Annotated in this window: 46 protein-coding genes (1 of these 46 cut by a window edge); 37 read left to right on the top strand and 9 right to left on the bottom strand. The window is 67.9% G+C overall.

All coding sequences use genetic code 11. The features are described 5' to 3' along the window. Nucleotides 1-682, bottom strand: partial view of an MFS transporter gene (locus GLA29479_RS15660; RefSeq protein ID WP_057918033.1) — the 5' portion only. The gene continues 608 nt to the left of window position 1, outside the view; only the first 682 of its 1,290 coding nucleotides appear in the window; the start codon lies at nucleotides 680-682; the stop codon falls past the left edge of the window. Between the two features lie 334 nt (nucleotides 683-1,016). On the opposite strand from GLA29479_RS15660, the gene cyoA reads away from it, so the two are divergent. From cyoA to GLA29479_RS15495, 34 genes are all read left to right on the top strand, one after another. Next, the gene (cyoA, locus tag GLA29479_RS15655; RefSeq protein ID WP_057918034.1) at nucleotides 1,017-2,081 is read left to right on the top strand and encodes a ubiquinol oxidase subunit II; all 1,065 of its coding nucleotides are present in this window, start codon (nucleotides 1,017-1,019) and stop codon (nucleotides 2,079-2,081) included. A 72-nt stretch (nucleotides 2,082-2,153) separates the two neighbouring features. Next, nucleotides 2,154-4,160, top strand: a complete 2,007-nt coding sequence (gene cyoB / locus GLA29479_RS15650; RefSeq protein WP_057918035.1) for a cytochrome o ubiquinol oxidase subunit I — start codon at nucleotides 2,154-2,156, stop codon at nucleotides 4,158-4,160. Next, complete coding sequence (cyoC, locus tag GLA29479_RS15645) at nucleotides 4,153-4,788, top strand: cytochrome o ubiquinol oxidase subunit III (RefSeq protein WP_057918036.1); 636 nt, start codon at nucleotides 4,153-4,155, stop codon at nucleotides 4,786-4,788. The genes cyoB and cyoC overlap by 8 nt, the downstream gene beginning before the upstream one ends. Continuing rightward, on the top strand, nucleotides 4,785-5,180 hold the full coding sequence (gene cyoD, locus GLA29479_RS15640) for a cytochrome o ubiquinol oxidase subunit IV (RefSeq protein WP_031372412.1): 396 nt from the start codon (nucleotides 4,785-4,787) through the stop codon (nucleotides 5,178-5,180). The genes cyoC and cyoD overlap by 4 nt, the downstream gene beginning before the upstream one ends. A 365-nt stretch (nucleotides 5,181-5,545) precedes the next feature. Next, nucleotides 5,546-6,328: an SURF1 family protein gene (locus tag GLA29479_RS15635; protein WP_057973221.1), complete on the top strand. Its 783-nt coding sequence runs from the start codon at nucleotides 5,546-5,548 to the stop codon at nucleotides 6,326-6,328. A 9-nt stretch (nucleotides 6,329-6,337) separates the two neighbouring features. Beyond that, on the top strand, nucleotides 6,338-7,672 hold the full coding sequence (locus tag GLA29479_RS15630) for an ATP-binding protein (protein WP_057918039.1): 1,335 nt from the start codon (nucleotides 6,338-6,340) through the stop codon (nucleotides 7,670-7,672). After that, nucleotides 7,662-8,240, top strand: coding sequence for a response regulator transcription factor (locus GLA29479_RS15625; RefSeq protein ID WP_057918040.1), 579 nt, complete (start codon nucleotides 7,662-7,664; stop codon nucleotides 8,238-8,240). Before GLA29479_RS15630 ends, GLA29479_RS15625 begins: the two co-directional genes overlap by 11 nt. 311 nt (nucleotides 8,241-8,551) lie before the next feature. After that, on the top strand, nucleotides 8,552-9,952 hold the full coding sequence (locus GLA29479_RS15620) for a sigma-54-dependent transcriptional regulator (protein WP_082638716.1): 1,401 nt from the start codon (nucleotides 8,552-8,554) through the stop codon (nucleotides 9,950-9,952). 355 nt (nucleotides 9,953-10,307) lie between these two features. After that, the gene (locus GLA29479_RS25370; RefSeq protein ID WP_057918042.1) at nucleotides 10,308-10,583 is read left to right on the top strand and encodes a hypothetical protein; all 276 of its coding nucleotides are present in this window, start codon (nucleotides 10,308-10,310) and stop codon (nucleotides 10,581-10,583) included. Between the two features lie 4 nt (nucleotides 10,584-10,587). After that, nucleotides 10,588-11,175: a Pvc16 family protein gene (locus GLA29479_RS15610; protein ID WP_057918043.1), complete on the top strand. Its 588-nt coding sequence runs from the start codon at nucleotides 10,588-10,590 to the stop codon at nucleotides 11,173-11,175. Next, entirely contained in the window at nucleotides 11,172-12,092 is a 921-nt protein-coding gene (locus tag GLA29479_RS15605; RefSeq protein WP_057972118.1) for a hypothetical protein, read from the top strand. Before GLA29479_RS15610 ends, GLA29479_RS15605 begins: the two co-directional genes overlap by 4 nt. Nucleotides 12,093-12,158: 66 nt before the next feature. After that, nucleotides 12,159-14,069, top strand: a complete 1,911-nt coding sequence (locus tag GLA29479_RS15600; RefSeq protein ID WP_057972117.1) for a phage tail sheath subtilisin-like domain-containing protein — start codon at nucleotides 12,159-12,161, stop codon at nucleotides 14,067-14,069. A gap of 15 nt (nucleotides 14,070-14,084) precedes the next feature. Then, on the top strand, nucleotides 14,085-14,537 hold the full coding sequence (locus GLA29479_RS15595; RefSeq protein ID WP_031372403.1) for a phage tail protein: 453 nt from the start codon (nucleotides 14,085-14,087) through the stop codon (nucleotides 14,535-14,537). 5 nt (nucleotides 14,538-14,542) lie between these two features. After that, nucleotides 14,543-17,461, top strand: a complete 2,919-nt coding sequence (locus GLA29479_RS15590) for a phage tail sheath C-terminal domain-containing protein (RefSeq protein WP_057972116.1) — start codon at nucleotides 14,543-14,545, stop codon at nucleotides 17,459-17,461. 2 nt (nucleotides 17,462-17,463) lie between these two features. Beyond that, nucleotides 17,464-17,925 carry a phage tail protein gene (locus GLA29479_RS15585; RefSeq protein ID WP_057918047.1) on the top strand — a complete coding sequence of 154 codons (462 nt, stop codon included), beginning with the start codon at nucleotides 17,464-17,466 and terminating at the stop codon, nucleotides 17,923-17,925. 19 nt (nucleotides 17,926-17,944) lie between these two features. Beyond that, nucleotides 17,945-18,847, top strand: coding sequence for a CIS tube protein (locus GLA29479_RS15580; protein ID WP_211264993.1), 903 nt, complete (start codon nucleotides 17,945-17,947; stop codon nucleotides 18,845-18,847). Between the two features lie 11 nt (nucleotides 18,848-18,858). After that, nucleotides 18,859-19,035, top strand: a complete 177-nt coding sequence (locus GLA29479_RS25365) for a hypothetical protein (RefSeq protein ID WP_169795673.1) — start codon at nucleotides 18,859-18,861, stop codon at nucleotides 19,033-19,035. Between the two features lie 18 nt (nucleotides 19,036-19,053). Further along, nucleotides 19,054-20,121, top strand: coding sequence for a phage late control D family protein (locus GLA29479_RS15575; RefSeq protein ID WP_057972115.1), 1,068 nt, complete (start codon nucleotides 19,054-19,056; stop codon nucleotides 20,119-20,121). Nucleotides 20,122-20,124: 3 nt separating this feature from the next. Next, nucleotides 20,125-20,847, top strand: a complete 723-nt coding sequence (locus GLA29479_RS15570) for a phage baseplate assembly protein V (protein ID WP_057918049.1) — start codon at nucleotides 20,125-20,127, stop codon at nucleotides 20,845-20,847. A gap of 52 nt (nucleotides 20,848-20,899) precedes the next feature. Continuing rightward, a complete protein-coding gene (locus GLA29479_RS15565; protein ID WP_057972114.1) occupies nucleotides 20,900-22,954 on the top strand; it encodes a hypothetical protein in 2,055 nt (684 codons plus the stop codon). Beyond that, the gene (locus tag GLA29479_RS15560) at nucleotides 22,951-23,340 is read left to right on the top strand and encodes a GPW/gp25 family protein (RefSeq protein ID WP_057972113.1); all 390 of its coding nucleotides are present in this window, start codon (nucleotides 22,951-22,953) and stop codon (nucleotides 23,338-23,340) included. The genes GLA29479_RS15565 and GLA29479_RS15560 overlap by 4 nt, the downstream gene beginning before the upstream one ends. Before the next feature lie 11 nt (nucleotides 23,341-23,351). Then, nucleotides 23,352-25,667, top strand: a complete 2,316-nt coding sequence (locus GLA29479_RS15555) for a baseplate J/gp47 family protein (RefSeq protein ID WP_057918052.1) — start codon at nucleotides 23,352-23,354, stop codon at nucleotides 25,665-25,667. Further along, nucleotides 25,667-28,732 (top strand): phage tail protein, encoded by a 3,066-nt coding sequence (locus tag GLA29479_RS15550; RefSeq protein ID WP_057918053.1) that lies wholly within the window; start codon nucleotides 25,667-25,669, stop codon nucleotides 28,730-28,732. The genes GLA29479_RS15555 and GLA29479_RS15550 overlap by 1 nt, the downstream gene beginning before the upstream one ends. 25 nt (nucleotides 28,733-28,757) lie before the next feature. Further along, entirely contained in the window at nucleotides 28,758-30,227 is a 1,470-nt protein-coding gene (locus GLA29479_RS15545) for a hypothetical protein (protein ID WP_057972112.1), read from the top strand. A 7-nt stretch (nucleotides 30,228-30,234) separates the two neighbouring features. Then, complete coding sequence (locus tag GLA29479_RS15540; RefSeq protein WP_057972111.1) at nucleotides 30,235-31,590, top strand: hypothetical protein; 1,356 nt, start codon at nucleotides 30,235-30,237, stop codon at nucleotides 31,588-31,590. A 21-nt stretch (nucleotides 31,591-31,611) separates the two neighbouring features. Continuing rightward, the gene (locus GLA29479_RS15535) at nucleotides 31,612-32,568 is read left to right on the top strand and encodes an IPT/TIG domain-containing protein (protein WP_082638715.1); all 957 of its coding nucleotides are present in this window, start codon (nucleotides 31,612-31,614) and stop codon (nucleotides 32,566-32,568) included. A gap of 35 nt (nucleotides 32,569-32,603) precedes the next feature. Next, nucleotides 32,604-35,087 (top strand): vWA domain-containing protein, encoded by a 2,484-nt coding sequence (locus tag GLA29479_RS15530; protein WP_057972109.1) that lies wholly within the window; start codon nucleotides 32,604-32,606, stop codon nucleotides 35,085-35,087. A gap of 24 nt (nucleotides 35,088-35,111) precedes the next feature. Then, nucleotides 35,112-37,181, top strand: coding sequence for a hypothetical protein (locus tag GLA29479_RS15525; RefSeq protein ID WP_057972108.1), 2,070 nt, complete (start codon nucleotides 35,112-35,114; stop codon nucleotides 37,179-37,181). A gap of 9 nt (nucleotides 37,182-37,190) precedes the next feature. Beyond that, on the top strand, nucleotides 37,191-39,260 hold the full coding sequence (locus GLA29479_RS15520; RefSeq protein WP_057972107.1) for an ATP-binding protein: 2,070 nt from the start codon (nucleotides 37,191-37,193) through the stop codon (nucleotides 39,258-39,260). A gap of 2 nt (nucleotides 39,261-39,262) precedes the next feature. Beyond that, a complete protein-coding gene (locus GLA29479_RS15515; RefSeq protein ID WP_057972106.1) occupies nucleotides 39,263-42,439 on the top strand; it encodes a phage tail protein in 3,177 nt (1,058 codons plus the stop codon). Beyond that, nucleotides 42,436-45,150 (top strand): glycosyltransferase, encoded by a 2,715-nt coding sequence (locus GLA29479_RS15510; protein ID WP_057972105.1) that lies wholly within the window; start codon nucleotides 42,436-42,438, stop codon nucleotides 45,148-45,150. Before GLA29479_RS15515 ends, GLA29479_RS15510 begins: the two co-directional genes overlap by 4 nt. Beyond that, a complete protein-coding gene (locus GLA29479_RS15505) occupies nucleotides 45,147-46,595 on the top strand; it encodes a methyltransferase domain-containing protein (RefSeq protein WP_057972104.1) in 1,449 nt (482 codons plus the stop codon). The genes GLA29479_RS15510 and GLA29479_RS15505 overlap by 4 nt, the downstream gene beginning before the upstream one ends. Before the next feature lie 154 nt (nucleotides 46,596-46,749). Then, on the top strand, nucleotides 46,750-49,077 hold the full coding sequence (locus GLA29479_RS15500; protein WP_082638712.1) for a glycogen debranching protein: 2,328 nt from the start codon (nucleotides 46,750-46,752) through the stop codon (nucleotides 49,075-49,077). Between the two features lie 149 nt (nucleotides 49,078-49,226). Beyond that, entirely contained in the window at nucleotides 49,227-50,456 is a 1,230-nt protein-coding gene (locus GLA29479_RS15495; protein ID WP_057972103.1) for a hypothetical protein, read from the top strand. Nucleotides 50,457-50,870: 414 nt separating this feature from the next. Here GLA29479_RS15495 and GLA29479_RS15490 read toward each other — a convergent pair whose 3' ends face one another. After that, nucleotides 50,871-51,665 (bottom strand): AraC family transcriptional regulator, encoded by a 795-nt coding sequence (locus tag GLA29479_RS15490; RefSeq protein WP_057972102.1) that lies wholly within the window; start codon nucleotides 51,663-51,665, stop codon nucleotides 50,871-50,873. A 206-nt stretch (nucleotides 51,666-51,871) separates the two neighbouring features. Here GLA29479_RS15490 and GLA29479_RS15485 point away from each other — a divergent pair, with 206 nt between their 5' ends. Together GLA29479_RS15485 and GLA29479_RS15480 are read left to right on the top strand one after the other, a co-directional pair. Next, nucleotides 51,872-53,017, top strand: coding sequence for an MFS transporter (locus GLA29479_RS15485; RefSeq protein WP_237051813.1), 1,146 nt, complete (start codon nucleotides 51,872-51,874; stop codon nucleotides 53,015-53,017). Nucleotides 53,018-53,074: 57 nt separating this feature from the next. After that, complete coding sequence (locus GLA29479_RS15480) at nucleotides 53,075-53,653, top strand: alpha-ketoglutarate-dependent dioxygenase AlkB (RefSeq protein ID WP_057918067.1); 579 nt, start codon at nucleotides 53,075-53,077, stop codon at nucleotides 53,651-53,653. 24 nt (nucleotides 53,654-53,677) lie between these two features. On the opposite strand, the gene GLA29479_RS15475 is transcribed toward GLA29479_RS15480, so the two are convergent. From GLA29479_RS15475 to GLA29479_RS15450, 6 genes are all read right to left on the bottom strand, one after another. Then, nucleotides 53,678-53,884: a hypothetical protein gene (locus GLA29479_RS15475; RefSeq protein WP_057918068.1), complete on the bottom strand. Its 207-nt coding sequence runs from the start codon at nucleotides 53,882-53,884 to the stop codon at nucleotides 53,678-53,680. An 84-nt stretch (nucleotides 53,885-53,968) separates the two neighbouring features. Continuing rightward, on the bottom strand, nucleotides 53,969-54,595 hold the full coding sequence (locus GLA29479_RS15470) for a GIY-YIG nuclease family protein (protein WP_057972100.1): 627 nt from the start codon (nucleotides 54,593-54,595) through the stop codon (nucleotides 53,969-53,971). 140 nt (nucleotides 54,596-54,735) lie between these two features. Further along, nucleotides 54,736-54,969, bottom strand: coding sequence for a hypothetical protein (locus GLA29479_RS15465; protein ID WP_031372371.1), 234 nt, complete (start codon nucleotides 54,967-54,969; stop codon nucleotides 54,736-54,738). A gap of 63 nt (nucleotides 54,970-55,032) precedes the next feature. Then, nucleotides 55,033-55,368: a DUF3247 family protein gene (locus GLA29479_RS15460; RefSeq protein ID WP_057918070.1), complete on the bottom strand. Its 336-nt coding sequence runs from the start codon at nucleotides 55,366-55,368 to the stop codon at nucleotides 55,033-55,035. A gap of 47 nt (nucleotides 55,369-55,415) precedes the next feature. Continuing rightward, nucleotides 55,416-55,781, bottom strand: coding sequence for a BON domain-containing protein (locus GLA29479_RS15455; RefSeq protein ID WP_057918071.1), 366 nt, complete (start codon nucleotides 55,779-55,781; stop codon nucleotides 55,416-55,418). A gap of 140 nt (nucleotides 55,782-55,921) precedes the next feature. Next, complete coding sequence (locus GLA29479_RS15450) at nucleotides 55,922-56,104, bottom strand: hypothetical protein (protein WP_057918072.1); 183 nt, start codon at nucleotides 56,102-56,104, stop codon at nucleotides 55,922-55,924. Between the two features lie 188 nt (nucleotides 56,105-56,292). Between GLA29479_RS15450 and GLA29479_RS15445 the strand changes: the two genes are divergently transcribed. Continuing rightward, on the top strand, nucleotides 56,293-56,766 hold the full coding sequence (locus GLA29479_RS15445; protein ID WP_057918073.1) for an MgtC/SapB family protein: 474 nt from the start codon (nucleotides 56,293-56,295) through the stop codon (nucleotides 56,764-56,766). A 4-nt stretch (nucleotides 56,767-56,770) separates the two neighbouring features. Here GLA29479_RS15445 and ligD read toward each other — a convergent pair whose 3' ends face one another. After that, nucleotides 56,771-57,631 carry a non-homologous end-joining DNA ligase gene (gene ligD / locus GLA29479_RS15440; RefSeq protein ID WP_057972099.1) on the bottom strand — a complete coding sequence of 287 codons (861 nt, stop codon included), beginning with the start codon at nucleotides 57,629-57,631 and terminating at the stop codon, nucleotides 56,771-56,773. Between the last annotated feature and the right edge of the window lie 40 nt (nucleotides 57,632-57,671).

The raw sequence follows: 57,671 nt of genomic DNA, 5'->3' as shown, positions 1-57,671 counted from the left end.
GCTCGCCGAGTTCGCGTTCGTACTCGTGGGTCACCACCAGGCGCAGACGCGCGAACAAGGCGACGACGTTGATCGCGAACGCGGCAAAGAACGGATAGCGCCAGCCCCAGTCGAGGAAGTCGCTCGGCGCCAGGCTGGTGTTGAGGTAAGCGAACAGACCGGCGGCGATGATGAAGCCGGCCGGCGCGCCGAGCTGGCCCAGCATCGCGTACCAACCGCGGCGGTGCTTCGGCGCGTTGAGCGCGAGCAGCGACGGCAGACCGTCCCAGGAACCGCCCAGCGCGATGCCCTGGCCGACCCGGAACAAGGACAACAGCGCGATCGAGAGCACGCCGATCTTGCCGAAACCGGGCAGGAAGGCGATGCCGGCGGTGCAGGTGCCGAGCAGGAACAGCGCGACGGTGAGCTTGGTGCTGCGTCCCCAGCGACGCTGGATCCACATGAAGGCGACGGTGCCGATGGGGCGCGCGACGAAGGCCAGCGCGAAAATCGCGAACGACCACAGCGTGCCTTCCAGGCGGCCCAGGAACGGGAAGAATACCGTCGGAAACACCAGCGCCGAGGCGATGCCGTAAACGAAGAAGTCGAAGTACTCCGAAGCGCGGCCGATCACTACGCCGACCGCGATGTCGCCGGGCGCGACCTCGGCATGCGAACCGGTGTCGTGCACCGAGACGGTCATGGAGGAATCCGGGTTTGCGTGATTTGGCGTATGCATCGTCGATTCGGTGGTGGGCGCCGCGGCAAGGTCATGGCGACCGGGCCTGGACACTGTGCCTAAACAGGCGGGTACGTTCAGTTAAACCGCGTCAAACGGCGACGGAACCGGAAACGACGTCCCAGGCCGCTAAAGCGGCAAAGGACGAGCGCCCGGCTACCGGGACGACGCTAGCTTCCCACCACCGGCCCGGCGCTGCCATAGGACAAAACGTCCAATCGTCGTCACAGTCCTGCGCCTCTACAGTGCGCGCATCGCCGCGATTGCCGCGGCCTCGATCGTGCTGCTTGCTCCTTAGATGACCGCCATCGAACCCCTGCTCCGCCCTTCCCTGCTCCGCCGCCTGTCGATGGCGGCGGCGATCCTGCCGCTGGCCGGCTGCAACACGATCTTGCTGAACGCGCCCGGCGACGTCGCCGCGCAGCAAGGCGACCTGATCGTGGTGTCGACCGTGTTGATGCTGCTGATCATCGTGCCGGTGATCGCGCTGACCCTGTATTTCGCCTGGCGTTACCGCGCCTCCAACACCAAGGCCACCTACAAGCCGGACTGGGACCATTCCACCCAGCTCGAACTGCTGATCTGGGCCGCGCCGCTGCTGATCATCATCGCGCTCGGCGCGATCACCTGGATGAGCACGCACACGCTCGACCCTTACCGCCCGCTCGACCGCATCGCCAAGAACCGCCCGGTGCCGGCCGACGTCAAGCCGCTGGTGGTGGAAGTGGTGGCGCTGGACTGGAAGTGGCTGTTCCTTTATCCCGAGCAGAACATCGCCACGGTCAACGAACTCGCCGCACCGGTCGATCGCCCGATCCAGTTCAAGATCACCGCTTCCACGGTGATGAACTCGTTCTACATTCCGGCGTTGGCCGGACAGATCTACGCCATGCCCGGCATGGAAACCCAGTTGCACGCGGTGATGAACAAGCCGGGCGACTACGAAGGCTTCTCGGCCAACTACAGCGGCGCCGGTTTCTCGCACATGCGCTTTCGCTTCCACGGCCTCGACCAGGCCGGCTTCGACGCCTGGGTGGCGAAGAACCGCGCCAGCGGCGCGACCCTCGAGCGCGCCGGCTACCTGGAGCTGGAAAAGCCCAGCGAGAAGGAACCCGTGCGCCGCTACGGCGCGGTCGTTCCGGGCCTGTACCGCGCGATCCTCAACCGCTGCGTCGACAGCAGCAAGATGTGCATGGACGAGATGATGGCCATCGACGCCGGCGGCGGCCTCGGCCTCAACACCGATGCGCTCGCGCCGCGCCGCAAGGGCGATCTGCGCGGCGGCCCGGTGGTGACCTCGGCGATGTGCCTGACCGAACCCACGGCCGGCTCGACCCTGGGCGTGGCCACGCTCGCCCCCTGACCTGTTTCGTAAACGCATTCACCGGGCGCGCCGAACGCGCGCCGAGTCCGCCCGCGGACTTCTGGAGTCGAGATGTCTGACCAATCCAACCTCGCCACGCTGATCTTCGGCCGGCTCACCTGGGACTCGATCCCGCTGCACGAACCGATCCTGATCGCGACCTTCGCCATGGTCGTGCTGGGCGGCCTCGCCGTGGTCGCCGCGATCACCCGCTACAAGCTCTGGGGCTATCTCTGGAACGAGTGGTTCACCAGCATCGATCACAAGAAGATCGGCATCATGTACATCGTGCTGGGCCTGATCATGCTGATGCGCGGCTTCGCCGACGCGATCATGATGCGCCTGCAGCAGGCGATGGCGTTCGGCGACAACGTCGGCTATCTGCCGCCCGAGCACTACGACCAGGTCTTCACCGCTCACGGCGTGATCATGATCTTCTTCGTGGCCATGCCGCTGGTCACCGGCTTCATGAACTACGTGGTGCCGCTGCAGATCGGCGCGCGCGACGTCGCGTTTCCGTTCCTCAACAACTTCAGCTTCTGGATGACCGCCTGCGGCGCGGCCCTGGTGATGGTCTCGCTGTTCGTCGGCGAGTTCGCCAAGACCGGCTGGCTGGCGTATCCGCCGCTGTCGGGCATCGCCTACAGCCCCGGGGTCGGCGTCGACTACTACATATGGGCGCTGCAGATAGCGGGCGTCGGCACCTTGCTATCGGGCATCAACCTGATCGCGACCATCGTCAAGATGCGCGCGCCGGGCATGAGCATGATGAAGATGCCGGTGTTCACCTGGACCTCGCTGTGCACCAACGTGCTGATCGTGGCGGCGTTCCCGGTGCTGACCGCGGTGCTGTTGCTGCTCTCGCTCGATCGCTACGCCGGCACCAACTTCTTCACGAACGATCTGGGCGGCAACCCCATGATGTACGTGAACCTGATCTGGATCTGGGGCCACCCGGAGGTCTACATCCTGATCCTGCCGTGCTTCGGCATCTTCTCCGAGATCGTCTCGACCTACAGCGGCAAGCGGCTGTTCGGCTACGCCTCGATGGTCTATGCGACGGTGGTCATCACCATCCTGTCCTACCTGGTGTGGCTGCACCACTTCTTCACCATGGGCTCTGGCGCCAGCGTCAACTCGTTCTTCGGCATCACCACGATGATCATCTCGATCCCGACGGGCGCGAAGATCTTCAACTGGCTGTTCACCATGTACCGCGGCCGCATCCGTTTCGAGGTGCCGATGCTGTGGACGATCGGTTTCATGGTCACCTTCACCATCGGCGGCATGACCGGCGTGTTGCTGGCGGTGCCGCCGGCCGACTTCGTCCTGCACAACAGCCTGTTCCTGATCGCCCACTTCCATAACGTGATCATCGGCGGCGTGCTGTTCGGCCTGTTCGCCGGCATCAACTTCTGGTGGCCCAAGGCCTTCGGCTTCAAGCTCGACCCGTTCTGGGGCAAGTGCTCGTTCTGGTTCTGGATCACCGGCTTCTTCTTCGCCTTCATGCCGCTGTACGTGCTCGGCCTGATGGGCGTGACCCGGCGCATGAGCCACTTCGAGGACCAATCGCTGCAGATCTGGTTCGTCATCGCCGCCTTCGGCGCGGTGCTGATCGCCATCGGCATCGCCTGCATGTTGATCCAGTTCGCGGTCAGCATCCGCCGCCGCCACGAGCTGCGCGACGAGACCGGCGACCCGTGGCAGGGCCGCACCCTGGAGTGGTCGACCTCCTCGCCGCCGCCGGACTACAACTTCGCCTTCACCCCGGTGGTGCACGACAACGACGCCTGGCACGACATGAAGCAGCGCGGGTACCAGCGTCCGACCTCGGGCTTCCTGGCCATCCACATGCCCAAGAACACCGCCGCGGGCGTGGTCATCGCCGGCCTCAGCACCTTGTGCGCGTTCGCCCTGATCTGGCAGATGTGGCTGGTCGCCGGCGTCTCCTTCGCCGCAATGCTGATCGCCGCCATCGTCCACACCTTCAACTACAAGCGCGACTACTACATCCCGGCCGAGCAAGTCACCGCCACCGAAGCCAAGCGCACGCAACAACTGGCCGCCGCCCATGTCTGACGCACACGCCATCGCCACCCACACGCCCGACGGGCGCCCGGTCTTCTTCGACCTCAAGGGCAAGCACCATCCGCAGAACGGCACCCTGCTCGGGTTCTGGCTCTATCTGATGAGCGACTGCCTGGTGTTCGCCTGCCTGTTCGCGGTCTACGGCGTGCTGGGACGCAGCTACGCCGCCGGCCCGTCCGGCGCCGACCTGTTCGACCTGCAACTGGTCGCGATCAACACCTCTATGCTGTTGCTGTCGTCGATCACCTACGGCTTCGCGATGATCGCGATGCAGAAGCGCAAGATCGCCGCGGTGCAGGGCTGGCTGGCTATCACCGGCCTGTTCGGCCTGGCCTTCATCGGCCTGGAACTGTACGAGTTCGCCCACCTGATCCATGAAGGCGCCGGCCCGCAGCGCAGCGCGTTCCTGTCGTCGTTCTTCGCCCTGGTCGGCACTCACGGCCTGCACGTCACCTTCGGTATCGTCTGGCTGGCGACCCTGATGGTGCAGGTCGGCAAGCATGGCCTGACCGCCGAGAACCGCCGCCGCCTGCTGTGCCTGTCGATGTTCTGGCATTTCCTCGACGTCGTCTGGATCGGCGTCTTCACCTTCGTTTACCTGATGGGAGTGCTGCCGTGACCGAGCCCACCACGCACGCCGCACACGATCATGGCCACGGCCATGACGACCACGACGACGGCGCCCATGGCAGCGTCGGCAGCTACACCATCGGCTTCCTGCTGTCGGTGGTGCTGACCGCGATTCCGTTCTGGCTGATCATGGCCAAGGTGATCCCGAACTCCGGCACCGCCGCGTTCGTGGTGCTGGCCTTCGCCGTGGTCCAGATCGTCGTGCACATGGTGTATTTCCTGCACATGAACACGAAGTCGGAGGGCGGCTGGAACATGCTCGCGCTGATCTTCACCCTGGTGCTGGTGGTGATTCTGCTGGCCGGTTCCTTGTGGGTCATGCACCACCTCAACGTCAACATGATGCCGATGGCCCCGCACGACATGCGCAACATGCCTTGATTCGGGATTCGGGATTCGGGATTCGGTATTCGGTATTCGGGATTCGGGATTCGGGAATCGGGAATCGGGAATCGGGAATCGGGAATCGGGAATCGGGAATCGGGAACAGCGTAACCATCACCCGTCGTTCCCGCGAAGACGGGAACCCAACGGATTTTCGTGCGAGAACGCCTGAAGTCTCTTCATCCCGGCCAGGACGCATAGCGCCCTGGCGTTCATGGATGCGCGAGCCAGGGCTCGCCAGCGCCTCCACTCACCCCCGCCTTCGCGGGGATGACGGATCAGGAGTAGCGTGAGCAATTGCGCGAGCTTGAGATCCAGCAGCACCGAGCGCCCTACCGGCGATGCATGAAGAGGCCACGACCATGACCGCGAACACCGCCAAGCGCCCGCGCAGCCGTTTCGCCCTGGCGGTCCTGTCGTCGGTCTTCCTCGCCGCCTTCCTCGGCCTGATCGCCCTCGGCAGCTGGCAGGTGCAGCGCCGCGCTTGGAAGCTCGACCTGATCCAGCGCGTCGAAGCCCGCGTGCATGCGCCGCCGGGCGCCGCGCCCGGGCCGGCCGATTGGGCCCGGGTGAGCGCCGCCCGCGACGAGTACCGCCACGTGCGGCTCGACGGCCATTACCTGCGCGGAAAAGACAGCCTGGTCCAGGCCGTGACCGCGATCGGCCCCGGCTTCTGGCTGCTGAGCCCGTTCCAGACCGGCGACGGCCCCATCGTGCTGGTCAACCGCGGCTTCGTCCCGGGCAAGCGCGAAGCCGTCGCCGCAGCCGATTCGTTGTCCGACACCCAGGTCACCGGCCTGCTGCGCCTGAGCGAGCCCGGCGGCGGCTTCCTGCGCAAGAACGCACCACAACAAGACCGCTGGTACTCGCGCGACGTGGCCGCCATCGCCGCCGCCCGCGGCCTGCAGCGCGTCGCGCCCTACTTCGTCGACGCCGACCGCCGCGACGATAGCCCGGTCGCAGCCAACGCCGAGCCGGCCTGGCCGGTCGGCGGACTGACGGTGATAAAGTTTCCCAACAACCATCTGGTCTATGCGCTGACCTGGTTCGGGCTGGCCCTGATGGTCGCCGCCGCCGCATGGCGGGTGGCGCTGGAAGAACGCCGGCGCCGCCGCGCCACCGCGTCGCTCGACGACATTCGCTGAGGGCCGCCGATGCAGGATTTGCCGCTACCGCGCACGCTCGACGCCGAAGCGCCCGCCTCGAGCGCCTCGCGCGACAGCGCCGGGGTCAAGAACATGCACCAGCTGATCCAGTTGCGCTGGATCGCGGTGATCGGCCAGGTCGCGACCATCGTCTTCGTCCACTTCGCCTTCGGCATCGCCCTGCCGCTGGCGCCGATGGCGATCGTGCTGGCCTGCCTGGCCGCGTTCAACCTGGTCAGCCTGCTGCGCTGGCGCCACCGCGAGAAAGTCACCAACGGCGCCCTGTTCCTGGCCTTGCTGGTCGACGTGGTCACCCTGACCGCGCAGCTGTATCTCAGCGGCGGCGCCGCCAATCCCTTCGTATTCCTGTACCTGCTGCAAGTCGCGCTGGCCGCGGTATTGCTGCGCTCGTGGGCGAGTTGGGCGGTGGTGTTCGCGACCAGCGCCTGCTTCATCGCCCTGACCATGTTCGCAGGACCGGTGGTGATTCCGGCCGACCCGACCCGCGGCCTCGCCGACCCCTACGTCCAGGGCATGCTGCTGTGCTTCATCCTCAACGCGACCTTGCTGGTGGTGTTCATCACCCGCATCGGCCGCATCCTGCGCGCCCGCGACGCGCGCCTGGCCGACCTGCGCCAACGCGCGGCCGAGGAAGAACACATCGTGCGCATGGGCCTGCTGGCTTCGGGCGCCGCGCACGAACTCGGCACGCCGCTGGCAACGCTCTCGGTGATCCTCGGCGACTGGCGGCGCATGCCGCCGTTCACCGAACAACCCGAGCTGCTGCAGGAGCTCGACGAGATGCAGACCCAGCTGCATCGCTGCAAGACCATCGTCACCGGCATCCTGCTCTCGGCCGGCGAAACCCGCGGCGAAGCCCCGGCCGAAACCACGGTCGGCGCATTCCTCGACGAGTTGGTCGACGAGTGGCGGACAACCCGCCCGGTGCGCGGATTCGATTACGCCAACGCTTTCGGCGAAGATCTGCCGATCGTCTCCGACTCGGGCCTCAAGCAGATGATCTGCAACGTGCTCGACAACGCCCTGGAAGCCTCGCCCGACTGGATCGGCCTGGAAGCCTCGCGCGACGACGACCGCCTGGTGCTGAAGGTCAGCGACATCGGCCCCGGCTTCGCCCCGGCCATACTCTCGCACTTCGGCAAGCCCTATCAGTCGAGCAAGGGCCGCCCCGGCGGCGGCCTGGGCCTGTTCCTGGCCCTCAACGTCGCCCGCACCCTCGGCGGCCGCATCACCGCGCACAACCGCAGCCCGCGCGGCGCCGTCGTCGCGATGACCCTGCCGCTGTCGGCGCTGACCCTGGTCGAGGCCGCCGATGAGCCCTGATCCCACCGCTCAAGGTCTCGGCCCGGCCCAAGAGCCTGCGCCCCGCGAACTGCTGATCGTCGAAGACGATGCGGCCTTCGCCCGCACCCTGACCCGCTCGTTCGAGCGCCGCGGCTACCTCGTGCGCAATGCGACCGACCTCGGCGAAGTCGACGCCCTGCTGCGCGAACACTCGCCCGGCTTTGCGGTGGTCGACCTCAAACTGGCCGGCGGCGACTCCGGCCTGGCCTGCGTGCAGGCCCTGCACGCCCACGACCCCGACATGCTGATCGTGGTCCTGACCGGCTATGCCAGCATCGCCACCGCGGTCGAAGCGATCAAACTCGGCGCCTGCCACTACCTGGCCAAACCCTCCAACACCGACGACATCGAAGCCGCCTTCGGCCGCGCCGGCGGCGACGCCACGGTCGAGCTGACCGAACGCCAGACCTCGATCAAGACCCTGGAGTGGGAGCGCATCCACGAGATGCTCGCCGAAACCGACTTCAACATCTCCGAGACCGCCAGGCGGCTGGGGATGCATAGAAGGACGCTGGCCCGGAAGCTGGGGAAGCATCGGGTGAAGTAGTCGAGTACGGAACTCGGTAACGAGCTCGGCCAATTATTCAATCGTTATCAATACCTTGAAGCGATAATTTCGCCTTTGCGTCAGTGGGCCCGGGATCCTCTCCTGGCTCGGTGTGAGGCGCTACCGCCGGTCGGATTCCCGCCGATGTTACGTAAACGAACACCCCGACCGTGACCGGCACGGGGATGGCGCCGCGTTGATCGTCCTGCAGCAACTCGAAAAACCTCCGGCTTGGCTTGGCGCCCCACGGCGCCGCGCCGCGGTCGGTTGCGCGGGTATCTGGCGGACTGTCCCGGTCATGGAGGCGTGCGATGGAAGTCCCCCGATGGGCCGTGGTTCCGCTCGGAAGCGCGCCTGCAGAGGTGCGCGAGGTGCTCGCGGCGTTATCGTGCTGCGCCTCGGTCGAGCTGTCGCCATCGGGTTATCTGCAGGCGGCGATCCAAAGCGCGGATGGCATCGTCCTGGTCCCAGGCCTCGATGGACTGCCGACGATTCCCGAGTCGATCGCGGCGATACGGCACGAGCGCCCGCAATTGGCGATCGTGGTGGCGACCCGCGATGCCGGCGACAGCGAACTCGATGCCCTGATCCTGGCCGGCGCCTCCGACTTCGTGTCCCTGCCCGCATCCGTGTCGGAATGGCGCGTGCGGCTGCATCGTGCACTGCATACAGCGGCAGCCCCCTGCCGCAGCGAGCCTGTGCCGGAGGAGGAACCGCGGATTCGCGGCTTCGTCCACGGCAGCAAGGCCTGCGCAGCAATCGCGGCGCGCCTGCCGACCCTGGCCCGCTGCGACGCCAGCGTGTTGATCACCGGCGAGACCGGCACCGGCAAGGAGGTCTGCGCACAGGCCATCCATTACCTGTCGATGCGCGCCGACCGCCCCTGGGTCGCGGTCAACTGCGGCGCGATACCGGTCGAGCTGGTCGAGAACGAATTGTTCGGCCACGTCAAAGGCGCCTATACCCATGCGCATAGCGCCTGCCCGGGCTTGGTGCGCGAAGCCGAGGGCGGCACGCTGTTCCTCGACGACGTCGACTGCCTGCCGCTGTCGGCGCAGGCGAAGCTGCTGCGCTTCCTGCAGGAACGCGAGTACCGGCCGGTCGGCTCCAACACCGTCCATCACGCCGACCTGCGGGTGATCGCCGCCAGCAACTGCAATCTGTGCACGCTCGCGCAGAGCGGCGGCTTCCGCCAGGACCTGTACTACCGCCTCAACGTTCTCAACATCACCCTGCCGCCGTTGCGGCAACGGCCGGAGGACGTGCCGATCCTGGCGCGGCACTTCGCCGCCCACTTCGCCCGCGAGTTCGGCCGCGCCCCGGCCAGCTTCGCCTACGGCGCGCTCGAACGGCTGCTGCGCCACGATTGGCCCGGCAACGTGCGCGAGCTCAAGCACGTGATCGAGCGCGCGGTGCTGTTGTCGAGCGGTCAGGTGCTGGTGGCAGAAGACATCGAGATCGAACCGGCCTCGCCCGACCTGCCCCTGCCACGCTCGTTCGACCTGGCCGCCGATTCGTTCCGGGCGGCCAAACAACGCGTGGTCGAAGATTTCGAGCGCGGCTATGTCGAGCACCTGCTCGCCGCGCACGCCGGCAACGTCACCCACGCCGCCATGGCGGCCAAGAAGGACCGCCGAGCCTTCTTCGAGCTGATGCGCAAGCACCGCATCGAACCCAAGCGCTTCCGCGCGTTCGAGTCGCAGCTCACCTGATCGCAGCGCTATCCACGACGGGGACGGTAACCGCCGTGCCCGCGGCATCGTCGTGCCTGCATGTACGACCGAACGGGTCTCCCTAATATCCGTCGTCCGACGATGCGATCGGCTTGTCCGTTCGCTCACAGGACAAAGCCATGCACCGCGCGGACAAAAACATCCTGGCTGCGCAGGCTTGAAAGCACTGCGTTTGCGGCCGGCAATGTGACGGCCGTCGGGTTCGCGCCCGGATCAAAACATCCGCCCTCGCACGCCATGCCGCATCGACAACGCCCGCTGCGCAAGCGTTTGCCTCGTCGATCGCGGTTGGCATCGCTCTTGCATTGATCTGATGCGCAGAGGGTCGATCGCGATGGACGAAAGCTCCGCGGTATCGGCATGTGTCAAGGCATTGGCCAGCTATATGCGAGCCAATCCGCACGCGTGCGATACCGCCGAAGGCATCCATCGCTGGTGGTTCGGAAGCGAGCACGAGGTCGCCATGGACGAATTGCAGGAGGCGCTGGACTGGATGAAACGCTGCGGCGTGATCGAGGAAACCGTGGCGGCCGACGGCCGCAGGCGCTACCGGCGGCTCGCCGGCGATGCGCTGCTCGGCGCCTTGCTGACGCAACGGCGCGGAGACTGAGCCCATGGCGAACTACCGCGCCATCGCCGCCACCAGTACCGCACTGGCCGGCCTGCTGCGCGATCGCTACCCGCGCGACGAATTCGGCGCCGGCCTCGACATCAGCCTGTACCAGGCGCGCGACTTCGAGTCGCCGATGCAGGACGGGTTCTCGATCTACCTGTTCCGCGTCGCGGTCAACGGCGCCATGCGCAACCTCACCCTGCGCCGTTCGCCCGACGGCCGCCGCTATCGGCCGTCGCTGCCGCTCGACCTGCACTACATGATCACCCCCTGGGCGCAGGACAGCGAACGCCAGCAGCGCATGCTCGGCTGGGTGATGCGCCTGATGGAAGACACCAGCGTGCTCAGCGCCGGCCATCTCAATCATTACATGCCCGAGACCGACACCTTCGGCGCGCAGGAAGGCATCGAGGTGGTCTGCGACCCGCTCTCGCTCAACGACTACCTGACCTTGTGGGATCGCCTGCGGCGCCTGCCGTCCTCGGCGACCTATGCCCTGCGCATGGTGTTGATCGATTCCGACGTCAGCGTCGACGACGGCACCGCAGTGCAGAGCCGCCGCTTCGAAGTGCACGAGGCGCTCACGTGAGCGCGCTCCTGTTCGAGCTCGAAGTGCTGCAGCGCAATGCCGCGCTCGGCCTGCGCTTCTGGGACATGGCGACGGCGAGCTCGGTCATCGACGGCCTGGTGGTCGAGGTCTACCCGCGCAACGCCCCGAACGCGCGCAAACGCGCCCTGCCCAATCCCAGCGGCATCTACGTGGCCCATCGGGTCAGCGGCCTGATCGATTTCGAGTTCGACGACCGCGAACCGGTCGAACAACCCTGGATCGATGCGCTGGATGCATCGCCGCCGCCATCGGGCTGCCGCATCGAAGTCAGCGATCCGTTCGGGCGCTTTCTGCCGTTGGCCTTCGACGCCGGATTGCCGGCACGCGGGCTGTTCACCTGGCTGGCGCCGTGGATCTCGCCGCCGCAACCGATCGTTCTGCCGGGCTCGCCGTCCTCGCCACCGCAGTTGCTGATCGAACGCATTCCGCTGTTCTCGGCGCCGAGCCGGCCCCTGCCGCAACCGCTCGCCGTGACCTATGCGCAGTTGCGCGAGGCCGGCACCCAGCGCGTGCCGGCCTGGAGCCTGCTCGCGGTCGACATCGACGGCGCGCCGCGCGGCATCGGCATGGCCGACCGCGACGGCCGGGTGGCGGTGATCTATCCCTACCCCGAGCCGCCGCGCACGCCACTGTCGTCGCCCCCGGAAGCGCGCAGCGATTTCCGCTGGACGGTCGAGCTCAGCGCGTTCTGGTCGCCGGCCTCGCCGCCGATCGAAGCGCCCGCCGTACCCGATCTCGCCGACGTGCTGGCGCAACTGGCCACGCCGTGCACGGTGATCGATTCGCTGTCGTCGCCGGCGCCGCCCCGGCGCCTGGAGTATCGCCGGCCGATGACGGCCAGAACCGAAGGGCAGCCGGCGGCGGACGCTTCCTGGCTGTTGGTATCCACCGCATGACCGCGCCGCGCCACTACGCCGACACGCGCGCCAAGACATGCGCCGTCTTAGGCAAGGAGAACTGCTATGTCTGAGTACCTGGCTCCCGGTGTCTTCGTCGAGGAAGTCTCCTTCCGCGCGAAATCGATCGAGGGCGTGAGCACCACCACCACCGGCTTCGTCGGTCCCGCCCGCTACGGCCCGCTCGACATCGAGCCGGAAATCGTCACCAGCCTGGTCGAGTTCGAACGCACCTACGGCGGCCGCGACAAGCTGGTGTTCCAGGACGCCGGCGAGGTCGACAACTACCTCTGGAACGGTGTGCGCGCGTTCTTCGAGGAAGGCGGCAAGCGCCTCTACGTCAGCCGCGTATTCACTCCCATCGACGCCACCGACGAACGCCCCGGCTGCGCCCGCGGCGGTCTGCCCGGCAGCCCCTCCTCGATGATGGTGTACGCGCGCTTCCCGGGCCGCGCCGGCAACGCGCGGGTCGGCTTCACCTTCAACGTCGGCCAGAGCCTGCTCTCCGATGTCGACGGCGTCACCTTCGCCAACTCCCTGCAATCGCGCGACGTGGTATGGATCCGGCCGCGCGCCGGCGCCCCGTCGCCGGCGGTCGAGGACGGCTATTACCTGGCCCTGTGGGATGCGGCCAACGAAAGTTGGGCCTTCGTCTCCAGCGGCGACGACATCGGCACCGCCGAAGCCACGCTGACCGACCTCAGCGCCGCCAACTACGAGCTGCGCGTGATCAGCGTGACCGTGGTCGTGCAGCCGCTCGGCGGCGGCGACGCCTTCGTCGCGCCGGATCTGCCGCTGGACCCGCTGCACCAGCGCGCCGGCTCGCCGGATTCGCTGTTCGCCTATTTCGCCGAGTTCCCGGCCAGCCTCAGCCGCGCCCGCACCCTGCCGATCGTGATCCGCGCCGAAGACGTCGCCGCCATCGGCACCGGCACCGAATTGCTCGGCGCCTTCTTCGATGCCGACCCGAACGCCTCCGTGTCGCCGCCGGCGGGTTTGCGCGCTGCCATGCAGAACTCGCAGAGCACGCCTGCCGAACGCAGCCTGGCGATCCTGATCGACGACGGCAACGACGGCCTGCGCCCGTTCGCGTCCGCCTACGAAGGCGAGGTCGACAGCGCCGATCGCAAGACCGGCCTGCGCCAGTTCGAGGACCTGGAAGACATCTCGATCGTCGCCGCGCCGGGCTCGACCTTCGGCTACGAATCGGGCTATGCGACCCATGCGCCGTCGATCGTGCGCGCCCTGATCCGCCACGCCGAACGCATGAAGTACTGCATCGCCGTGCTCGACAGCGGCGACAACCAGGCGATCAGCGAAGTGCGGGCGATGCGCGCCCAGCTCGATTCCAAGCACGCCGCGCTGTACTACCCCTGGGTGCGGGTGCTCGATCCGCTGACCCAGCGCGAAACCCACATGCCACCGTCGGGCTTCGTCGCCGGCATCTACGCCCGCAACGACGTCAACCGTGCGGTCTACAAGGCGCCGGCCAACGAGGTCGTCAACCTGGCCCTGGGCTTCGAACGCTTCCTCAACAAGGCGCAACAGGAAGTGCTGAACCCGGAAGGGATCAACTGCTTCCGTTATTTCGAAGGCCGCGGCATGCGCCTGTGGGGCGCACGCACGATCAGCTCCGACCCGGAATGGAAGTACGTCAACCTGCGGCGCTACTTCGCCTATTTGGAACGCTCGATCGACAAGGGCACGCAGTGGGCGGTGTTCGAGCCGAACGGCGAACAGTTGTGGGCCAACGTGCGGCGCACCATCGAGGACTTTCTCCTCAACGAATGGCAAAGCGGCGCCCTGCTCGGCGACAAGCCGGAGAAGTCGTATTTCGTCAAATGCGACCGCTCGACCATGTCGCAGAACGATCTCGACAACGGCCGCCTGATCTGCCTCATCGGCGTGGCGCCGCTGCGGCCCGCCGAGTTCGTCATCTTCCGCATCGGCCAGTGGACGGCCGACCGCAAAGTCTGATCGGAGAGCAACGTCATGGCCACCCTTCGCGACCGCCCGTACGTGCAATTCAATTTCCTCGTCGACCTGGGCGACGGGGTCACCGACGGGCCGCAGGCCGGGTTCCAGGAGCTCAGCGGCATCGGCATGGAAGTCACCGTGTCCGAGTACCGCACCGGCAACGCCAAAGAAAACAGCGTGATGAAGATCACCGGCATGAACAAATCCACCGACGTGACGATGAAACGCGGCGTGATCGGTTCGCTCAACCTGTACCAGTGGCTCGACCAGATCCGCAACGGCGACCAGAAGGCCATGCGCACGGTGACGATCCACCTGCAGAACGAGGACCACACCCAGATCGTGCAGACCTGGAAATTGCTGCGGGCGCGGATCATCAAACACACCAGCGGGCCGTTCAACGCCAAGGGCACCGATGTGGCGTTGGAAGAGCTGACCCTGTCCTACGAACGGCTCGAGATGGAGTGAGAACCGTGGCGAACGCGCGCCGGCTGCCCGGCATCCAGGTCGACGTGGCTCCGCCGCTCGCGGCGGAGGCGCTGCCGCGCCTGGACGTGGCGGTGTTCGTCGGCTTCGCCTCGACCGGCCCCTTGCACCTGCCGGTCGCGGTCGAAAGCGCGGCGCAGTACGCGACCGTGTTCGGCGCCGACGCAGCGCTGGCCTGGGACGAACGCCGCGGCGAACGCGTGCACGCGCATCTCGGCCCTTCGGTGCGCGCCTTCTTCGCCAACGGCGGCCGCCGCTGCTGGGTCATACGGGTGGCGCGCAGCGCCGAGATGGAACGCGTGCGCGCCGAGGTCGACGCCGATGCCGATCCTTCGCTCGCGGTCGCGGTCGACAACCGCTTTGCCCTATCCGGAATGCTCTCGATCGCCGCGGCAGGTGGCGAGGCCGAACCGGCCATCGTCGCCACGCGCTGCGAAGGTTCCTGGTCGGATCCCTTGCGCGTCAGCGTGTCGGTGCAATCGCGCGGTTTTGCCCTCGACGCCTGGTCCGGCGTCGACTCCCCTGCTTCGGGCCACTACGAATTCCTGACCCGACAACCGCTGCGCGGCGGCGACCTGCTGCAGTTCGGCCGCGCCACCGGCGATTGCGCCTATGCCCAAGTCGAAACGGTCGCCGCGGGCGCGACTCCGGCAGCGCCGTACCGGGTCTCGGTGCGCATGCTCGCCGCGTTCGAACGCATCCTCACCGAGGCCTCGCCGCCGAACGAGCTTGCCGGTGTCGCCCACCTCGCCGGTTTGGAGCTGCCGCTGGCGGCGACTCTACTGGCGCCGCCGAGCTTCGACAGCGATCCGGATTCGGCCGCCGAACCCGCGCCGCTTGCCTTGCGCTTCGACGAGCCGCTGCCCGAATCCGCCTTCGAGATCGGCGCCTGGGTGCGTTTCGATGCCGCCGGCGCCGTTCACTGGTTACGCATCGACGAAGCCGACCGCGCGCCCGACCTGTCGGCGACGACCCTGCAAGTGCTCGCGACCGTGCATGGGCCGGCCTGGCGCGGCGTCGACCTCGCCGCCGCGCCGCTCGGCACGGTGGCCTCGGCGCAAGTGCTGGAAATCGAACTGCGTGCGATCTCGGAGAACGGCCCGCAAGCGCGGCTGCGCCAGTTGGCGTTGACGCCGAACCGGCCGGGCAACTTCTGGGAACTGCAACGCGACAGCGAGTTCTATCGCGTGCACGACGATCTCGCCGCGGCGGCGCCGGCGCAATTGCAACGTTTTCCGCTGGCGCCCGAGGACGCGCCGTTACCCCTCGCCTGGCTGCCGCTCGGTGCGAGCGGGCTGTTCGGCGCGGCGGTCGGCCCGCTGCACCGCGACGAGACCGCGCTCGAACGCGATGGCCTGGCATCGTTCGACAGCGGATTGTTCCTCGACCCGGAACTCGCCGACGACGGCGTCGACGCCCTGCAGGGGCATGCCGACGACATTCGTCTGATCCGCGCGCAGACGCGGCCCCTGTACGGACTGCACGCCGTGTTCGGCATCGGTGCCGGCGGCTTGTTCAACGAGGCCAGCCTGATCGCCGTGCCCGACGCCATCCACTGCGGCTGGCAACGGCGCGACGCGGACGACCCGGAACCCGCGCAAGCACCGCCCGTCGCGACGCCGGCGCATTGGCGCGCGCATCGCGGTGCCTGCCTGGCGACGGTGGCGTCCGACTCCGCTTTGGCGACACCCGATTTCGGCCGTTTCCTCGATTGCAGCACGCGTCTGATCGAAGCGCCGCTGCTCGACGGCCCCGACGCGCCAGTGCCTCCCGGCACCTATCGCTTGAGCTGGACCGAGAGCGAGCCCGGCGCGGTCTATGCCCTGTTCGAGGCCGGCAGCGCCGACTTCAGCGACGAGCGCGAGATCTACCGCGGTGCCGACGGCGAGTACGTGGCGATGAGCCAACGCGACGGCCTGTATCACTATCGCGTGTTCGCCTGGGTCGGCGACGAGAGCAGCCAGGGCTCCAACCCGGTCACCGTGCGCGTACGCGCCGACGACTGGGAACAGGTCGCGCCCGAGTGGGCCGGCGACCTGCACGAAGCCGACTGGCTCGACGTACAACGGGCGCTGCTGCGTCTGGCCGCAGCCTGTGGCGACCTGTTCGCGGTGCTGTCGATGCCGCGCCATTTCCGCACCGCCCAGGCCCTGCGCTACACCCAGCGCCTGCGTGCCGTACGCACGCCCACCGATCCAGCCGGGCCGAGCGATCCGCAAGCCTTCGGCTTCGAGGAGGCGCGCGCGCTCAGCTACGGCGCCCTGTATTTCCCTTGGTTGCAGTCGGACGCGCGCGCGGGCGGCGCCGACAGCGCCGGTCAACACCCCTTGCGAGTGGTGCCGCCGGACGGCGTCGCGGTCGGCGTGTTGTCGAAACGGGCCTCCCTGCGCGGCGCCTGGATCGCCGCTGCCAACGAGCCGATGAAGGATGTGGTGGCGCTGACGCCGCCGATCGCCGACGGCGACCGCCAGGCCCTGCAGGACGCGCAGATCAACCTGTTGCGTAACGACCCGCGCGGCTTCTTCGCCTTGTCCGCCGACACCCTGGCGCTGGACGAGGCGCTGCGGCCGATCAACGTGCGCCGCCTGTTGATCCTGCTGCGGCGCATGGCGCTGCGCCACGGTACCCGTTACGTATTCGAGCCTAACGGCCCGGTGCTGTGGCGTTCGGTGCAGCGCGGCTTCGACCTGCTGCTGACCGATCTGTTCCAACGCGGCGCCTTCGCCGGCGCCACCGCCGCGCAATCGTTCCGCGTGGTCACCGACGAGGGGGTCAACACGCCGCAGTCGGTCGACGCCGGGCGCTTCGTGGTCGAACTGCGGGTGGCGCCGTCGCTGCCGATGCGTTTCATCGCCGTGCGCCTGGCCCAGAACGGCGAGCGCCTGGCCGTGATCGAGGAGCTCTGAGCATGGCCGCCCAGCCCTACCCGTTCACCAATTTCAACTTCGCCGTCGAGATCAACCGCGGCGACGACGCAAAGCCGCTGGTCAACGCCGCGTTCGCCGAATGCGACGGCCTGGAAATGAACATGGAGGTCAAGACCATCCGCGAAGGCGGCGCCAACGACCGGCAGATCCGCCTCAACGGCATGGTCAGTTACGGCCAGCTCACCCTCAAGCGCGGCATGACCGAGAACTTCGACCTGTGGCGCTGGTTCAAGGACAGCGTCGCCAATCCGCGCCTGCGCGCCAATGCCGAGGTGGTGCTGTTCGCCGCCGACGGCAGCACCGTGCGCGCACGCTTCCAGCTCTCGCGCTGCGTCCCGGTCAAGCTCAAGGCACCGGCGCTGAACGCGCGCGACGGCCAGGTGGCGATCGAGGAACTGCAGGTGGCCTACGAGACCCTGGCCCTCAAGGAGCTCGACGCATGAACCGCGCGGAGGCCACGTCATGAGCCTGGAAAAAGCCCAGCTGATCGAACTCGACCAGAGCTTCGCCAACGAGAAGTCCGGCGGGCGCAAGGTCGCGGTGCAGTTCAATCCGGAAACGCTGAAGGTCACCTTCGCCAACCAGATCGTGCAGCCGCAGGGCGGCGACCAGGCCGCCGGCAATGCCGGCCGCCAGTTCGTCGGCGCCGGCACCACCAAGCTCGCGTTGCAACTGTGGTTCGACGTCACCGCGATGGAGAAGGATGCGGTCGACGACGTCCGCCGCCTGACCCAGGACGTGGTCTATTTCATGACCCCGCAGAAGTCCGAGGAAGACCCGAAGAAGCTGTCGCCGCCGGGACTGCGCTTCCACTGGGGCACCTTCCTGTTCGACGGCATGGTCGAGAGCATGGAAGAAACCCTGGAGTTCTTCTCGCCCGACGGCAAGCCGCTGCGCTCCAGCATCACCATGACCCTGTCGCAGCAGAAGATCCTCGAAGCCAAGTTCGAGGGCGAAGGCAAGGTACCGAACCAGCCCGGCCAAGCGCCGCTGAAGAGTGCCAACGAGGGCGACTCGCTGCAGTCGATGGCCGGCAAGAGCGGCAAACCCGATTGGCAGGGCATCGCCTCGGCCAACGGCATCGAAGACCCGCTGCGCATGTCGCCGGGTCAGTTGGTCGATCTCAATCTTTCTGCCGGCGCTTCGATAGGCGGCGGTGCCGGGATCGGCGTCGGGGTCGGGGTCGGGGTCGGGGTCGGGGTCGGCATAGGCGTCGACGCGGGCATCGGCGCCAGCGCCTCGGTCGGCGCAGGTTTCGGCGCCGGCATCGGCGGCAGCGCCGGCATCGACGCCGGTGCCAGCGCCAGCGTCGGCATCAACGCGTCCCTCGGCGGCAGCGCCGGCGGCTCGATCTCGTTCGGATAAGGAACCCGGCCATGGCGGTAGTCATCAACGAATTCGAAGTGTTGGCCGAGCCGCGACCGGCGGCGAAGTCGGACGCGAACGCCGGCGCCAAGTCCGAGGGCGAGGCGCCGGAGAAGCTCGAACCGCGCGACGTGCAGGCGGCGTTGCGCCAGATCGACCAGCAGTGCCTGCGCGTCTGGGCGCATTGACGGAGCCATAGCGAGTCCATGGGCGATACCGCGACATTGCCGATCAAAGCTTCGCGTCCGTCGGTGGAAATCGACGGCAAGCGCGAGGCCACGCTGACCAGCTCGCTGATGTCGCTCGACATCGTCGAGTCCGAGGCCGGCCTGGCCCGTTGCGAGCTGGTGTTCGGCAACTGGGGCGGCCCGGACAAAGGCGGCTTCCAACACTTCGGCCGCGACCTGCTCGAGTTCGGCAAACCGCTGACCATCAAACTCGGCGACGGCAAGTTGTTCGAGGGCCGGATCAGCGCGCTGTCGGCGAAGTTCCCCGACGGCGGCACGCCGCAGATCGGCGTCTGCGCCGAGGATCGATTGCAGGACCTGCGCATGACCCGACGCACCCGCGCCTTCGCCGACGCCAGCCTCGCCGACATTCTGCGCAGCATCGCCGGCGACCACGGCCTGCAGGCGCAGGTCGACGTGCAAGGCGAAACCTACAAATTGCTGGCCCAGGTCAACCAGAGCGACCTGGCCTTCCTGCGCGACCTGGCCCGGCGCGAAGACGCGCAGATCTGGGTCGAGGGCAGCCAGCTCAAGGCGGCGCAACGCGCACAGCGCAACGGCCAATCCCTGGAGCTGTCCTGGGCTGGGCCCTTGCGCGAATTCGAAGTCTGCGCCGATCTCGCCCATCAACGCACGCGTCTGGTCGGTGCCGGCTGGAGCGTCGCCGACAAGCGCGTGGCCAAGCACGAGGCCGACGAAGCCGCGATCCGCGCCGAACTCAACGGCGGCCCCAGCGGCGCCGAGACCTTGCAACAGGCCTTCGGCGCACGCGTCGATGCGCTCGCCCACGGCCTGCCGAGTTCCGACGGCGAAGCGCGCGCCTTGGCCGAAGCCAGCTTCCGCCACATGGCGCGGCGCTTCATCACCGGTCACGGCGTGGCCGAGACCAAGGACGCGCTGCGGGTCGGCACCAAGCTGACCATCAAGGGCGTGGGGCCGCTGTTCGAAGGCGACTACACCGTGACCGAAGTGCAGATCCGCTTCGATCCCAAACTGGGCGTGCGCACCGAGTTCTGGTGCGACCGGCCCGCGATCGGACGGGGCTGAGCCATGCGCATCGTCGAGCTGCCGCCGTTCGAACAACTGCTGAGCGAACGCCTGCCGAGCGGCTGGGGCGGACGCTGGTACGGCGTGCTGGTGGCGCTGGTGACCGACATCAAGGACCCCGACAACCAGGGCCGCGTGCAGATCACCCTGCCCTGGTCGCCCGACGCCAGCGGTCAGCGCTACGAAGGGTGGGCGCGGCTGGCGACGATGTTCGGCGGCAACAACCGCGGCAGTTGGTTCGTGCCCGACGTCGACGACGAAGTGCTGGTCTGTTTCGAACACGGCGACCCGCGCCGCCCCTACGTGATCGGCGGCCTGTGGAACGGCCGCGACCAGCCGCCGGAGTCGATGGACGGCGCCGGCAACAACTACAAGAAGGTGCTGCGCTCGCGCAACGGCGTGAAGATCACCCTCGACGACCAGGACGGCCGCGAACAGCTGCTGCTGGAAACGCCGGGCGGACAGAGCTTCACCCTCAAGGACGGCCCCGGCGCGGTCGAGATCGAAGACAGCAATGGCAACTCGGTGAAGCTGGAAATGTCCGGCATCACCGTCACCGCCGCGGCCAAGGTCACCGTCAACGCCAGCCAGGTCGCGGTCAGCGCCGGCATGGTCACGGTCGACTCGGCGATGTCGCGCTTCTCAGGCGTCGTGCAAGCGGACACGGTGATCTGCAACAGCATCATCAGCGCCTCCTACACCCCGGGCGCGGGGAACATCTGGTGAAGCCGATGACCGCCACGCGCCGAGATCGCCCTGCCATTGCGCGGAGGACGCCATGAACGCCCATCCCTTGCGTTGGCAGGCACCGCAACCGCTGTGGTCGCGCTTCGGCGACACCGCCGGCGCCGCGGCCACTGCGGAGCAGGCGCGCCCGGCGATCCTGCGCTTCGCCAGCGACGACTTCATGGAGCAGTTGCTCGGCACCCTGGCGCGCGACCCGACCCGCATCGACAAACTCGTCGCGCGTTACGAGACCTGGCGCAAGCCGATGGTCGACCCGCCGGACCTGGTCGAACGCGCGCCGATGCCGCAATTGGTGCAGGCGTCCGGCCGCATCGCCGCAGCCAAGCGGCCGAAGCCGCGTGTCGCGCCGGCCGACGCCGAAGCGCCGCCGCTCAAGTTGTACCAACCCGCGCATCAACGCCATTACGTGGCCACCGCGAGCCTGGTCTGCGGCATCCAGGGCCTGCCCGAGCATGCGCTGGTGCGCGGCGGCGGCGAAGAAGTGAGCATGGTGCTGCGACGGCTGATGCCGGTGCCCGGCGACGCCAGCGGAACGCTGCACGAATTCGCTTATCTGAAGGACCTGCAGGGCGCGCGTTGGCAGCGTTGCAACGACAACAACGACTTCGTGCCCGGAGAAGACCGCCTGCCGACATTCGCCCTGAGCTTTCTCGACGACGGCCAGCATCGCCGTGCGCTGTGGGCCGGCAGCGTCCCGGTCGGCCGCCGCGAGGAATACCTCGGCTGCCGCGTCGACACCGCGCCCTCGCCTGCTTACGCGACCGCCCAGCGCGAGCAACTGTCGCCGAGCGTTCCGGCCCCGGCGAACTCCAAGCTCGCGCGCACCTCGCAGTTCCAGATCGACGTCAGCGAGCCGTGGAAGACGATGATCCGCTCGGCCTTCAAGCTCGCCACCGCGCCGGCCTCGACGCCGACCATCGGCGACGAAGCCGAACCGCCCGGCGATCGCGTTACCCGCGCCTTCAATTTCAACCTGCAGCAACAGAGCGCGTCGTGGCTGGTCCTGCTGGACTGCGCCGACCATCTGCAGACCTATCTGCCCGACGTCTGGAACGCGATCGACAACAACGGCGCCGGCTATGCCGCGCTGTCGAGCAACCGTCGCGCCCTCTACGACTGGCTCGGCACGGTGGTCATGAGCGCCCCGCTGATCGCCGCGCTGCAACCGACCGTGCAATACCCGGTCGCCGCCTCGATGCGCGCCGCGCTCAAGGCCATCCGCGCGCCCGGCGTGCGCGAGAAGCTCGAAGCGAGCACCGCGACCTTCGCCGCCACGCCCGACACCCGCGGCCTGCCGGACTGGCCGCGCTTCAGTTTCTGCCTGGCCGGGGTCGAGCAAAGCCTCGCCGCGACCGGCCCCTACACCGCGCTCGACAGCCTCGGCGACGACGCCTCGATCGACCCCGACCCGGTCGCCGGCAACGTGCCGGGCCAGGACGTCGCACGCAAGGTCGACCGTTTCACCGCGCTGTACGCGCGCGCACTCGAAGCCACCACCGAAACCGACGCGCCGCCGGTGCCGTTCGCGTTGCAGGTCAAGAACGCGCTCGGCAACAACCTCGGCGCCAACCTCGGCGACGGCGGCTGGTTCGTGCTGCGCTTCGTCCACGGCCGCCGCGATTGCGGCCCGCTGCACCCGCCGCTGTTGTCGGCGCCGAGCGAACGTTTCCGCCTGGCCAGCTTCTTCGATTCCGATGCGCCGGCGCGGCCGATCCGCATCTCGCTGCCGGCCGACACCAGCCCGGCCGGCCTGCGCAAGTATCAGAAGAACACCGCCTTCGTGCTCTCGGACATGCTCTGCGGCCAGGTGCAACGCGCCAAGGGCATGGGCCTGGTCGATCTGGTGCTGTCGGTGCTGCCGTGGCCGTTCCACAAGGACCTGCCCGCCGGCGACGGCGCGCCCTGCCAGAGCGGCGGCATCAACATCGGCATGATCTGCTCGCTGTCGATTCCGATCATCACCATCTGCGCGCTGATCCTGCTGATCATCATCGTCATCCTGTTCGACCTGATCTTCCGCTGGCTGCCCTACTTCGTGATCTGTTTCCCGGTGCCCGGGCTCAAGGGCAAGAAGGACTCGTCATGAGCAGCATCTTCGGCACAAGTTTGTCGTTTCCGCCGCGGGTCGGCGTCGACGGTCGCTTCGTCTGGTCCTCGGGCGAAGACAACATCCGCGAATCGATCGCGGTCATCCTCAAGACCGAACCCGGCGAACGCGTCGGCGTGCCCGAATTCGGCGCCGGCCTGGCCCGGTTCCTGTTCGAACCCAACAACCCGGCCACCCATGCGCGCATGCGCGATGCGGTGCAGCGCGCCCTGGCCCGCTGGGAGCGGCGCATCGAAGTCGAAGCGGTCGAGGTGGCCGCGCACGCCACCGAAGCCGAGACCGCGGTGGCCACGATTACCTACCGGCTGGTCGCGACCGCCTCGCGCGAACGCATCAGCCTCGCCATTCCGCTGGCCGTGATCTGAGGCCCGCACCCATGCCGCTGACGCCCCCGCCCATCGACGATCGCCGCTTCGCCCAGCTGGTGGAAGACACGCTGGCGCGGGCGAGCGTGCACACGCCGGAGTGGACCAACTTCAACCAGAGCGACCCGGGCGTGACCCTGGTGCAGCTGTTCTCCTTCCTCACCGAGAACCTGCTGTACCGCGCCAACCTGACCCCGGAGCGCAACCGCCTCAAGTTCCTGCAGATGCTGCGCATTCCCCTGGCCAGCGCGAGCGCCGCGCAAGGCCTGGTGGCGATCGCCAACGAGCGCGGCCTGCCCAAGGTCGAAACCTTGCCGGCCGACCTGGAAGTGCGCGCCGGCTCAGTGCCGTTCCGCACCCAACTCGGGCTGGATGTGTTGCCGGTCGAGGCGCGGGTGTACTTCAAGCGCCGCCTCGACGATCCCTCGCAGGAACTGCTGGATTACTACCGGCTGCTGTACGCGTCCTATCAACTGCCATTCCCGTCCGAGGTGCAGCTGTACAAGACCCTGGCGCTGGATCGCAAGGTCGTCGACAGCGTCGACCTCAATGCCGACACCGTCGACCGCTCGCTGTGGATCGCCCTGCTGGCGCGCAAGACCGATGCGCCCGGCGAGCCCGACGACCCGTGGAAGTCGGTGCGCGATGCGCTCGGCGGCCGCACCCTGACCCTTGGTCTGGTGCCGGCGCTGGATGCAGTCGGCGCGCAACTGTTGCCGGCCGGCAACGCCCAAAGCCGGCAACTGCTGCGCTTCGAATTGCCGAGCGTGCCGGCCGACGGCCGCGTGCCGCGCGACGCCGGCGACCGTCCTGCGCCGAGCTATCGCCAACTCGAACCGCGCACCGAAGTCGATCTGCTGTCGGTGCCGGGCGTAGTGCAGCTCGCACTGCCGCCGGCCGCGCAACTGAAGGTCTGGCAGGATATCGACCCGCTCGAAGGCGGCGTCGGCGACATGCCGCCGACCCTCGACGACGCGGCCCTGGCCGGGCGCGTGATCACCTGGCTGCGCGTGCGCGCCGACGGCGCGGCGCAGGCGCGGATGCGCTGGGCCGGCATCAACGCCACGCCGGTGCGGCAGATCCAGCGCATCGCCGCCGAACCGCTCGCCGACGGCGACGGCCGGCCCGATCAAGTGCGGCGACTGTCGCGTCGGCCGGTGCTGCGCCATTCGGTCAGCGTATCGACCCGGGTCGGTGCAGCCGCACCGAGACGTTGGAGCGAGATCGACGACCTGGCCGCGGCCGCGCCGGAAGTGCCGGTATCCGATCCGCGTTCGAGCGCGCGCGAGCTGGCTTGCATCGACACCGGTCCCACCGAGGTGTTCGAACTCGATCCGGAAGCCGGCGAACTACGCTTCGGCGACGGCCTGCGCGGGCGCCGCCTGCCGCTCGGTGCGCGCGTGTTCGCCGCGTATGAATTCTGTCTCGGCGCGCAGGGCAACGTCGCCGAAGGCAAGATCGACAACGCCCCGCAACTGCCGTCCGGCTTCGCCGTGCTCAACCCGGTGCAGACCTGGGGCGGCGCCGACGCCGAATCGGTCGACACCGGCGAGAAACAAGTGCGCCGGCATCTGCAGCATCGCGACCGCATGGTCAGCATCGACGACTTCGAGTCGGTCGCCTACCGCGCGCCCGGCGTGCAGATCGGCCGCATCGAGGTGTTGCCGGCCTTCCATCCGGACCTGTCGCCGAACGAACCCGGCTCGGCGCCCGGCGTGGTCACGCTGATGGCGATCCCGCGCTCCGACCCGACCCAACCCGATGCGCCGCGCGCCGACCGTTTGTTCCTCAACGCGCTGTGCCGCCATCTCGACCCGCGCCGCCTGGTCACCACCGAACTGGTCGTCCGCGGCGCCGACTACAAAGGCATCTGGATCTCGGTCGGCATCGAGGCCGCCGCCGGTTATGCCATCGCCCAGGTCGTCGACGACGTCAAGCGCCGCCTGCGCGAAGTACTGGCGCCGATCGGCCCGGCCGGCACGATGCCGCGCAACGCCGCCTTGTTCACCCCGCGCGGCGCCGACCCGGCACGCGGCTGGCCGCTGCGCACCGCCGTCGCCAGCCGCGTGTTGCTGGCCGAAGTCGCGCGCGTGGCCGGCGTGACCTCGGTCGCCGACGTGTTGCTCGCCGAGGGCGAGCTCAGCGCCAGCGACGTGGTCGAGATGAGCGGGCTGGAGCTGCCGCGCATCCTCGGCATTTCGGTCGTCGCCGGCGAAGCCATGTCGCTGGATGCCCTGCGCGGTGGCGGCGGCAACGCCAGCGGCGGCGGTTCGACGGGCTCGACCACGCCGCTGTTGCCGGTGCCGGTCGTGCCGGAGACCTGCTGATGAACGTCAACGGCGCCCGCTTCCAGATGCTGTACGGACGCGACGACTGGGCGCGTTGCACGACCGCCGACTTTAACGAGTCCGGCTTCAACGACGCCGCCGTCGCGCAGCCGCTGGCGTTCTGGTGGGAGGTGTTCGCCAGCCCGATGCCGATCCCGCCGGCGACCCTGCCCGGATGGGACCCGTCGCGTAGCGAAATCACCCTGCAGCCGCAAGCGATCGAACTGCCGGCGACGCTCGGCGAAACGCCGCTGAGCCTGGACGCACGCCGCCCGGCCGCCGCCGATCGCCACGGCAACGTCTATCGCGTGGCCGACGATGCTGCGTCCCTGCGGGTGGCCTCGACCGAAGGCGGCAGCGAAGCGCCGTTCTGGCCGGCCGACCCGGCCGACTGCGCGCAGACCCGCAGCGAGCGACGTCTCGCCTTCGAGACCCATCAGGCCGCGCAGGCGCGCGCCGCCGACCGCTACCTCGCCGTGGTCGTCACCGAAGACGACTACCTCGTCGCGGCGTTCGCGCGCGGCGACCTGCGCGGCCTGATGAGTTTCGACCTGATCTCCGGCGGTCCGCCGCTGGAAACCGGCTGGCCGGCAGCGGTGCCGTTCGAGCCCTTCGACCTGTGCCCGCGCCATGGCGGCGGCGCTTGGGTGCTGGATCGCCTGCATCGGCGCTTGTGGGAACTCGATTGCACCCTGGCCGTGGTCAACCGCGGACAGACCGCGCTGCCGTTGAGCGCAGCGGTCGTCGACGACTTCCAACCGCATTCCGGGCCGCTGCGCGAGCAAGCGGCGGTGCAGTTCCCGGCCGGCCTCGACCTGGCGGCGCTGAGCGCGCCCTTGCTCGATCCGATCGCGATCGAATCCACCGGCGCGGCCACCGTGCTGGTGCTCGACAGCGACGCGCCGCTGCAACGCTCGCGCGTGGTGCGGCTGCGCCGCGAGGGTTCGGCCTGGTCGGCCGATGCCTCGCAATGGCTCGATGCCCTGCCCGCGCTCGCCCACGACATGGTCTATGCCAGCGGCCTCGGTCATGCCTCCGCCGCGGCCTCCGAGCCGGCGCCAGCGCGCTTGTTCATCGCCAGCGAAGTCGGCAACCAGGTCCACGCCTTCGAAGTGGTCGACAGCGACGGGCAGTTCGCCTTGCGCGCGCCGGCCGAGCTGTACCCGCTGCGCCGCTATGGCGGCCGCGCCCTGATCTCGGTCGCGGGCAAGGCCCACTACGACTGCGGCCTGAGCCTGCCGCGCTGGACCCCGGTAGTGCAGCAGCACCGGCAACGCTATGCGGCGCAGGCGGTATTCGTGACGCCGGTGTTCGACAGCAACGAGCTCGGCACGGTCTGGGACAAGCTGCTGCTCGATGCGGCGATACCGCCGGACACCGCGATCACCATCGAAAGCCGCGCCGGCGACGAACTCAGCGGTTGGTTCGACGGCGAAGCGCAACCGGCGGCGGATGCGCAAGTCATCGGCAGCTGGCTGCGCGAACCGGTGCCGCGCCTGCGCGCGAGCGGCCCGGAACTGCCCTGGCTGCGTCGCGAAGCCGCACGCACGACCCGCCGCGAAGCCGGCGCCGGCACCTGGGAATTGCTGCTGCAGCAAGCGCACGGCCGCTATCTGCAACTGCGCGTGACCCTGGTCGGCCGCAACGGCACCGCCACGCCGCGCCTGCGCGCCCTGCGCGTGTGGTCGCCGCGCTTCTCCTATCCGCAGCGTTTCCTGCCGGCGTTGTATCGCGAAGACAGCGCCAACGGCGATTTCCTCGAACGCTGGCTGGCCAATTGCGAAAGCACCCTGACCCAGATCGAGGACCGCGTCGCCAACGTGCAGTCCTTGTTCGATGCACGCACGGTGCCGCAGGACGCGCTGGCCTGGCTCGCCGGCTGGTTCGACCTGGCCCTGGACCCGTCCTGGGACGAACGCCGTCATCGCTTGCTGGTCCGCCACGCCATGGATTTCTTCCGCTGGCGCGGCACCGTGCACGGCCTGCGCGTCGCCCTGACCCTGGCCTTCGAGCCCGGCTTCGATGCGGCCATGTTCGACGGCCCCGATCCGGACGACGAAGGCGCGGGTCGTATCCGTATCGTCGAGTCCTATCAAACGCGCCTGGTCGAGACTCTGGTCGCCGATGCCGCGCTCGGCAGCGCTGCCTCGGAAGACGGCCTGCGCAACGTGGTGTTGCAGAGTCTGTGGACGCCGGCCGAGGGCAATGCCGGCCTGGTCGATCGCTACGCCGCCTGGCTGCAAGGCACGGCATCGGCGGTGCAGCAGATGACGCCGTTCTCGCTGGCGCCGCCGCCGAACACCGCCGCGCATTCCGATGCGGCGCAGGAATGGAGCGCGTTCTGTTCGGCCCATCTGGGTTTCGTGCCCAGCGTCGGCGCCGCCGACCGCGTTCGTTGGCAGGGCTTCCTGCTGTCGCGTTACGGCAGTCTGCCAGCCTTGAATCTCGCGCACGCCAGCGCCTACGCGCAGGTCGCACAGATCCTGCTGCCGAGCGCGCCGTCCGCACGCGAAGCCGCCAACCAGGATTGGCAGGAGTTCTGCGCGCGCGCCGACGGTGCCCGCGAACGCAAGCTGTGGCACGACTTCCTGGCCCGGCGCTATCGCCGCATCGAACGCCTGCGCAGTGCGCACCTGAGCGCCTGGCCCGAGTTCGAACAGGTGCCGTTGCCCGACCGTCTGCCGGCGAGCCCCGCCGCGCAGACCGACTGGCTGCAGTTCGAGCGCCAGTTGCTGGCGATGCACCGCACCGCGCACCGCTTCTCGGTGTTGCTGCCGGTGGCGAGCGTGATCGCCGATCCCTACCGCCTCGACGAATGCCTCGGACTCGCGCGGCGCATCGTCGAACTGGAAAAACCCGCGCACACCGTGTTCGACGTGCGCTTCTACTGGGCCTTCAACCGCGTCGGCGAGGCGCGGCTCGGGCTCGATACACAGTTGGGTGCCGGCAGCCGCGCAAGCGAGCTGATCCCCGATGCCGTGGTGGGCCGCGCCTACCTCGGAGCCAGCTTCGTCGGCGGTGCGCCGCGCCATCAAGGGCGCGACCGGCTGTCGCTCGAATGCTGAGCCGCCAAGTCTCCAGGAGCGAATCATGGGCTGCTGCAACGAACCGGTGACCACGCTGACGGGCCTGCCCGCAGACCCTACGCAGCATGTCAATTACGAGCGCGGCATGGTGCTCGGCGTAGACGACTTCACCCAGGAGTTCGCCTACCTGGCCGGACGCGACCAATGGCTGGCGCGCGACGCGGTCGGCTACGGCACGCTGAGCGGGCTGCGCATCCAATTCGAGAACGACGGCAGCGAGGGGCCGCGCCTGCACGTCGCCGCCGGTTCGGCGCTGGTGCCCAGCGGCAAGCTGGTGTGCGTGGCGGCCGACCAGTGCGCGGTGCTGAACCGCTGGCTGGCCAAACCCGACAACGCCGCGCTGGTGAACCGGATGCTCGACCCCGGCTCGCCGCCGTTGTCGCCACCGCTGTCGCCGCCGCTGTCCCCGCCCGCGGTGGGCTCGGGCGAGATCTCGTTGTACCTGACCCTGTGCTACGCCGACTGCAAGACCCGGCCCGTGCCGATTCCCGGCGAGCCGTGCCGGTCCGAAGACGAGTTGATGAAACCCTCGCGCGTCGCCGACGACTTCCGTCTGGAACTGCGCCAGCACGCGCCGGCCCAGGTCGAAGAAGACGCGCTGCGCGATTTCGTGCGCTGGCTGCGCCGCAACGTCAGCGTGCTGGACGCCAGCCCGCCGCAGATCGCCGATCCCGACGCTTGGCTCGAGGCGATGCGCGGCGCCGTGCAGCCCTGGCTCGATGCTCAGACCATGTCGCCGCCACTGTCGCCGCCGGCCTCGTTCGCGACCCTCGGCGATTATCTGTTCGATCTCGGTTCGCCGCGGCTGAGCCTCGCGCGCGAACAACAATGCGAGTTCCTGCGCACCGCCTTCCGCTTCTGGGTTACCGAGCTGCGGCCGCTGTGGATGGCCATGCGCTGCCATCGCCCGCAATACCCGGACGGCGATTGCATGCTGCTGGCGCGGATCAGTTTCGAAGTGGTCTGGGTCGGGGGTTCGCCGAGCGGCGCCTGGCAGGTCGACGGCAGTCCGGCCAGTCTGCGCATCGACGAAAGCGCCAGGCCCTTCCTCGCCCATCTGCGCCTGCTGCAGGAATGGGCGCTGTGCGGTTGCGATTGCGCCGGCACTGGCGACGACGCAGGAGCCGCGTTCGGCGGGCCGATGCCGCTGGAGTTCGACGCGCCGATGGCGATCTCGCCGATGCAGGTGCCGATCCAATTCTCCGAGCAGGACATGACGCTCGACGACAGCCAGTACCTGGTGATCGGCCGCACCGCCGCCAAGCTCGCCCTGACCTTGCCGGCCTCGGTGCCGATGATCGCGGGGCGCACCTACGTGATCAAGAACCTCGACGTCGGCGCGCTGACCGTGTTCGCCGACACCCTGGTCGGCGACGGCATCGACGGCCTGCCCGAGTTCTCGGTCAAGAAGAAAAAGGCCGTCACCCTGGTCGCCGACGGCGCCGGGCAATGGCATTCGATCGGGACCGCATGAGGCCGCCATGAGCACTCTCGACAACGTCCTGCAGCTGCAACAACCCGTCAAAGAAGGCGGTATCCGCAGCGTCAACTTCTTCAACGGGCGCCTGCTCACCAGCAAGGACCTGAGCCGCGAGCAGGTCGCTCGCCGCGAGGCCGACGCACGGCTCGGGCTGGCGCTCGGCGACGGCGTCGCCTTCGGCCTGGAAGCCGCACGCGACGCCGACCTCGACCAGGTCAACGCACCGGTGTTGCGGGTGCGCGCCGGGCTGGCGGTCAATCGCGCCGGCCAGACCCTGTGCCTGACCGCCGACACCAGCGTCGCCCTCACCCGGCGTTTCGATGCCGGCGAGGCCGCGGCCTGCGACTGCGTGTTCGCCAACTGCAATCCGCTCGCCGACGGCGTCTACGTCGCCGGCGCCGGCGTCTACGTGCTGACCATCGCACCGGCGCAAACCAGTGAAGGCCGCGCCCCGACTAACGGTTTGGACCCGAGCAACGTGCGCTGCAACACCGACGCCACCGTCGACGGCGTGCAGTTCCGTCTGCTTGCGCTGAATCCACTGCGCTTCGCCGACCTCGACCCGTCCTCGTCGCAATTCCGCAACCGCCTGGCGTATCGCTGCTTCGGCATCGAGGCCCGCGACAGCAACACGCTCGATCCTTGGCAGAACGACCCGCCGAACTACGGTCTGATCGACGAACTGCGCGACAGCGCGCTCAGCGACTGCGACGTGCCGCTCGCACTGGTCTACTGGACCAGCGCCGGCTTGAACTTCGTCGATACCTGGGCGGTGCGGCGGCGCCTGCTCGAACCCGATGCCTTGTCGGGCTATGCCTTCCAGCGCAACCCGCTCGATCCGGCCGAACTGTCCTCGTTCGCATTCCAGGCGCGCGCCCACCGCCTGGTCGAGACGCATGCGATGTGCGCGCAGTTCCAGCAGCACCTGGCCGATCTGCTCGCCGCGTCGGCGGCGCCCTCGGCCTTGATAGCGACCCAGTACTTCCGCTACCTGCCGCCGTTCGGGATCGTGCCGCTGCACAGTCTGTCGCTGCGCGGTTTTTCCGACACCACCTTCTTCACCGGCATCGTGCGCCGGCCCGCGCCGGGTTCCGGGCAGAGCACGCCTTTCATCGACGCGCGCTTGCTCGGCGCCCTGCAGGCGCAGGCCCTGGCCTCGACGCCGACCGACGTGAACCAGAAAGAGTTCGTCTGGGTGTATCGGCCCTGGCAGAACGTCAAAGCCTCGCGCGAAGGCGAACCGGTGCAAACGATGCTGGTCTTCGCAAGCGGACAACTCCCCGACATCGCGGTCGCGCGGTTCGACATGGCGCGCCTGGACTACAGCAACCTGGCCGGCTGCTGCGGCGCCCCATAGACAGCACTCAGGAGAACTTCCATGGCACTTCCCTCACAGGTACAGCCCGGCGATGTGATGTCATCGGACCTGATCAACGCGATCCTGGATGCGCTCGCGCAATTGCAGGGCGGCGGCCCCGGAGGCGGTACGCAAACGGTGCCGAACCTGTTCGGCTCGCTGTTGAGCGAGGCCCGCGCGATCCTGCTGCAACCCGGGCGCCAGCTCACCCTCGGCTTTACCCTCGATGTCGCCGGCGCCGCGGTCGACCCGCTCGCCGCCGCCAACGCCAACCTGGTGGTGCTCAACCAGAGCCCGCCGGCGCAGATGCGCGTGGCGCCGGGCACGCCGATCAACCTGGTGGTGTCGCGCGCCGCCGGCAGCGTGCCGAATCCGGGCAATCAGCCGCCGACCATCTCGCGCACCGAAACCGTCAGCGGCGTGGCCTCGACCAGCTTCGCGGTGAACACGCCGCTGGCGATCGTCGGCACCAATTTCAGCGCCACCGCGGCGCAGAACACGGTGACCTTCAACAACGTGCCGGCGGCCTCGGTGAATCCCGACCCGGTCGATCCGACCCGGCGCCTGCTCGTGGTCGTGCCGGCCGGCATTCCCGGCGCGCCCGCGACCGGCGGCGCACCGCCCCTGGCCGGCGTCACCATCCGCATCGTGACGCCGAACGGCACGCCGGCGACGACCCAGATCACCGTCACCGCACCGGTGGCGGCGCAGCCCACGATCACCAACGTCACGCCGGCCGCCCAGCTCGAAGGCAACAACATCACCATCACCGGCACCAATTTCACCGCGGCCGCGCAAGTGCGCATACGCGGCACCACCGCGGCGATCGTCAGCGCCAACGCGACCACCATCGTCGCCACCGTGCCCAACTTCCCCGACATACCGCAAGGCCCCGTGGTTGCGGCGACCGTGATCGTTTCGGTCCCCGGCTTCAGCGACATCGCATACACCGGCACCTTCAACGTAGTGGGCGCCTGAACCAGGAGAGTTCCATGACACGCATGACACGTCCTATGCGTTTTCCCCGCGCCGCGTCTTGGTTGCTCGGCGGACTGCTGGCGATCGGCTCGTCCGCCGCGTGGGCCCAGACCCTGACCTTGCAGGTGCCTTCGCGCGGGCCCAGCCCGCCGACCATGCAGACCGCCATGTCGGCGATCGAGTTCGATGCCGCCTCGATCGGCGGCGGATCGACGATCTCCGTCGACGGCACCAGCATCGCGGTCGCCGACGCCGGTTGCGCCGGCGTCGCCTGCAAGGCGGTCGGGGTCAGCCCGACCGGCGACATCGCCACGGTGACGCGCATCAGCGGCACTCAGCGCGCCCGCCTCGACATCACCTACAAGAGCGTGTTCCCGGGTAATTTCTGCGCGCCGACCATCACCCCGGCCGGCTTGTCGATCACCCTGGAACTGACCGGTTTTACCTTCGGCGCCGGCAGGGGCTATCGCATCACCAGCTTCATGGCGCCGTCGGATGCGTCCTGCGACGTGGCCTATGTGCGGGTGCCGACCAGCCGGCCCTCGATTTCCGGCGGCGGCGTCGCCTATCTCGGCCGCCTGCCGCTCAATATCGTGCTGGTGCTCGACAAGTCGCCGAGCATGGACTGGGTCATTCCCGGTTCGCCGGACAAGCGCTGGGACCGCTTGAAGTCCTCGGTGCAGTTGTTCGCCTCGGTCTGGGACGCGGTCGGCGCGCCACCGCCGCCGGCGACGATCTCCTCCGAAGGCCATGCCGACGATAGGCTCGGCATGGTCCTGTTCGGCGGCACCGCGGTCGAATCGCCGCTCGACGGCCTCAACTTCTTCAAGCAACGCGGCGCCATCGCCGCGCCCTGGGCCGCGCCGGTCGCGGCCGGCCTGGTCGACAACACCTACATCGGCGGCACCTCGATCGGTGCCGGCACCACCATGGGACGCGCGCGTCTGGCACCGGTCGAACAACTGGTCGGCGATACCGCCGTCGTGCTGTTCACCGACGGCGAGCAGAACAACCCACCGTGCATCTCGCGCCAGGGCGAGGTGTTGGCGCCGGTCGAAAAGCCCTATCCGGGCAAGCCGCCGGGCACCACTTATCTCGACAAATGCGCGGTCGCCGCCGCAATGCCGAGCAGCGCGCTGCTGACCTTGAACGGCGGCATCCTCGCTCGCGATGTGCTGCCGCGCGGCCCGATCTTCACCATCGGCCTCGGCGAAGGCGGCATGGCCGCGAGCGCCGAACTGCTCGACGAAATCTCCGGCGAAACCGCCGGCCGTTCGGCGTTCCCGAACAACGGCGTGGCGATGGACAACAGCTTCGTCGACAACCTGGTGACTCACCTCAAGGGCGGTACGGTGTCGCTGCTGGATCGCACGCTCGGCGATCTGGCCGCCGGCACGCCGGCGTCGACGCCGTTCGACTTCATCGTCGACCCCTCGCTGACCCGCGTCACTTTCGTGCTGAGCTGGGAGGGCAGCGCCCGTGAAGCGGGGCTGGAGATCCGCCGCCCCGACGGCAACATGACCACCGCCATTCAGAACGCCAGCGGACCGAACTTCCGCGTCGCCACCGTCAACATTCCCCAGGCCGGTCCGGCCGGCGACTGGAAGGTGACCGTGCGGCAATTCGGCACCGCCGGCCTGAAGTACCAGTTGTCGGCCTACGGCGTGGAAAGCCGCCTGGGCGCGCGCGTCACCGAAACCCCGCGCCTCGGCACCGCCAGCCCGATCGGCGTCGTCGCCGAAATCGGCTGGGAGCACGGCCCGCTCGCCGACCTGCCGGCCGGCGCCGTGCGCGCGATCATCGAACGCCCCGGCGCCAACCTTGGCACCCTGCTGCACGACGCCGGCGCCAAGCCGATCGACGGCGAGGTCCGCAACGACACCTCGCCGCTGTCGATGAAGCTCGACCAGCTGATCCGCACCGCCGGCCTGCTGGATAAAATCGAACCCAAGCCGGTCGGCGATGCGATCGAACTCAAGCATGTCGGCAATGGCCGCTACGAAGGCAAGTTCGACGCCACCAACGTCGGCGGCCGTTACCGCATCCGCATCGAGTACGACTGGAACGACCCGCGCACCGGTACGATCCGCCGCCGCGACCTCGCCGAGCGCCAGGTGCCGGTGATCCCGACCGCGAAGGATTCGGCGGTGCGCGTGCAGCGCGAACCACGCAGCGCCAATGCGGTGATCGTGATTACCCCGCGCGACAAGTTCGGCAACTACGTCGGCCCCGGCCATGAAGGCGGCTTCAACGTCAAGATCGATGCCGGCACGATCGCCGGCGCGCCGACCGACAACGGCCTTACCGGCGAGTACACGATCAAGGTGGGCGGACTCGCCCCCGGCGACGACCCCAAGGTCAGCATCGTATTCGCCGACCAGGTCCTGCGCGACGGCCCGCTGTCGAGCCTGAGCACCGGCACCGAACCGCCCACGCACGAGCCGTGGTGGAAGCGCTGGTGGTGGCTGATCCTGATTCTGTTGTTGCTGGTGCTGTTCTTGTTGTTGCGGCGCAAGTAGACGCCGCGACCCGCCGAGGCCCGCATGCTCCGAATCGACTCGCGATGCGATTCGAACCAACTGCGCAGCGTCAGGCTGCGCAGTGCGGAGCGCGACACGCTGCGGGCCCGGCAGGGCCTGGAGCGGGCTTTGGCCGCGGTCGATTGGAGCCTGAGCGAGCTGCCGCCGAACGCACTGTTGCTGGTGCGCAAGCTGCAGACCGGGCCTCATTCCATGGCCGCCTTCGGCCCGCGCGTGGCGCAAGCCCTGCGCGAGCAGCAACGCTACGCGAAACGCCCTTGGCGCGACGACGGCGCGGCAAGCGCCGACGCGGTCTGGTTCGACGAAGGCGAACTGGCCGCCTGCCTGATCCGGGACTGGTTGCGCGGCCACGTCTCGCAGCGTTGGTGGTGGCGCACCGTGCTGGGCCGAGCCGCGGTCGACGAGTGGCTGCGCGAGCAGTTACTCGGCCACGGCCAACAGGTGGCGACCACGCTGAATCTGCTGGCACCCAACGGCGACGCCGCGGCCTGGCTGTCGCGCTTGCACGACGGCGATGCGAGGCGCGCCCTGACGGCGCTGGCACGGGATTACGACGCACCGCTCGCCCTGGCGTTCGCTGCCACCCCCGAGTCTGCGAAGGCCGCAGCCGTCCTGACGAGCGTCGCTTCGGATCCGTCCGAGGCATCGCATCGTCCGCCCGGGGCCGATGCAGGCGTTCGGTCCGAGCCAGACGCAAGCAGCCGCACGCCGGCATCGCGTCGCGACGACACCCGCCTGCTCGCCGCGCTACCCGAACTGCGCAACGCAGCACTGCGGCCGACCACACTGCGCCTGCTCGCCTTCGCCCTGGCCGCGCTGCGCGAACCGGGCTGGCTGCGCAGCGCGTCCTTCGCCGATGCGGTAACGAGGTGGACGCAATCGCGCACGGCGGCGGCGCCGATGAAGTCGCTGTTGCCGGCGCCGCACTCAACAGCCGCGTCGAACTCGCAACCCGGCGCCACGACCCCGCTCGCTGCACCGACGGCTACGGGCGCAACGATCGCATCGTCCGTGCGCGCCATCCCAGCCGCGACCGCGGACGCCGCGCGCATCGTATCGGATGCACCGACGCCGCCCATGTGCGATTCATCGACGCCGCCGAACAACGAACCGGCAGCCGAGCGCGGCAAACGCAAGCTGTCGCCAGCGCTGGTTGCAGCGCAATCCGTGGCCGGTACCGACCACACGGCCTTCGTGATCGCGAATGCGGCGGCCGCGAGCGAAACGCTCGCACCTGCGACCGCCACGGAGCCTGCTCGACTCGAGGCCGCCAGCGACGTCGAACCGGCACCGCCCGGGACCACGCCGCAGACGACCTTCAACACTGGCGGCATGCAGGTCGACAGCGACTACGGCGGTCTGCTGTACCTGCTCAACGCCGCCTTGGCGCTGGAGTTGTACGGCGATTTCAGCATGCCGCGTGCGCGCGGCCTGGCCTTGTCGCCATGGAACTGGCTGGCGCTGATCGGCGAGGCCTGGTTCGGCGCGGAATTTCGCCGCGACCCGCTGTGGCGGCTGTTGGCCGACCTGGCCGGCCGCGAACCGCAGCAAGCGCCCGCATACGACTTCGTCGCACCGCTCGACTGGACCATCGACGAGGCGTGGCTGCAGCCTTGGGATGCGGTCGACACGGTCGCCTACCACGCCGGTACGCGACGCTTGCGGCTGTGGCACCCGCAGGGCTTCGTGCTCGCCGATTTGCCGCGTCGCACCGCATCGACTCCGGCCGCGCAGGCCGCCGACTGGTGCGCGGAATGCGCTGGGCTGGAGGCGGCCAGGCTCGTTCGCATGCCGGACCTGCCGCCGCCCTCGCCGCGCCAACGCAACCGCCGCTGGCTGCATTACCTGCTCAGCTACCTGGAAGCGCGCCTGGCGCGCGCGCTCGCCGTCGACCACGGCGATATCCCCACCCTCGTCTGTCGTCATCGAGCGCAACTGCATTGCAACCTGGTCGACGTCGAGGTGCGCCTGTCGCTGGATACGCTGCCCTTATGTCTGCGCCTGGCCGGGCTCGACCGCGATCCCGGCTGGATTCCGGCCGCCGGCCGCAGCGTCCGGTTCCGATTCGTCTGAGGGCCGCGCATGAACGCCTTCCTCGCTCCGAGCGCCATCGCCTTCGCCGAAACGCCGTTCACCGCGCCGGCACACCTCAAGCTGGCGCTGTACGGGGTGATCGCGAGCATCGCCGAGGCTTGCACCGACGGCGACATCGACGACGCCGTGCAGGCCTACCCCTTCCTCGCCGATTACCTCGAAGAGATCGAGCGCGAAATCGCCGCCGGCCCGTCCTTGTCGAACCGCTGGAAAGCCGCCTTGAGCGAATGGGAAGGCCGCGCCGAAGCGCAGGCGCAGCGCTTGCCGTTGTTGGCCCTGCGCCGCGCCGGCTTGAACCCGCTCGACGTCGAGCTGCTGCTGGCGGTCGGCCTGATCGAGGAAGACCCGCGTTTCGGCCTGGTGTTCGAGCAGGCGCAGCGGCGCGACAACCGGCCGAGCTTCGGCCTGCTGATGGCCTGGTGGCGCGACCGCGGCGACGGCGACGACCGCATCGACCAAGTGCGCAAGTCGCTGCAAAGTCTGATCGAACACGGCCTGGTGCAGTTGTCCAATCCGGAAGCGCCGCGTCCGGACTGGACCCCGAGCGTGACCCTGGCGGTGTGGGACGGCCTGCGCGGCGAACTCAGTTCGACGCGCTGGCTGCGCCATGTCGCCCACGCGCAACTGCCGCAGTTGAGCGACTACATCGCCCCGGTCGCCACCCTCGACGGCCAGGCCATCCTCGACGCCCTGCGCACCGGCGCGAGCGCACCGGCGCTGTTGATCCGCGGCCCGATCCACAACGGCCGCAAGACCCTCGCCGGCGCACTCGCCCACGCCCTCGACAAAGACCTGCTGATCGCCAGCGAAGCGGTGTTCGAAGACGAAACGCGCTGGCGTCTGTTCGGCACCCTGGCGGCGATGCTCGACGCGCTGCCGGTCGTCGAAGCCGATTCCTCGCCCGGCGAAACCCGGCGCCTGGCACCGCTGCCGCTGGTCGACACGCCCTTGTTCGTGGTCACCGGCCGTCACGGCGCGTGGGCCTGCGAAGACCGCCGGCCGATGCTCGACATCGAACTGCCGCTGCCCGGCCCGGCGCAACGGCAACGCCATTGGTCGTGCTGCCTGCCCGAGCAATCGGTCGAGACCCTGGCCGACCTGTCCGGGCGCATGCGCCTGTCCAGCGGCCACGTGCGCCAGGTCGCGGCGGCGGCGAACGCGTTCGCACGCCTCGCCCAGCGCGAGCGTCCGCAACACGACGACCTGCGCCGCGCCTGCCGCAGCCTGCAGACCGCGCGCCTGGAAACTCTGGCCACGCGCCTGCAAGCGGCCGGCTCGCTCGACGACCTGATCGTCGACGACGCCACCCGCGAAGAGATCGACGCACTGGCGACGCGCTGCCGTTGGCGCGAACCGCTCGCAAGCGGGTCGGCCGAGGTGGCGATGCACGGGGTCGGCGTGCGCGCCCTGTTCGCCGGCGCCAGCGGCACCGGCAAGACCCTGGCCGCGCGCCTGCTGGCGGCCGAGCTCGGCAAGGACGTCTATCGCATCGACCTGTCGGCCACGGTCAACAAATACCTTGGCGAAACCGAGAAGAACCTCGACCATGCCTTGAGCGCGGCGGAAGAACTCGACGTGGTGCTGCTGCTCGACGAAGGCGATGCGCTGATGGCCAACCGCACCGAGGTCGGCTCCTCGCACGACCGCTACGCCAACCTCGAGACCAATTTCCTGCTGCAGCGCATCGAGTCCTTCGAAGGCATCCTGCTGGTCACCAGCAATGCCGCCGACCGCATCGACCGCGCCTTCGCACGGCGCATGGACGTGGTGGTGAACTTCCGCGCCCCGGATGCCTGGCGACGCTACGAGATCCTGCGCTTGCACCTGGGCAGCGACGCCTGCGACGAAAGCTGGTTGCAGGACGCCGCCAGCCGCTGCGCGCTAAGCGGCGGCCAGTGGCGCAACGTGGTCATGCACGCGCGCCTGCTCGCCCTGCAGAGCGGCAACGCCATCGCCGCGGTGCACCTGCAGGCGGCGCTGACCCGCGAATACCGCAAGATCGGCGCGAACTGCCCGATGCGCGCGCTCGATCCGCCGCGCGGCGGTCCCGGACACTGACCATGGCCGTCGCGCGCGTCGCCAAACGGGCCAACCCGCGCAACGACCCGCGCTACAAGCGCGTGGTCGACAAACTCAACGCCGACAGCCGCAAGCTCAAGCAACATCCGCCGCCGTCGCGCAAGTCCGACGAATCCGGCAAGGCCGCCAAGGGCCCGGCCAACGAGAAGGCCGCGGGCGCGCGCGCCAAGCAGGTCGACCAGCTCGAAGAGGCCGAGACGCCGAAACCGGAGACCGCGAGTTTCCTGTCGATCCTGCGCGCCGAAATCGCCAAGGTCATGCCCAAGACGCTCGGCGACACCGAGAAGTTCATGAAGGGCGGCACGGGCAACGAGATCAAAGGCTCGCTCAAGGGCGAAGTCGGCAACCAGAAACAGGCCGCCACCGGCGACCTGCAGCAGACCTCGAACGCGCCGCCGTCGGAAGCCGGCGTCCCGGCCAAGCCGGTCACGCCGATTCCGCCCGAGCCCGGCGTGCCGCCGCCGCAGGTCGACGCCGCCGCGGCGATGCCGGCGCCGAAACCCGCCGCCGAAATCTCGCTGGAAGAAGGCAAGACCGAAGTCGCCGATGCCAAGAAGGCCACCAAGCAGACCGACACCCGCCTGAAGAACGCAAGCGACCCGCGCTTTTCGGCGGTGATGACCGCCGAGAAAGCGGTGCAGAAGGATTCCGATGCCGGGCCCGGCAGGTACCGAGGCAAGGAAGGCGCGACCCTGGCCAAGGCCACCGGCCAGGCCAAGGCGGTCGCCGGCAAGGGCGTCAGCAGCCTGCTCTCGGTCAAGGGCGGCAGCAAGACCAAGGTGCTGTCGAAGCAGGAACAGCAGAAGGCGCGCGAAGAGCTGGAACTGAGCAAGTTCAGCAATTTCGTCGTCGCCACCTTCAACACCGCCAAGGCCGCGGTCGACAAGCGTCTGGAGAACCTGGAGACCTCGGTCAACACGATCTTCGACCAGGGCACCGACGCCGCCCTGGCGCGCATGAAGAGTTATGTCGAAGACGCACTGTTCGATTACAAACTCAAACGCTATCTGCTGATGCCCGGCGGCTCGCTGCTGTGGATCAAGGACCAGATTCTCGACCTGCCGCCGGAGGTCAACCGCTTCTACGAGGCCGGGCGCAATCTGTTCACCGCGGCGATGGACGCGCTGGCGGTCAAGGTCGCCAACCTGGTCGAACGCGAGCTGGCTGCGGCCAAGAACGACGTCGCCCAGGCCCAGGCCAAGATCGCCACCGCGCAGGCGGCGCTGTCGCCGGGCGTGCGCGCTCGCGGCGCCCAGCTCACCGCCGAGTACGCCGACAAGTTCAACGAACTCAAGTCCGGCATCGAGGACAAGAAGCAGGCGCTGGCCGAAGGCCTGGCGCAGAAGTACAAGGAAGCCTTCGACAAGGCCGACGAAGCGCTCAAGGCGATCCAGGATTCCAACAAGGGCCTGGTCACTCAGGCCAAGGAGAAGATCGCCGAGGTCGCCAAGGCGCTGATGGAATTCAAGGACAAGCTCATGGCCATCCTGCGCAAGGGCGCGGACACCATCGACCTGATCCTCGACAACCCGGGCGGCTTCCTGTCCAACCTGATTTCGGCGGTCAAGGGCGGCTTCTCGGCCTTCGCCGGCAATATCCTCGGCCACCTCAAGCGCGGTTTCATCAAGTGGCTGTTCGGCGCGTTGGCCGGCACCGGCATCGAGATACCGAGCGACCTGACGGTAGTGTCGATCCTGAAGATGGTGCTTGGCGTGCTGGGCATCACCTACGACCGCATGCGAGCCAAGGCGGTCAAGCTGCTCGGCCCGACCGCGGTGGCGGTGATCGAGAAGCTGGTGAGCTATCTGCAGACCCTGATCGGCGGCGGCCCGGCCGCGCTGTGGGAGCAGATCAAGGGCGACCTGTCCAACCTCAAGGACATGGTGATCGGCGCGATCCAGGACTGGATCGTCACCACCATCGTCAAGAAGGCGGTGGCCAAGGTCGTGTCGATGTTCAACCCGGCCGGCGCGATCATCCAGGCGATCATGATGATCGTCAACGTGGTGATGTTCGTGGTCGAGCGCGCCGCGCAGATCATGGAATTCGTCGAGTCGGTCATCAACTCGATCCACGCCATCGCCACCGGCTCGATCGGCGGCGCGATCAGCAAGGTCGAACAAGCCCTCGGCAACGCCGTGCCGATCCTGATCGGCTTCCTCGCCGCGTTGATCGGCCTGGGCGGCATCAGCGCCAAGATCAAGGGCTTCATCACCAAGGTCCAGACCAAGGTCGACCAGGCCATCGACAAGGCGATCAAGAAGGCGGTCGCCTACATCAAGAAGCTGTTCGGGAAGCTGACCGGGAAGAAGGGCGAACCCCCGGCCGAAGGCAGCGAGGAGCACAAGAAGGCCGTCGCCGCCGCGCTCAAGATGCTCACCAGCGAGACCCAGGCACGCAGCAAGAAACAGCGTATCGAAGAGAAGGACGCCAAGGCCGTCGCCGCCAAGGTCAAGGGGGCGCACAAGATCCTCAAATCCCTGACCGTAGTGGACGACAAGGAAAACTGGAACTATGCCTATGTCGCGAGCCCGAAGCGGGAGCACAAGGGCGCTCACAAGGGATCGGGCGTTCTCAAGATCGTCAAGGTCAACGTCAAGGATCCGAACGTCAAGGGACTCCTAAGCCGCGCCAAAACGGCCGCCGTGGACAGAGGCAAGAAATGGGCAGCCGCGGCGAAGAAATTCGTCGACAAACTGATGTTGATCAAGATCGAGAAGCGCGTCGGCGCGGTCATCGTGCCCAAGGATCAGTTCAGCAAGATGTCGTCTGCTCAATATGAAGCACGTTTGAACTACGAAAAGAATCTGGTCGCTGGGGAGCCCTTCGACAACCGACCCGATGCGACCGCAGAAATTTTGACCCCGCCGGGAACACCGAAGGCGGTGGCCCAAGTCATCTTGTTCGAATTCACCGTAGTCGAGGACTTCCACAAGACCGACGCGACCGGCAAGCCCGACAAGTTCGCGATGCACAAGATCGACCAGTACTTCAAGACGGTGACCAATCTGCTCGCCAAGTACGGACCCGATACGCCCATCACTTACTACTTCATCGCTCCGCGCGAACCGACCGACGACACCAAGGACTATCTGGTCGGCGTGCTGCGCGACAAGGGCGCCAAGAACGTCACCGTCGTGTGGGTGGTGGCCGGATGAAGCCCCTTGCCGCCAAAGCCTGCATAGGCGTCCGTCTCGATGCCTACCGTTCGCGCCACGACGGCGCCGACATCGTCGTCTGCGGCTGCGGCCCCTCTCTGCTGCACCTGCCGCAGCCGCAGCGCTTCGTCAGCATCGGCGTCAACGACGTCGGCCGGCTGTTCGACCCGACCTATCTGGTCGTGCTCAATCCGCGCCAACAGTTCAAGCACGACCGCTTCGGCTACGTCGAGCAGTCCAATGCGCAGGCGCTATTCACCCAGCTCGAACTCGGGCGGGTGCGGCCGCCGGTGGTGCGGTTCCGGCTCGGCCAGTACGCCGGCACCGAGACCGGCGCCGACGATGCGCTGCATTACACCCAGAACTCGCCCTATGTCGCGGTCTGCCTGGCCGCCTACATGGGGGCGCGGCGGATCGGCCTGATCGGCGTGGACTTCACCGACGATCATTTCTTCGCCGCGACCGGCCGTCATGCCCTCGCCGCCCGGCTCAAGGAAATCGACGGCCAGTACGGCAAATTGGCCGCGGCGCTCGGGCGGCGCGGCATCGAACTGCTCAATCTCAGCTCGATCAGCCGGCTGAACTCGTTGCCGCGAGCGCAGATCGACGCGCAGGGCGAGTGGAGCCGCGATCCCGCCACCCTGCACCGTCTGCCCGCACCGACCACGACACCGATCCCGCGGCCGACATCCGCCAGACCCCGCGCGCCCGCAAGGAACCCCGCCATGAAAGTCGCGATCGAAAGACGCACCGCCGGCCTGGTCGGCGATCTGTTCGAGACCCTCGCCGTTTCGGTCGCCGCGCTCGGCCATACCGTCAGCCGCGATCCGCGTGCGACCGCGCGCAATCCGCGCGTGCTGTCGATCGTCTGGAACGGACGCGGCCACAGCCTGTTGGGCCCGGCCTTGTTCTGCGAGCACGGTTGGCTGCCGCGCGCCGACTACCAGATCAGTCCGCGCGGCATCAATGCCGATTCGCATGCCGCGCCCTTCGTCTGGGATGGGCAGCCCTTGAGCGCCGAGCAGGACGCCGCACTCGAGCAACGGCTCGCGGCGATCAAGTCGACCGGTTTCAGCGGCTATTACCAGTACATGCAGGCCAACCGCGAACACCGCATCGACCTGCCACCGCAGTTCCTGCTGGTGCCGCTGCAGATCGAGTCGGACACCAACATCATCCGTCATGCGCCTTCGTCGCTGCGGACCATGCAGGCCCTGATCGATCACGTCAGCCGGCTCGACCCACCGTGGCCGGTGATCTTCAAGCAACACCCGGCCGACGCGCGCACCCGCAATCGTCATCTGCGCCTGCAACTGCGCCGCAAGCACGACCTGTTGTGGCCGCAGACCCGCGGCAACATCCACGAGATGCTGCGCAGCGGCGCCTGCTGTGGCATCCTCACCCTCAACAGCAACGTCGCCCACGACGGCCTGCTCTGGAACGTGCCGGCGATCGTGCTGGGCCGCAACGTCTGGCCGCGCAGCGGCGCGATCAAACCCTTCCTCACCGAAGCGCCGCGCGATTGGGCGCTGCTCGCCGAAAGCGCGGCCAGCGCCGACGGCATCGCCTGTCGCCGCGCCTATGCGCAGCATCTGATCGCGCACCAATGCAGCCTGGGCGAAGCCGCCGACCCGCAGCGCGTCGCCGGTCTGCTCGAACTGGCCCTGCGCGAACGGCCGCTGGCGCCGACCGGCACGGTGATTCCGCGCGTCCTGCCCCGCTCCGCCGCTCGCAAAGCCGCGCCGATGCCGGCACCCTCGTTGCCGACCCTCAACGTCGTCGCCGAGAACAAGGGCTGGCTGTTCGAGCATTGGAAGCAAGCTCTCGCCGCGGCCGCGCCGCCCGGCTATCGCGTCGCCGCCACACAAAAGCCCTTGCCCCAGGCCGAGGCCTGGATATTCCTGCGCGCCCGCGAAGCCGCGCGCAGCCCCGACCCGATGCGCAGCGTGGTGCAGTTGCACGACATGAGCGGCGCCGAGGCTTATCGGCGCGGCGGCGCGCGTGCCGAGGTCGCCCGCTGCGGCGGCCTCGTGCTTGCCCATCCCGATCAGCAGGCGATCCTGGCCGCGAGCGGCATCGATCTGTCGAAGCGACAGTGGATCGTGCGGCCGGTCGGCTGGAGCGAGGCCGCGCCGGCGCCGCCGAACGAGGACGCCGTGCCGGTACTGGCCTGGGTCGGCCGGCCGGCGAACCAACAAGGTCGCGACATCAGCGGTTTGACCGAATTCATCGCCGCGGTGCAACGAGCGACGTCGCCGGTGCGCATCAAGCTGGTCGGCGAACGTCTCGATGCCGCCGCCGCGAGCCTGCGCCGCGCCGGCATCGACTGCACTGTCATGGGCCTATCGCAATGCCCCCTGTCGCGCTGCGCCGAATGGATCGGCCGCTTCGATGGCGTGGTCGTCACCAGTGCCAGCGACTGCGGTCCCTGGCCCTTGTTCGATGCGGTGCGCGCCGGCGTGCCGGTGGTCGCCACCCGGGTCGGCTGGGCCGAGCAATTGCTCGGCGACGGTCGCTGCGGCCACCTCGTCGACGACATCGACACGATGGCCACGGCAATCGACGCGGTGCTCGCGCAACGCAGTCGTTGGCGAGCGCGGCGCCTGGTCTTGCCGCCGCAATGCCCGGAGTTCGGCATGGCGGCCTGGGTGGAAGCCAATCTGCAGTTGGCGGTCGCGCTGGCGACCGGCGGCGAGCGAGCCGTGGCATGAAGACGCATCCGCTCCGCGCCGTCGTCGCGCCGCCGAAACCGAAGCCGAAGCCGCAGCCGAAACCGACCCCACTGGCCCGCGCCAAGCCGCGCAAGGCCGGCAAGAAGAAAGGGCCTCCGCCGCCGTGGCTGGGCGACCAGGCCCTGACCCTGCTGCTGGCGCAGTACGAGTTCGACAGCGTGCTCGATGTCGGCTGCGGCGACGGCCTGCAGGCGCGTCACCTCGCCAGGCACGGCAAGCGCGTCACCACGATCTCGTTCGAGTCCTACGGCGCCTACCGCCCGGACTTCGTCGGCGATTTCGAGGACTTCGCCAGCGACGAGCGCTACGACCTGGTCTGGTGCTCGCATGCGCTCGAACATCAAGCCAACGTCGGCCAGTTCCTGCAGCGGCTGGTGAGCTTCGTCGCCCCCGGCGGCTTGCTCGCGATCACCGTACCGCCGGCACGGCCCTACATCGTCGGCGGCCATCTGACGGTGTGGAACGCCGGGCTTTTGCTGTACAACCTGATCGTCGCCGGCATCGATTGCCGCGAGGCGCGCCTCAAGGTCTACGGCTACAACATCTCGTTGATCGTGCGGGTGCGCAAGGCCGAACTGCCCGCGCTGCGCCATGATATCGGCGACATCGAACGCCTCGCAGCGTTTTTTCCGTTGCCGGTGCAACAGGGGTTCGACGGCCGCATCGAAGAGATCAACTGGGAGCGACCGCGCAGCGCCGACATTGCCAGCCTCGATCGTGGCGCGCATGCGGCGCCGAAGGCCGCTCCGGCGATCGCGGCGGCGGCGCCGATCGTCGACGCCGGCGCCGCGCTCGACATCGCCGCGTTTCGCGCCTTGCCGGTACCGCACAAGACCGACCTCGACAGTCTGCTCGCAGTGACCAGGGCGCACTGCCCGAGCGGTCATGTGATGGAGTTCGGCGTGTTCCGCGGGCGTTCGCTCAGCGCCCTGGCCAAGGCCCTGCCCGAACGCAGCGTGCACGGCTTCGACACCTTCAGCGGCTTGCCGATTCCCTGGCAACGCAGCGCCGACAGCGTCTATCCCGCCGGCCATTTCGATACCGGCGCCCTGCCCGACGTGCCGGCGAATGCGCGGTTGTGGCGCGGCGAATTCGGCGCCAGCCTGCCGGCCTGGCTGGCCGCGCATCCCGGCCCCGCGGCGCTGCTGCACATCGACTGCGATCTGTACGAGTCCACGGTCACCGTGCTGACCTTGATGGACGAACGCATCGTGCCCGGCACGGTGTTGGTGTTCGACGAGTTGTGCGACTGGAACGAATCCGGCGTATACCCGGCCTGGCGCGAAGGCGAATGGCGGGCGTTGCGCGAATGGCTGCAGCGCTGTCCGCGCCGGCTGCGGTTGTTGGCGCGCGGGCCGAAATTCTCCGCCGCGATCCAAATACTCGCCGCGTCCCCCCAAACATCCCCCCAAACATCCCCCTAAACATCCTCCTGAACATCGCCGCGAGCCGCGCCGGCGATCACGGAACGCGGCAATGAATACGATTGCAGCCGTTCCGGAGCAGCGCAGCATCGGCCTTAGAGTGGCTCGGCGCGCGTAGTCCGCGCGCCTTCCGACTCGACAGGAGTGCGTGGCGATGCGCGATCAGACGCGGTGGTGGAACGGCATGGCGAGTGTGGTGCTGGCGACAATGCTCGGCCTGTTGTTCATGGGCGAGGCACGCGCCGCCATCGATACCCAGCAACTGGGCGCGCGCTACGACGCCAGCCAGAGCAATCTGAACTTCCGCGTGTATTCCTCGCGCGCCACCCGCATCGAAGTGTGGTTGTACAAGACTGCCTCCGGCGCACAGGAAGTCGCGCGCCTGAGCATGACCAAGGACGCGGCGACCCAGGTCTGGTCGAAGTCGGTCGCGACCAGCACCATCAAGACCAGCTATGGCATTACCGGCACGGTCTATTACGGTTATCGCGCCTGGGGCCCCAACTGGCCCTACGACGCCGCCTGGAGCAAGGGCAGCGGCACCGGCTTCGTCAGCGACGTCGACAACGCCGGCAATCGCTTCAATCCGAACAAGCTGTTGATCGACCCCTACGCGCGCGAGCTCAGCCAGGACCCGAACACCGCCGCCTGCGCCGACGGCACGATCTACGCCAGCGGCACCAGCCATCGCAACAAGGACAGCGGCGCCTGCGCCAGCAAGAGCGTCGCCCTGCCCTCCGATACCTCCTCGATCGGCAGCAAGCCGACACGTGCGCTCAAGGACGAGGTGATCTACGAAGTGCACGTGCGCGGCCTGACCCGCAACGACGCCAGCGTGCCCTCCGCCGAACGCGGCACCTACGCCGGTGCGGCGCGTAAAGCCACCTATCTGGCCGGCCTCGGCGTCACCGCGGTCGAATTCCTGCCGGTGCAGGAGGCGCAAAACGACCAGAACGACGTCGACCCTGCCTCGACGGCGAACGACAACTACTGGGGTTACATGACCCTGAACTATTTCGCCCCGGATCGCCGCTATGCCGCCGACAAGAGCGCCGGCGGGCCGACCCGCGAATGGAAAGCGATGGTCAAGGCCTTCCACGACGCCGGCATCAAGGTCTACATCGACGTGGTCTATAACCACACCGGCGAAGGCGGCCCCTGGGGCGGCAGCGACGGACTCAGCGTCTACAACCTGCTGTCCTGGCGCGGCCTCGACAATCCGGCCTATTACTCGCTGACCGCCGACCTCAAATACCCCTGGGACAACACCGGCGTCGGCGGCAACTACAACACCCGCAACGCGGTGGCCCAGAACCTGATCGTCGACTCGCTGGCGTACTGGCGCGATACGCTCGGTGTCGACGGCTTCCGCTTCGACCTGGCCTCGGTGCTCGGCAACAGCTGCCAACACGGCTGCTTCAACTTCGACAAGAGCGACGCCGGCAATGCGCTCAACCGCATCGTCGCCGAACTGCCGCCGCGACCGGCCGCCGGCGGCGCCGGCCTCGACCTGATCGCCGAGCCCTGGGCGATCGGCGGCAACTCCTACCAGGTCGGCAACTTCCCCGCCGGCTGGGCGGAATGGAACGGCCTGTATCGCGATGCGTTGCGCAAGAAGCAGAACAAGCTCGGCGTCGAGGTGGTCACTCCGGGCACCCTGGCCTCGCGCTTCGCCGGTTCCAGCGACCTCTACGGCGACGACGGCCGCAAGCCCTGGCATTCGATCAATTTCATGGTCGCCCACGACGGCTTCACCCTCAACGACCTCTACGCCTACAACGACAAGCAAAACAACCAACCCTGGCCATACGGACCTTCCGACGGCGGCGAAGACCACAACCTGAGCTGGGACCAGGCCGGCGTGGTCCTCGAGCAACGCAAGGCGGCGCGCACGGGCTTGGCTTTCATGATGCTCAGCGCCGGCGTGCCGATGATCACCGGCGGCGATGAAGTGCTGCGCACCCAGTTCGGCAACAACAACACCTATAACCTGGATTCGGCGGCGAACTGGCTGTACTGGACCCGCGACAGCATCGAGGCCGACCACGAGACCTACAGCAAGCGCCTGATCGCCTTCCGCAAGGCGCACCCGGCGCTGCGTCCGGCCAATTTCTACAGCGGCACGGACGGCAACGGCAACGTCATGGAGCAGTTGCGCTGGTTCAAGCCCGACGGCGCCCAGGCCGATGCGGCCTACTTCAACGGCAGCGGCAATCACGCCCTCGCCTGGCGCGTCGACGGCAGCGAGTTCGCCGATCCGGCCAGCGCGATCTACGTCGCCTACAACGGCTGGTCGGGGCCGGTGAACTTCGTCCTGCCCTGGCCCGGCAACGGCAAACAGTGGTACCGCGTCACCGACACCGCCACCTGGAACGAAGGCCCGAACACAGTCGCGCCGCCGGGCTCGGAAACCCTGATAGGCGGCGAGAACGCGACCTATGGATTGCAGGCGCGTTCGCTGCTGCTATTGATCGCGAAGTGATCGCGAGTGCCGCGCCTTGGGCGTGGCCGTGATCGCCGTGCCGTCGCGTTGTATGGGCTGATCCGCGACGTGAAAACGTAGAGCGACGCGTGTCGCCCGTCACGCTCCGCATCGCGGCCGAGTCGGTTCCGAGACGCCGGGAGGCCCGCATGTGGCAGTTCCAGACCATCCGCAATCCAAGCGAAGCCTCGCTGTGGTTCAGCGACGGCTTGCCGATCGACAGCTGGCGCGGCGGCAAGGGCGTGTCGAGCCGCCTGATCGTCGACGGCGAAGGCTTCCTCGATGTCACCGATTTCCAGAACGGCTTTCCGTTCGGTCCGGTGATGGATTTCATCGACTTCAACGGCGCCGATTTCGACTACACGCCGAACCCGAGCGCCAGCTTCGAGCTGTACCTCCCGGGCGACGGTAGCTTCACGGCGACCGCGGCGGCGACCGGGATCAGCCGATCCGGGCAGCTCAAGCCCTTGCCGGTGGTCGCGGCCGCCGATGCGGCCTATCTCGACCGGATGATCGCCGACAAGTACGTGCCCTACCAGGACATCCCCGACGCGCCGGGCAAGAGTTTCGCCCAGATCGCCGCGCTCGGCGCGCAGTTGTTTCCGTTCTCGCCGTACAGCTTCCAACTGGCGATGTCGATCTACGACTGGACCACCGCCTCGTTCACCCGCTTGGTGTTCATGAAGATCTTCGAATACACCGGCATGAGCCAGTCGCCGTTGCCGCTGGACCAGGACAGCATCGCCACGGCGATCTGGGAATCGAACTGGAACACCTACAACCCGGGCAACGCCGACTATATGAACTCTTTCATGATGACGCCGGCCTCGTCCCTGGCCGACGTGCAGTCGCAACTGGCTGCGGTGGCGACGCAGTTGCAGCAGTTCAGCGACGTCGAGAACCGCCTGCTCGCCGCCGCCTACCAGTCGATGCCGCGCACCAGCATCGTCGACCAGCCGCAGCTCTTCAGCGGGCAGATGGACATCTACCAGCTCGGCATGCAGCACTTCGGCATCGAGTTCCTGCAGTGTCCGCTCAATGCCGGCCCCGACACGGTGCCGCTGCAGATCGACTTCAACCAGGCCATCGCCGACTACATCCGGCCCGGCGACACCATCACCACCAAGATGGTCTGGAGTTTCGGCAGCAGCATGAGCGAGGCGATGCAGTACCAGAACGGCATCGTCCTGGTCGCCAACCCGCCCGACGGCGCCTGGGTCTGGGATGCCGCCAGCTACATCACGCCGCTGTCGGACGACCCGGACAAGATCGAATACACCTTCGCCCCGGGAACCTCGTTCCTGGTCCAGTCGGTCGAACAGACCCAGAACAACGGCGTCGACGTCTGGGTCATCACCTTGCTGGTGTCCGGCGCTTGAGCGTCGCCGGCGCACTCAGCGCAGCGGCGGCGCGCGCAGCCGCTTGCGGTAATCGCTCGGCGCGCTGCCGAACAGACGCCTTCAGCCGCGGCTGAAGGCCGGCTCGGAGCCGTAACCGACCTGGGCGGCGATCCGCGAGTTCGCGCTGATCGTGGTTTCGGGAAGCGGGACGCTTGCGTCCCGCTTCGCCGGAGCCGCGTCGTCAGCACGACGCTTCGCAGCTTCTGGGTAGGAGCGGCGCATGCCGCGACCGCACAATCACGGAATCGACGTCGGTATCGGACAAAGGCCTGGCAACGAAAGCCGACCGAACCGTCCGGCCACACGCCGGACATCGTTCCAAAGCCGGACATCGAATGACGCGGGCGTTTGCGGATCACGGTCGCGGCTTGCGCCGCTCCTACCCTTGCTGGCTCAAGCGCTCTCGCGCGCAGGCCCATGCGACATCGCCAGATACCGGCTCGGCGGCATCCCGATCAGACGCTTGAACATGGTCGTGAACGCCGAAGCGCTTTCGTAGCCCAGGTCCAACGCCAAGGTCGTGATCGGCTCGCCTGCGGCCAGCCGCGGCAAGGCGGCGAAGATCGCCGCCTGCCGGCACCACTGCGCAAAACTGCTGCCGGTTTCGCTACGGAAACGCCGGGTGAAGGTGCGCCGGCTCATCGCCAGGTCGCGGCACCAATCGTCGATGGTGTCGTGCGGCGAGGGGCGCGCGAGATAGGTGCGGCAACGCTTGGCCAGGCGCGGATCGGCCGGGAACGGAATGTCCAAGGGCAACACCGGCGCGCGTTCGATCTCCTGCACGATCAGCGAATAGATCAGGTCCGGGCGCGAGCCGCTTTCGGCCTGCAGCGGCAGGTCGCGGGTTTCCAGCAGCAACTGCCGCATCAGCGGCGATACCCCGATCACCCGGCAGTCCTGCGGCAAGGCCGCGTTGACCTCGGGTTCGACATACACGCTGCGGGTGCTGATCGCGGCCAGGACGTGTACGTCGTGGGCCATGCCCGAGGGAATCCAGGCGGCCCGCTCGGGCGGCACGATCCAGCGCCCGGTCTCGGTGCCGACCACCATGATCCCGTGCGCGGCATACAGCAGTTGCGAGCGGCGATGGCGATGGCGGGCGATGCGGTGGTGGGTCGGATAGTCGTTCGAGGTAGCGACGATCCAGCCCGGCAAGGCGTCGACCTGGTTCGCAAGCACGTTGCGCATTGGCCCGATCTCGAAGATTGTTGACCTGAACAATAATGCGGGCATGCGCACGGCGGCGTCTACTGGTCGCCATGACCACGCTCGATACCCAGAACGCCTCGAACGATGCGTCGATCGATACTCCCGCGACCGCCTCGCTGCCCGCTTTCGAAGCGGATCAGAAACCTGCCGAAGCCACCGGCCGGATCGCTTTGCCGATCCTGGCGATGCTCAGCGTCTGCCACCTGCTCAACGACATGATCCAGTCGCTGCTGCCGGCGATCTACCCGCTGCTGAAGGACGCGTTCAAGCTCGATTTCGGCCAGATCGGCCTGATCACCCTGACCTTCCAGGTCACCGCCTCGCTGTTGCAGCCGCTGGTCGGCATCTACACCGACAAACGGCCGATGCCCTATTCGCTCGCCATCGGCATGGGCTTCACCCTGGTCGGCCTGTTGCTGCTGTCGCGCGCCTCGAGCTTCCCTATGCTACTGCTCGCCGCGGCCCTGGTCGGCTCGGGTTCGTCGGTGTTCCATCCGGAATCCTCTCGGGTGGCGAGCATGGCCTCGGGCGGCCGTCACGGCCTGGCCCAGTCGCTGTTCCAGGTCGGCGGCAACGTCGGTTCCGCGCTCGGCCCGCTGCTCGCCGCCTTCGTGGTGATGCCGCGAGGCCAGGGCAGCGTCGGCTGGTTCGCGTTCGCCGCGTTGACCGCGATCGTGATCCTCGGCCGCATCGGCGTGTGGTACCGCGAGCAGATCCCGGGGATGCGCAAGAAGCAGGCGAGCGCCGCGCGCGCCACCCTGCCGCGCAAGACCATCGCCCGCAGCATGGCCGTGCTCGCGGTGCTGATCTTCTCCAAGTATTTCTACATGGCCAGCCTGTCGAGCTATTACACCTTCTACCTGATGGAGAAATTCCAGCTCGGGGCGCAGGACGCGCAGCTGCATCTGTTCGTCTTCCTCGGCGCGGTCGCCGCCGGCACCCTGCTCGGCGGGCCGATCGGCGACCGCATCGGCCGCCGCTACGTGATCTGGTTTTCGATCCTCGGCGTGCTGCCCTTCACCCTGTTGCTCCCGCACGCCAACCTGTTCTGGACCACGGCGCTGACGGTGGTGATCGGCCTGGTCCTGGCCTCGGCGTTCTCGGCGATCCTGGTCTATGCGCAAGAACTGGTACCGGGCCGCACCGGCGTCATCGCCGGCCTGTTCTTCGGCTTCGCTTTCGGCATGGGCGGCCTCGGCGCCGCGGCCCTGGGCCAACTCGCCGATCGCATCGGTATCGAAGCGGTGTACGCCCTTTGCGCCTACCTGCCGGCGATCGGCCTGCTAGCCTGGTTCCTGCCGAAACTGGAGAAGCCGGCGGCGGCCGTCTGACTGCGAGGCGATCGCGCCGGTCTCGCAGCTTGAGAACGTTTCGTCGCATCATGCGCCATGCACCAGCATTCGTTGTTCGACGCCGACCCGCAGCAACCGATCCGCGACGCCGAAGGCGGCGTGCGCTATTTGCCCGGCGTGTTCGATGGCGAGTGGTCGATGCGCTTGTTCTCGGCTCTGCTCGAACACGCCGCGTGGACCTCGCAACAACGCATGATGTACGAGCGGCTGATCGAGGTGCCGCGGCGCATGGCGATGTATCGCCTCGATCGCGACACCCTGCCGCCGATGCTCGCCGACACCGCAGAGCGCATCGGAGAATTATTGAGAGCCCCGTTCAACAGCGTCGGCCTCAACCTGTATCGCGACGGCCGCGACAGCGTCGCTCTGCACAACGACAAGCTGCACAACCTCGCACAGGGCCGGCCGATCGCGGTGCTCTCGCTCGGCGCGACCCGGCGCATGACCGTGCGGGCCAAGCGCGCGCCGCACGCGACCTGGCAGCTGCAGCTCGAATCCGGCAGCCTGGTGGTCATGAGCCACTCCTCGCAGCAGCATTACGACCATGGCATCCCCAAGGCGCCCGGGGTGGTCGACCCACGCATCAGCCTGGCGTTCCGGGTGCGCACCGATTGAGCGCGGCTGCAACCCGGCCGCGCATCAGCCCATGGTCGAAGCGTCGCGGGTCGAAGCCTGCAGGGCCGCCGCCAGCGCCGCGTCGCCGGACACCAGGTCGTTCCAGCTCAGGGCGATGCCCTTGCGCCGGCCTTTCTCGGACAGTTTGAGGCCATCGGGATCGACCGTCAGTGTGTACAGCTTGCCGTCGATCTCCACTTCGCGTCGCAGCGGCTTGTCGAGTCGGGTCATGGTCGTGTCGCTCCTGTGTGCGGACGGATACCGAAGCCTTGCTTGCCGATCTACACCGTTCGAGCACGGGCGCGGCGCGAACTCTCAGTCTCTCCAACCGCTCGCTCGATACCACGCCAGCAAGGCCTCGGGCAGGCGCGGTTCCAACTCGACGCCCAAGGCCGCATGCGCATCGAGTGAGTCCAACAATTTGCGCCGCAATGTTCGCAACCCGGGTTGGTCGAGCAGCGAGGCATCGCCTTGCAGTTGCGTCATCAGAGCGGCGCTACGGTCGTACAAGTCATCGCCCTGCGCGGCGAGTTGCCGTCCCAGCCAGGCGCGCAGCGGGCGATGCACGGTGTGGCCGACGGCTTGCAGGCGCACCGCCTCCTCGGCGAGCGCCCGATAGGCACCGCGATACCACTCGCTGTGGCCGCCGGCCTGTGCGTTCACGGTCAACGGCGCCGGTGCGTTGTAGTCGCTCAAGCGATGACGCAGGTCCAATTCCAGCTTGCGCGCGTCGCCGACGGTCTCGGTCTCGACCAGGAAGGCCAGGTCGAGATCGAAGAACTCGAAGAACCGCGCCTGCAGCGCCTGGATGCGCCCCAGCGGCCCGCGCGAGAAGCCCAGTTTGAGCAGGTCTTCGTAAGCGCAAGGCAGCACGTACAGATAGCACAGGCCCTCGCTCGCGCTGCGAAGGACCCCGGGATCGGAAGAGCGGATGGCGCGCATGCCTCTAGCATCGCCGATCGCCGCCGACGCGGGAAGCAGCATCGACGAGCGTCCCACCCAGCCCGGCGACGGCCCACGCAGGCGCCGGGGCTCGCGATCCGTTGAATCGCCATCCGCTCGGATTCGCCACAGATGCAGACTCATGCGCGGTCCGCGACCCCGCTGACGCCGGCGCTGCGGGCGCAATGCACGCAGCAGTAGAAAGTGCCGTCGTCCTCGATGCCGTGCCCGACGATGCGGCAGTCGCAATGCGCGCAGCGCGGCGCCATCGCGTGGATCGCGCACTCGAACGAATCGAAGGTGCCGCTGCGCGTCCCCATCGAAACGGTGAAAGTCTTGTCGTACTGGTTTCCGCAAACCTCGCAAACGGCCATGACGGGCTCCTGTTGTGTCGCGGCGCGGCGTGCGGCGAGATCGGCCTCGCCAGCCGGCGCCGGCTAGTTGCCCGTCGGTTTTCGGCGGGCCGATGGACGAACGAATTCGCGCTCGTCGGACTGCAGCGGACACACTTTCAGGATCTCGTCGAGCCACAGATAGGCGACGCGGTCGCCGCCGCGTATGTCTTCCAGGCGCAGTACCGCATTGGCGCCCTCGTTGCCCTGCGCGTCGAGAAAGGTCTGCAGACTCGGCCGGGTCGCGACGACCCCGACCTGCCGACTGCCATCGACCAGAACGATATCGACCAAGCCTTCGTCGGGAAGCCGCTCGATCAAGAGGCTCAATCGGCGGATCTCGGCGGGATCGGTGTGAACACGGTCGGCTAGCTGGGTCATCGCTCTGTCCTATGCGAATCGGCAGGCCGGGGAATGCCCGCCGTCGCTTATTTGCCGTGGGCGCTCTTGGCCGAGACCAGCGCGGTGCTGTCGACCTTCTTGACGCCGTCGATCTTGCGCGCGATCTCGACGGCCTTGTCGGCCTCGGTCTTGCCGTCCACATGACCGGACAGTTTGACCACACCGTTGACGGTCTCGACGCTGATATCAGTGCCGGTCACGCCCTTGGCGGCCAACAACTCGGCCTTGACCTTGGTGGTGATCCAGGTATCGCTGACCGGTTGCGCCGACTCGTTGCCGGTGCCCGTGCCCGGATCGTTGCCGGTGGGGCTGCCGGCGGACTGCGGCGCCGCCAGGGCGGTGCCGGAGACGGCCAGGGTCAGGGTGAGAATCGCGAGACGCATGGATTTCATGATGGAGTCCTCATATACGGGATCGAGACATGCGGACCGAGCTCTGAGCCCGATCATAAAGCCGCGGCCATGGTCGGAACGCTTGTTTCGTACGGCACGGGCCTGTTCGATGTCTTCGAATGATGAAACTCGGATGGAGCTCAGTGATGGTCTTTTCGGCCCGAACCGGATTTCTTGCCGCCGCCATCCTGCTTGTTGACGGTGGCCCAGGCGCGTTCTTCGGCTTCCTTCTGCGATACGCCATCTTTCCTGTACTGCTGCTCGATATGCTCGGCCTGGCGTTTCTGCTTGTCGGTGTACGACGATTTATCTCCACGAGTCATGACCGGTCTCCTGATCGGAATCGCTGGGATCACGATGCCGACGCTAACCGCCGGAGAGTTAAGGCCGGGACAGTGCGTCGTTAGCGCGGGGTGTGCGGTTCATCTGCGCGCCGTCACGACGGCCGGCGGTCACCGACGCCTCACACGGCCCCGGCTATCAAGAACGCTTACCCAGCCGGAGCGCATTCATGGAGATGCTGAGTCAGCTGTGGGTCGTCGGCGGCACCGCCTACGCGATGGTGCTCGGCGGCACGATCGGCCTGGAACGCGAACTGAAGAATAGACCGGCGGGATTCCGCACCCACATGCTGGTCGCGGGCGCCTCTTCGCTGCTGGTCGGCGTGGGCCAGTTGGCGATCATGGACCCGCGTTTCCGCATCCCCTTCCTGGTCAACATCGATCCCTTGCGCCTGGTCGAGGCGGTCGTCGCCGGCGTTTCGTTCATCGGCGCCGGCACGATATTCGCCCAGCGCGGCGGCCAGGCGGTGTCCGGCATCACCACCGCGGCCTCGCTGTTGATGGTCGCGGTGATCGGCGCCAGCACCGGCCTGCGTTATCACCTGCTCGCCTTCGCCGCGACCGTGCTGACCTTGCTGGTCCTGTTCCTGCTCAATTTCGCCGAGCGCAAGGCCGGCATGAAGCCGCCTGACGAGTCGTCCTGAGGTTTCATATCGTCGGCAAGCGTTGTCGGCTCTCGGCGAAACCTTCCCAGGGATCGCTGCGCAGGCGCGCGGCGCGACGTAATGCCTTGGCCAGATCGAAGTCGGTCGAAGAACGCGCACGCGAGAACTCGTCCCAGCGCAACGGCATCGCCACCGGCGCGCCTTCGCGCGCGCGCAGCGACCAACTCGCCACGCTGGTGGCGCCGCGCGCATTGCGCAGCCAGTCGATGAAGATGCGCCCCTTGCGGGCGACCTTGGATGCCGTCGCGACATAGCGCAGCGGCGATTGCGCGACCATGGCGTCGGCGAAGGCCTCGCTGAAGGCCTTGGCCTCGGCCCAGCCCGGGCCTGGCCGGATCGGCACCACCACGTGCATGCCCTTGCCGCCGGACAGGCGCGGCCAGCTGTCGAGCCCGATTTCGGCGAGCCGGTCGCGCACTTCGCGCCCGGCCCGCTTGAGTTCGCTCCAGGCGATGTCCTCGGCCGGGTCCAGGTCGAACACCAACCGATCCGGCCGGTCCGGCGCCTGCCGTTTCGCGCCCCAGGGATGGAACTCCAGGGTGTTCATCTGCACCAGCGCCGACACGCCTTCGATGTCGCGCACGTAGACGTAGTCGGCCTGGCCGGCGGACTCGCGCAGGCGGACCGGGTGCACGCCCTCGCCCAGGCTGTCGGCATGGTGTTTCTGGAAGAAACACGCCGATGCGATGCCGTCCGGGCAGCGCAGCAAGGACAGCGGACGTTCGACCAGTTCCGGCAGCAGCCAGGCCTCGACCGCGCGGTAATAATCGGCGACCTCGCCTTTGCTGATCTTCGCGACGGGATAGACGATGCGTTCGGGATGGCTGAGCCGGGTATCGCTCATCGCGGTCTCCTGGAGGGGGCGGGCGCGCCCTGCCCGGGCG

Origin of the sequence: Lysobacter antibioticus, from assembly GCF_001442535.1 — a bacterium.
In the GTDB taxonomy this organism is placed as follows: domain Bacteria; phylum Pseudomonadota; class Gammaproteobacteria; order Xanthomonadales; family Xanthomonadaceae; genus Lysobacter; species Lysobacter antibioticus.
The sequence above is the reverse complement of the archived record's forward strand: the minus strand, read 5'-3'. Positions and strand labels throughout refer to the sequence as shown.

Coding starts and splice junctions, on each gene's coding strand:
- cyoA (WP_057918034.1), top strand. CDS start 1,017: ATGACCGCCATCGAACCCCTGCTCCGCCCTTCCCTGCTCCGCCGCCTG.
- cyoB (WP_057918035.1), top strand. CDS start 2,154: ATGTCTGACCAATCCAACCTCGCCACGCTGATCTTCGGCCGGCTCACC.
- cyoC (WP_057918036.1), top strand. CDS start 4,153: ATGTCTGACGCACACGCCATCGCCACCCACACGCCCGACGGGCGCCCG.
- GLA29479_RS15635 (WP_057973221.1), top strand. CDS start 5,546: ATGACCGCGAACACCGCCAAGCGCCCGCGCAGCCGTTTCGCCCTGGCG.
- GLA29479_RS15630 (WP_057918039.1), top strand. CDS start 6,338: ATGCAGGATTTGCCGCTACCGCGCACGCTCGACGCCGAAGCGCCCGCC.
- GLA29479_RS15625 (WP_057918040.1), top strand. CDS start 7,662: ATGAGCCCTGATCCCACCGCTCAAGGTCTCGGCCCGGCCCAAGAGCCT.
- GLA29479_RS15620 (WP_082638716.1), top strand. CDS start 8,552: ATGGAAGTCCCCCGATGGGCCGTGGTTCCGCTCGGAAGCGCGCCTGCA.
- GLA29479_RS25370 (WP_057918042.1), top strand. CDS start 10,308: ATGGACGAAAGCTCCGCGGTATCGGCATGTGTCAAGGCATTGGCCAGC.
- GLA29479_RS15610 (WP_057918043.1), top strand. CDS start 10,588: ATGGCGAACTACCGCGCCATCGCCGCCACCAGTACCGCACTGGCCGGC.
- GLA29479_RS15600 (WP_057972117.1), top strand. CDS start 12,159: ATGTCTGAGTACCTGGCTCCCGGTGTCTTCGTCGAGGAAGTCTCCTTC.
- GLA29479_RS15595 (WP_031372403.1), top strand. CDS start 14,085: ATGGCCACCCTTCGCGACCGCCCGTACGTGCAATTCAATTTCCTCGTC.
- GLA29479_RS15585 (WP_057918047.1), top strand. CDS start 17,464: ATGGCCGCCCAGCCCTACCCGTTCACCAATTTCAACTTCGCCGTCGAG.
- GLA29479_RS15580 (WP_211264993.1), top strand. CDS start 17,945: ATGAGCCTGGAAAAAGCCCAGCTGATCGAACTCGACCAGAGCTTCGCC.
- GLA29479_RS25365 (WP_169795673.1), top strand. CDS start 18,859: ATGGCGGTAGTCATCAACGAATTCGAAGTGTTGGCCGAGCCGCGACCG.
- GLA29479_RS15575 (WP_057972115.1), top strand. CDS start 19,054: ATGGGCGATACCGCGACATTGCCGATCAAAGCTTCGCGTCCGTCGGTG.
- GLA29479_RS15570 (WP_057918049.1), top strand. CDS start 20,125: ATGCGCATCGTCGAGCTGCCGCCGTTCGAACAACTGCTGAGCGAACGC.
- GLA29479_RS15565 (WP_057972114.1), top strand. CDS start 20,900: ATGAACGCCCATCCCTTGCGTTGGCAGGCACCGCAACCGCTGTGGTCG.
- GLA29479_RS15560 (WP_057972113.1), top strand. CDS start 22,951: ATGAGCAGCATCTTCGGCACAAGTTTGTCGTTTCCGCCGCGGGTCGGC.
- GLA29479_RS15555 (WP_057918052.1), top strand. CDS start 23,352: ATGCCGCTGACGCCCCCGCCCATCGACGATCGCCGCTTCGCCCAGCTG.
- GLA29479_RS15550 (WP_057918053.1), top strand. CDS start 25,667: ATGAACGTCAACGGCGCCCGCTTCCAGATGCTGTACGGACGCGACGAC.
- GLA29479_RS15545 (WP_057972112.1), top strand. CDS start 28,758: ATGGGCTGCTGCAACGAACCGGTGACCACGCTGACGGGCCTGCCCGCA.
- GLA29479_RS15540 (WP_057972111.1), top strand. CDS start 30,235: ATGAGCACTCTCGACAACGTCCTGCAGCTGCAACAACCCGTCAAAGAA.
- GLA29479_RS15535 (WP_082638715.1), top strand. CDS start 31,612: ATGGCACTTCCCTCACAGGTACAGCCCGGCGATGTGATGTCATCGGAC.
- GLA29479_RS15530 (WP_057972109.1), top strand. CDS start 32,604: ATGCGTTTTCCCCGCGCCGCGTCTTGGTTGCTCGGCGGACTGCTGGCG.
- GLA29479_RS15525 (WP_057972108.1), top strand. CDS start 35,112: ATGCTCCGAATCGACTCGCGATGCGATTCGAACCAACTGCGCAGCGTC.
- GLA29479_RS15520 (WP_057972107.1), top strand. CDS start 37,191: ATGAACGCCTTCCTCGCTCCGAGCGCCATCGCCTTCGCCGAAACGCCG.
- GLA29479_RS15515 (WP_057972106.1), top strand. CDS start 39,263: ATGGCCGTCGCGCGCGTCGCCAAACGGGCCAACCCGCGCAACGACCCG.
- GLA29479_RS15510 (WP_057972105.1), top strand. CDS start 42,436: ATGAAGCCCCTTGCCGCCAAAGCCTGCATAGGCGTCCGTCTCGATGCC.
- GLA29479_RS15505 (WP_057972104.1), top strand. CDS start 45,147: ATGAAGACGCATCCGCTCCGCGCCGTCGTCGCGCCGCCGAAACCGAAG.
- GLA29479_RS15500 (WP_082638712.1), top strand. CDS start 46,750: ATGCGCGATCAGACGCGGTGGTGGAACGGCATGGCGAGTGTGGTGCTG.
- GLA29479_RS15495 (WP_057972103.1), top strand. CDS start 49,227: ATGTGGCAGTTCCAGACCATCCGCAATCCAAGCGAAGCCTCGCTGTGG.
- GLA29479_RS15490 (WP_057972102.1), bottom strand. CDS start 51,665: ATGCGCAACGTGCTTGCGAACCAGGTCGACGCCTTGCCGGGCTGGATC.
- GLA29479_RS15485 (WP_237051813.1), top strand. CDS start 51,872: ATGCTCAGCGTCTGCCACCTGCTCAACGACATGATCCAGTCGCTGCTG.
- GLA29479_RS15480 (WP_057918067.1), top strand. CDS start 53,075: ATGCACCAGCATTCGTTGTTCGACGCCGACCCGCAGCAACCGATCCGC.
- GLA29479_RS15475 (WP_057918068.1), bottom strand. CDS start 53,884: ATGACCCGACTCGACAAGCCGCTGCGACGCGAAGTGGAGATCGACGGC.
- GLA29479_RS15470 (WP_057972100.1), bottom strand. CDS start 54,595: ATGCGCGCCATCCGCTCTTCCGATCCCGGGGTCCTTCGCAGCGCGAGC.
- GLA29479_RS15465 (WP_031372371.1), bottom strand. CDS start 54,969: ATGGCCGTTTGCGAGGTTTGCGGAAACCAGTACGACAAGACTTTCACC.
- GLA29479_RS15460 (WP_057918070.1), bottom strand. CDS start 55,368: ATGACCCAGCTAGCCGACCGTGTTCACACCGATCCCGCCGAGATCCGC.
- GLA29479_RS15455 (WP_057918071.1), bottom strand. CDS start 55,781: ATGAAATCCATGCGTCTCGCGATTCTCACCCTGACCCTGGCCGTCTCC.
- GLA29479_RS15450 (WP_057918072.1), bottom strand. CDS start 56,104: ATGACTCGTGGAGATAAATCGTCGTACACCGACAAGCAGAAACGCCAG.
- GLA29479_RS15445 (WP_057918073.1), top strand. CDS start 56,293: ATGGAGATGCTGAGTCAGCTGTGGGTCGTCGGCGGCACCGCCTACGCG.
- ligD (WP_057972099.1), bottom strand. CDS start 57,631: ATGAGCGATACCCGGCTCAGCCATCCCGAACGCATCGTCTATCCCGTC.